Here is a 56,776-nt window from a genome sequence, read left to right on the forward strand (position 1 = left end):
CTACGAGGGCTCCTGGATGGCCTGCCGGCTCATCGCCCGGCGGTGGGGGGACGCGGCACTGGTCTCCCTGTACGAGAAGTCCGGCCGGGAATCCCTCCCGACGGCGGTCGCGGACACCCTGAACACGGACCCCGCAGCGCTGACCCGTGCCTGGCAGCAGGACCTGACCCGGGAGTTCCGCTAGCCCGGCGGGCCCTGGCCCGATCGCGCGGCGCCGTTGCCGGGGGCCGGCCCCCGGACCCCCGCTCCTCAAACGCCGGAGGGGCTGATCTCGCCCCGGCGCCGCCGCCCGCGCACCGCCCCGAAGGGCGGAGCCCCACAGGTTCCGAGCCCGCGGGGCAGAGCTCCGCGCGCTCCCGCACCGCAGGTCACCGCCCCGCAGGGCCCCGCTCCGGTAGGGTCGGCAGGCGATGGACAAGACGCTGATCGTGACCAACGACTTCCCGCCGCGGCCGGGGGGCATCCAGGCCTTCCTGCACAACATGGCGCTGCGACTCGACCCCGACCGGGTCGTGGTCTACGCCTCCACCTGGAAGCACTCGGCAGAGGCCCGCGCCGCCACCGCCGCCTTCGACGCGGAGCAGCCCTTCCAGGTGGTCCGCGACCGCACGACGATGCTGCTGCCGACCCCCAGGGTCACCCGCCGGGCCGTGGGCCTGCTGCGCGAACACGGCTGCTCCTCGGTGTGGTTCGGCGCGGCGGCCCCGCTGGGCCTGATGGGGCCCGCGCTGCGCCGGGCCGGCGCGCGCCGGATCGTGGCGACCACGCACGGGCACGAGGCGGGCTGGGCGCAGCTGCCGGTCGCGCGCGGGCTGCTGCGGCGCATCGGCGAGGGCACGGACACCCTGACCTACCTGGGGGAGTACACCCGTTCGCGGATCGCCCCGGCCCTGACGGACCGGGCGGCGGCGCGGATGACGCAGCTCCCGCCGGGGGTGGACGAGAAGACCTTCCACCCGGGTTCGGGCGGCGCGGAGGTCCGGGCGCGGCTCGGACTGACGGACCGGCCCGTGGTCGTCTGCGTCTCGCGGCTCGTTCCCCGCAAGGGCCAGGACACGCTGATCGAGGCGATGCCGCGGATCCTGGCGGCGCTGCCGGACGCCGTCCTGCTGATCGTGGGCGGCGGCCCCTACGAGGCCGATCTGCGGGCACTGGCCGCCAAGGCCGGCGTCGCCGAGTCCGTCGTCTTCACGGGCGCCGTCCCGTGGTCCGAACTGCCCGCCCACTACGGGGCCGGGGACGTCTTCGCGATGCCCTGCCGGACCCGGCGCGGCGGGCTCGACGTGGAGGGCCTCGGCATCGTCTACCTGGAGGCGTCCGCCACGGGCCTGCCGGTGATCGCGGGCGACTCCGGCGGCGCCCCGGACGCCGTACTGGACGGGGAGACGGGCTGGGTGGTCCCCGGCGGCGCCCCGGCCGAGACCGCGGAGCGCGTCCTGGCCCTGCTCCGGGACCCGGCCCTGCGCGCGCGCATGGGCGAGCGCGGCCGTGCCTGGGTCGAGGAGAAGTGGCGCTGGGACCTGCTGGCGGAGCGCCTGCGCGAGCTGCTGTAGCTGACGCCGGGCCCGCTGCCCGGGATCCCCTTTCCGTACGGAGAGGGGATTATCGCCGCTGGGGGCCCGATCGCGGGCAGAGTCGATCAAACCGCTCGGGCCGCGGCGGGCCCCGCCTACGGTCGAGCCATGTCTGACTGTTACTCAGAAGCGTGTCAGTGCGGGTTATGGCCGGTTGGGCGGAATCCGCTCATGATGCGCGCATGACACCAAACCTGACGCGTCGTCACGTTCTCGGTCTCGGCGCCCTGCAGACCGCGGCCGCCCTCGGATTCACCCGGATCGGCCTGCAGTCCGCGGCCGCCGCCGAGCCCGCGGCCGCCACGTACGCCCCGGCCATCGTCGTCGGCTCCGGCTACGGATCCGCCGTCGCCGCGCTCCGCCTCGGCCAGGCCGGAGTGCGGACCGTCGTCCTGGAGATGGGCCGGCTCTGGGACACCCCGGGCGCCGACGGGAAGGTCTTCCCCGCCACCTCCGCCCCCGACCAGCGCTCGATGTGGTTCCGCAACCGCACCGAGGCCCCGCTCGCCCAGTTCCTCTGGCTGGACGTGGTCAACCGCAACATCAGCCCGTACCCCGGCGTCCTGGACCGGGTGAACTACGGGGACATGTCGGTGTACGTGGGCCGCGGCGTCGGCGGCGGCTCCCTGGTCAACGGCGGCATGGCGCCCACGCCGAAGCGCTCGTACTTCACCGAGGTCATGCCCCGGGTCGACGCCGACGAGATGTACGGCACCTACTACCCCCGGGCCCGCGCCATGCTCGGGGTCAACGACATCGACCCGGCCTGGTTCGAGTCCACGGAGTGGTACCGCTTCGCCCGGATCTCCCGCAAGCACGCCCAGAAGACCGGCCTGAAGACCACCTTCGTCCCCAACGTCTACGACTTCGAGTACATGAAGCGCGAGGCCGCCGGCACTGCCACCCGGTCCGCCCTCGCGGGCGAGGTCATCTACGGCAACAACCACGGCAAGAAGAGCGTGGACAAGACCTACCTCGCCGCCGCCCTGGGCACGGGGAACGTCACCATCGAGACCATGCAGCGCGTGGTCGGCGTACGGCAGGACCCGGCGGGCGGCTACGTCCTGACCGTCCAGACCAGCGACCTCACCGGCCGCGTCACCCAGGTCCGCGAACTGGGCTGCAAACAGCTCTTCCTCGGCGCCGGCAGCCTCGGCACCACCGAGATCCTGCTGCGCGCCCGCGAGACCGGCACCTTGCCCGGCCTGAACGACAAGGTGGGCCTCGGCTGGGGCCACAACGGCAACGTCATGACCGCCCGCGCCAACCACCTGTGGGACACGGTCGGCGCCAACCAGGCCACCATGCCGGCCCTCGGCATCGACGACTGGGACAACGCCTCGAACCCGGTCTTCGCCGAGATAGCCCCGCTCCCGATGGGCTTCGAGCACTGGATCTCGATGTACCTGGCCATCACGAAGAACCCGGAGCGCGGGCACTTCACCTACGACGCCGCCAGCGACTCGGCGAAGCTCCGGTGGACCCGGGACCAGAACACCCCGTCCGTGCAGGCCGCCAAGCGCCTCTTCGACCGGATCAACCGGGCCAATTTCACCATCTACCGCTACGACCTCTTCGGCGACAACAAGAACTTCGCCGACAACTTCACCTACCACCCGCTGGGCGGCTGCGTCCTCGGGGACGCGACCGACGACTTCGGCCGCGTGAAGGGCTACCAGGGCCTCTACGTCACCGACAGCTCGCTGATCCCCGGATCGCTCGGGGTGAACCCCTTCGTGACCGTCACCGCCTTGGCGGAGCGGAACATGGCGCGGGTCCTCGCCGAGGACCCGCGCTAGCCCCGGAAGGCACGCACTAGCCCCGGTAGAGGGCTTCGATCTCGTCCGCGAAGTCCTTCGCCACCACATTCCGCTTCAGCTTCAGCGAAGGCGTGATGTGCCCGGACTCCTCCGTGAACTGGGAGGGCAGAATGCGGAATTTCCGCACCGATTCCGCCTTGGAAACCGCCGCGTTGCCGTCGTCCACGGCCTTCTGGACGGCGGCGATGAGATCCGCGTCCTCGCGCAGGTCGGCCGCCGTCACGCCGGCCGGCTTGCCGTGCTCCGCGGCCCAGCGGCCCAGGAACTCCTCGTCGATGGTGACCAGTGCGGCCACGAACGGCCGCGCGTCGCCGACCACCATGCACTCCGCGACCAGCGCGTGCGCCCGGATCCGGTCCTCGATCACCGCGGGCGCCACGTTCTTGCCGCCCGCCGTGACGATGAGCTCCTTCTTGCGCCCGGTGATCGCCAGGTAGCCGTCCTCGTCGAGCGTGCCGACGTCGCCGGTGTGGAACCAGCCGTCGGTCAGCGCGTCGGCGGTGGCCGTCGGGTTGTTCCAGTACTCCTTGAAGATGTGCTCGCCGTGCAGCAGCACCTCGCCGTCGTCGGCGATGCGCACCACGGAGCCCGGGAGCGGCTGGCCGACCGTACCGATCTTCGTCTTGTCCCACGGGTTGAAGGCCGTGGCCGCGCAGGACTCGGTCAGGCCGTAGCCCTCCAGCACGGTGAAGCCGATGCCGCGGAAGAAGTGGCCGAGCCGCTCGCCCAGCGGGGCCCCGCCGGAGATCGCGTACTCGCCGCGCCCGCCGAGGACCGTGTGCAGCTTGCTGTAGACCAGCTTGGAGAAGACCTTGTGCTTCAGCTTGAGGCCCAGGGACGGTCCGCCCGGCAGGTCCAGCGCTCGGCTGTACGCGATCGCCGTCTCGGCCGCCGCGTCGAAGATCTTGCCCTTGCCGTCGGCCTGGGCCTTGGCGCGGGCCGAGTTGTAGACCTTCTCGAAGACGCGCGGCACGCCGAGGATCAGCGTGGGCCGGAAGGACTGCAGCTCGTCGGTGAGGTTCTTGATGTCCGGTACGCAGCCCAGCCGGATCGGCGCCAGCACGGCCGCCACCTCCACCAGGCGGCCGAAGACGTGCGCGGCCGGCAGGAAGAGCAGCACGGAGCACTCGCCGGTCCGGAACAGCGGACGCAGCCGGGCCACGATGTTGCCGCACTCGGCGAAGAAGCTGCGGTGGGTCAGCACGCAGCCCTTGGGGCGGCCGGTGGTGCCGGAGGTGTAGACGATGGTGGCCGGGTCGTCGGCGCCCGCGAGCGCGCTGCGCTCGTCGACCTCGGCGTCGGAGATGCCGGCGCCGGCCGCCTTCAGCGTCTCCAGGGCGCCCTGCTCGATCTCCCAGACCTCGCGCAGCTCCGGCAGCCGGTCGCGCAGGGCGGCCACGGCCGCGGCGTGCCCGGGGGACTCCACGACGACGGCGACGGCGCCGGAGTCGCCGAGGATCCACTGGATCTGCTCGGGGGAGCTGGTCTCGTACACGGGGACCGTGACGGCGCCCGCGCTCCAGATCGCGAAGTCGATCAGCACCCACTCGTAGCGGGTGCGGGAAATCAGGGCGACCCGGTCGCCGGGCCGGATGCCGGCCGCGATCAGGCCCTTCGCCGCGCTGCGGACCTCCGCGAGGAACTGCGTCGCGGTGACGTCCTGCCACGCGCCGCCGACCTTGCGGGCCATGACGGCGACGTCTGGATGCTGAGCGGCGTTGCGGCGGATGAGATCCGTCAGGTTCCCGTCCGACGGGACCTCGTACAGGGCCGGAAGGCTGAACTCGCGCAAGACTGCTGCTCCTCTGGGCGCCATCGCCACCATGTGGACCGACCGGACGTTACCCACCGGTAGTGGGTTCCGGATAGAGGGAACCGGCCAGATGTTCCCTGCGTCACATGCCGCGGCCGTGTCCTACCGACGATAGTCGACCCGGTTTGCGACTCGGAAGTAACCGCAGGTCCGGCCGCCTGGCCCGATTCCCTACCCGCGGTGGCCAAGCGCCCCTAGGGTGGCCGCATGGGTGGCTCTATGGGTGGTACGCAGAACCGGACACGGATCCACGTCGTCAGCGACGTCCACGGCAACACCGAGGCCCTGGCGCGGGCCGGGGAAGGCGCCGACGCGCTGATCTGCCTCGGCGACCTCGTCCTCTTCCTCGACTACGCCGACCACTCGCGCGGCATCTTCCCCGACCTCTTCGGCGTCGACAACGCCGACCACATCGTCGAACTGCGCACCGCCCGCCGTTTCGAGGAGGCCCGGGACTTCGCCCGCGGACTGTGGGCCGGGCTGGACCGCGAACGGCTCGTCGAGGGCGCGGTCCGGCGCCAGTACGCCGAGATGTTCGCCGCCTTCCCCCGGCCGACGTACGCCACGTACGGAAACGTCGACATCCCCGGCCTCTGGCCCGAGTACGCCGGCCCCGGCCTCACCGTGCTCGACGGCCAGCGGGCCGAGATCGGCGGCCGGGTCTTCGGCTTCGTCGGGGGCGGACTGCCCTCGCCGATGCGCACGCCCTACGAGGTGCCCGAGGAGGAGTACGCCGCCAAGGTGGAGGCGCTGGGCGAGGTCGACGTGCTGTGCTCGCACATCCCGCCGGACGTGCCGGAGCTCTGCTACGACACGGTCGCGCGGCGCTTCGAGCGGGGGAGCGGGGCGCTGCTCGCCGCGATCCGCCGGATGAAGCCCCGGTACGCGCTCTTCGGCCACGTCCACCAGCCGCTCGCCCGGCGGATGCGGATCGGCGCCACCGAGTGCGTGAACGTCGGGCACTTCGCCGCCACGGGAAGGCCGTGGGCCCTGGAGTGGTGAGGTCTTGACGCGCGATAGCCTTCACGCGGCGGCCCAGTGCCGTCCGCACACTTCCTCGAACTCCCCCCGGAGGAGCGACCGCGATGGCGGAACACACCAGCTCGAGCATCATGATCGAGGCGCCCCCTGCCGACGTCATGGCCGTGATCGCCGACTTCGCCCGCTACCCGGAGTGGACCGGTGAGGTGAAGGAGGCCGAGGTGCTGGCCAAGGACGACGCCGGCCGGGCCTCCCTCGTCCGCCTGCTGCTCGACGCGGGCGCGATCAAGGACGACCACACGCTGGCGTACACCTGGCCCGCCGAGAACACGGTCAGCTGGACGCTGGACAAGTCCCAGATGCTGAGGCAGCTCGACGGGTCCTACCAGCTGGCGGCGGTCGCGGGCGGTGCGCGCACCGAGGTGACGTATTCGCTGACCGTGGACGTCAAGATCCCCATGCTCGGCATGATCAAGCGCAAGGCGGAGAAGGTCATCATCGACCGCGCGCTGGCGGGCCTGAAGAAGCGCGTGGAGAGCCACCCCGGCAAGCCTTCTTAACACGGAGCTCGCACCGCTCGGCCCTTGCGGGCCTCCCGGGCTTCGCCCCGCTGCGCCGAACTCCGTCCGGCGGTGGCCGGGCGGGGCTGCCGCCACCGCCGTCCCGGCGCGGGCCGGTGGGCGGGTGCGGGTGGTTCGGCCCTGCGGGGCTGGGTCCCCTACCCGCCCTTCGCCCGTTCCCCGGGGCTGGGCCCCGGACCCCCGCTCCTCAAACGCCGGAGGGGCTGGATTTTGCCGGTCAGGGCTGGATGGCGCGGAGCGCCATTTCAGCCGTCCGGCGTTTGAGGACCGGGGTCTGGGGCGGAGCCCCAGGGTCTTTCCGGGTCCGGGCAGCGCCCGGGGAACGGTGGAAGGGCGGGTAGGGGACTTCTGCCTTGCCCCGCGCAGCGGCACACCCGCAGCCGGGGGCGGCCCCGGGGGCGTGGCAGGCTGGCGGGGGTCGCCGGACGCCCCGCCGGGGAGCAGGGGCCAGGTACACGCGGAGCTAGGAGCAGCATGCACACCCTTCTCGTCACCGGCCCCGGCGGCGCCGGGCGGAGCACCGTCGCAGCGGCCACCGCACTCGCCGCCGCCCGCCAGGGCCACCGGGTGCTCCTGCTCACCGCCGGCCCCACCGACCCGCCCGTCACGACGCACGGCACGCTCAGCGTGGCCCGCGTCGACTCCGGCGAAGAGTTCCGGCGCGAGCTCGTCGAGCTCCAGGAGCGCGGCTCCGCGGTGCTGGGGATGCTCGGCGCCCGCCCCCTGCACGCCGACGAGATCACCGAACTGCCCGGCGCCGAGCAGTTCGCCCTGCTCCGCGCCCTGCGGCGGGCCGCGGCCGAGCCCGGCACCGACCTCCTGGTGGTCGACATGCCCCCGCTGCACCAGGCGATCACCACCCTCGCGCTCCCCGCCCAGCTCCGCCGCTACCTCGCCCGGCTGCTCCCCGCGGAGCGCCAGGCGGCCCGTGCCCTGCGCCCCGTACTGGCCCAGCTCGCCGGTGTCCCGATGCCCGCGCAGTGGCTGTACGAGGCCGCCGCCCGCTGGGACGAGGACCTGGCGGCCGTCCAGGACGTCCTGGAGGCCCCCACCACCTCCGTACGGCTCGTCGCCGAACCGGGACCCGCCGCCGACGCCGCGCTGCGCCTGGGCAGGCTCGGGCTCGCCCTGTACCGGCTGCCCGTCTCGGCGCTCGTCGCCAACCGGATGCTGCCCGCCGGATCCACGGACCCGTGGCTCGCGGGACTCGCCGCCCAGCAGGAGAAGTACGCCACCCAGTGGGCCGGCGACGGGAGCCTCCCGGTGCTCCCCGTACCCCACCTGGGCCGGGACCCGCACGGCCCCGAGGACCTGGCGGAGCTGGCCCCGGCCCCCGCCCCGGCGATCGCGCCCCGCCCCGCCTGGGCCGTCGAGGACCGGATCGCCGAGGACGGGGTGCTGCTGTGGCGGGTCCCGCTGCCCGGCGCCGAGAAGCGGGAGCTCGGCCTGGTCCGGCGCGGGGACGAGCTGCTGCTCACGGTGGGCCCGTACCGCAGGATCGTTCCCCTGCCCGCCGCGCTGCGCCGCTGCACCGTCTCCGGGGCCGCCCTCGCCGACGGCGAGCTCCGCATCCGCTTCACCCCGGACCCGGACCTGTGGCCCCGCGGCGGCGAGAAGGCGTAGCGGGCGGCTCTGGGGGGCGTACCGCCGTTCGGGTAACGTCGGAGGTAGTGGGAGTGCGCACCGCACGCCCAGTCGCCGCCGCAGGAGAGTCCGCCATGAGCGAGGCCACCGACCGCCCCACCGATCCCTCCTCCGGGGACGACGCCTGGGCCGAGGCCTGCGCCGAGGACCTCGCCGCCGAGCGGGAGCGCCGCAGGTCCGAGCAGGGCGCCTCCGCGGGCGCCGGCACCGGAACCGCCGCCGAGGAGCTGTTCAAGCTCTTCGAAGCCGTCGCCGACAAGGTGTCCGACAAGGTCTCCGCGCTGAACAACCCGCTGTTCGGGGTCGCCGCGCAGGGCGCCGTACGACAGTTCGTCAACCAGGCGAAGAGCGCCGCCAGACCCGTCGTCGAACGCAACCCCGAGGTCTTCGACCACCTCGCGGCGGCCGGCTCGGAGCTGCTCGCCGCCTACCGTTCCGCGGTCGAGGGCCACGAGCGCCGCTGGACGCGCGACGAACCGGCCCCCGGGCGGGGCGGCGGGCCCGTCGAAAACGCAGCCGGGAAGGCCGAGGACCCCCGTGACGAGGGCGACGGCGGTCCGACCGAGCGGATCGATCTCGACTGAACCCCCGCCTCCCTCGGGTACGGTTGACAGCGGCGGGGTTTGACCGGAAACCGAGGGACTAATGGGACTCACCATCGGCGTCGACATCGGCGGCACGAAGATCGCGGCCGGCGTGGTCGACGAAGACGGCACCATCCTTGAGACGTACAAGGTGCCCACGCCGCCGACCCCGGACGGAGTCACGGACGCGATCTGCGCCGCCGTATCCGAGGTCAGCGCCAGCCACACCATCGACGCGGTCGGCATCGGCGCCGCCGGATACGTCGACGACAAGCGCGCGACCGTGCTCTTCGCGCCGAACATCAACTGGCGGCACGAGCCGCTGAAGGACAAGGTCGAGCAGCGCATCGGCCTGCCCGTGGTCGTCGAGAACGACGCCAACTGCGCCGCCTGGGGCGAGTACCGCTTCGGCGCCGGCCAGGGCCACGAGGACGTCATCTGCATCACGCTCGGCACGGGCCTGGGCGGCGGCATCATCATCGGCAACAAGCTCCGGCGCGGACGCTTCGGCGTGGCCGCCGAGTTCGGCCACATCCGGGTGGTCCCGGACGGCCTGCTGTGCGGCTGCGGCAGCCAGGGCTGCTGGGAGCAGTACGCCTCCGGGCGCGCGCTCGTCCGCTACGCCAAGCAGCGCGCCAACGCCACCCCCGAGAACGCGAAGGCGCTCCTCGCGCTCGGCGACGGCACCCCCGACGGCATCGAGGGCAAGCACATCAGCGAGGCGGCCCGGGCCGGCGACCTGGTGGCCATCGACTCCTTCCGCGAACTGGCCCGTTGGGCGGGCGCCGGCCTCGCGGACCTGGCCTCGCTCTTCGACCCGTCGGCGTTCATCGTCGGCGGCGGCGTCTCCGACGAGGGCGACCTGGTCCTCGACCCGATCCGCAAGTCCTTCAAGCGCTGGCTGATCGGCGGCGCCTGGCGTCCGCACGCGCAGGTGCTCGCCGCGCAGCTGGGCGGCAAGGCCGGTCTGGTCGGCGCGGCGGACCTGGCCCGCCAGGGCTGAGGCCTCCCGTATCGGCGGACTGCCCGCCGCGCCCCCTGGGGTGCGGCGGGCAGTCTCGTTATGTTGCCGGTATGGAACTCACCGAGCTGCCGAACTCCCGTACCGAAGCCGATGGTTCCGCCGTGATCCGGGTGCTCTCCTACAACGTCCGCTCGCTGCGCGACGACGAGGACGCGCTGGCGCGGGTGATCCGCGCGTGCGCGCCCGACCTGGTGTGCGTCCAGGAGGCGCCGAGGTTCTTCCGGTGGCGCAAGCACGCGGCGCGGCTGGCCGCGAAATGCGACCTGGTGGTCCTGTCGGGCGGCGCGACGGCCGCGGGACCGCTGCTGCTGTGTTCCCTGCGGGCCTTCGTGGAGCGGACCGAGGACGTACTGCTGCCGCTGACACCGGGCCGCCACCGGCGGGGTTTCGCCACGGCGGTCGTACGGCTGGGCGGGGTGCGGGTCGGGGTGCTCAGCGCGCACCTGTCGCTGGACGGGCCGGAACGTCTCGCCCAGGCGGAGCTGCTCCTGGACCGGCTCGCCGGGATGGACGTGCCGTACGCGATCGCCGCGGGGGACATCAACGAGGGCCCCTCGGGGCCCGCCTTCTGCCGGCTGGCGGGGGCCCTTCAGGACTGCCGGGTGGCGGCGCCGTGGGGTGGGGAGCACACCTGGGTGCGGTCTTCGCCGCCGCGGCGGATCGACGCGGTCTTCGCCAGTGCGGGGGTGGAGGTCCTGGCGTGCGGTGTCCCCGCGGGGCTGCCGGGAGTCACCCCCGCGGACCTCGCCCGCGCCACGGACCACCTCCCGGTCCTGGCCACCCTCCGACTCTCCTCTTGACGCGCCGCTCGCGCCGCTCGGCGGCCTCCCCGGCGCAGCGGCGCGAAGCCCGGGAGGCCCGCCAGGGCCGAGTGGTGCGAGCGGCGCGTAAAAGATCAGACCACCGCGCCCCGGCCGGGGTCGTCGTCCTCGTCCTCGCCCGTGGACATCCGCGCGACCAGTGTGGCGAAGCCGCCCAGGAACCCGCCGACGCCCAGCGTCGTCAGCCACCAGGTCATCTCCCACTGGAGCAGCACCGCCAGGAGCAGCAGGACCGGTCCGCCCACCACGGCGAGCCAGGCGAACTTCGACGTCGCGTCCGCCTCCGGCAGCTCCGGCTCCGGGGGTACGAAGTGCCCCTCGTCCTTCGCGGCCTCGGGGGAGTCGTCGGGTTCGGCCAGGGAGTGGTCCCGCGGCCCCGCGCCGCCCACGCCCGGGGCGAACACCACCGAGCTGCCCAGAGCCGCCGCCGACGGCGGTTCCGGGGAGGCCGGATTGGAGGCCGGACCGGCCGGGTCGGCCGCGGGAGCCGGAGCGGCCGGAGCGGCCGGTTTCACGTCCTCCTCCGGCAGGAGGAGATTCTCGATCGGCCGGAACGGTCTCGCGCCCGGCGGGTCCGCGGGCTCCTGGCCGTAGCCGGCCACGATCGCCGCCCACGCCGCTTCCTCGTCCAGCGGGGGAACACCCCCGGAGGACTCCTCGTGCTCAGCCACCGCTGGCCGCCCCCTCCCTGCCCAAGCTCTCCGACAGCCGCCCGACGAACGCGTGGCTGTCCGCGAAGATCCGCTCCGCGTCATGGTCCAACGTCGCGACGTGGTAACTCTGTTCCAGCAGCGTCTCGGTGACGTCCGTGGAGGACACCCGCGCCAGGATCCGCGTCGAGTCCGCCGGCCGCACCACGTGGTCCTGCGGGCTGTGCAGCAGTAGCAGCGGCTGCGTCACCTGCGGCAGTTCGGTGTCCAGCATCAGCAGGAACTTCCGCAGCGAGTGCGCGGCCCGGGTCGGGACCCGGTCGTAGCCGACCTCTTCCGCGCCCGGCTTGGCGATGTCGCTCGCGATGCCCGGAGTCGACCGGACGAAGTGCTTGACCACCGGCAGTGCCACGGCCAGCGGGTCGTGGATCTTGTTGACCGGGTTGACGAGGACGATGCCGCTGATGGCGTCTCCGTGCTTCGCCGCCAGCCGCAGCGTCAGCGCGCCGCCCATCGACAGCCCGAAGACGAACACCCGGTCGCAGCTGTCGAGCAGCTCCCGCAGCGCGCGGTCCACCTCGGCGTACCAGTCCTGCCAGCCGGTGAGCTGCATGTCCTGCCAGCGCGTGCCGTGCCCGGGCAGCAGGGGCAGCGACACCGTCAGTCCCTGCGCGGCCAGATGGTCGGCCCAGGGCCGCATCGACTGGGGGGAACCGGTGAAGCCGTGGCAGAGGAGGACGCCGACCTTTCCGCCCTCGTGGCGGAACGGCTCGGCTCCAGGGAGGACGGGCACCAGGGTCTCCTTAGAGGGGGGCGTGGGGTGCGTAGCGCTGTGTGACTTCACCGTACGCGACGGGGGTGGCACCGACCAGGGTCGTCGGACGGCTCCGGGGACGACCAGGGGATAAGGTCTGTTCGACAGACACAGGAAGGCTTTCGAGTTGATCTACGGCGCAATGAAGTTCTCGATCGGCGGTTCCCTGAAGCTCGCCTTCAGGCCGTGGGTGGAGGGCCTCGAGAACATTCCCGCAGAGGGGCCGGCGATCCTCGCGAGCAACCACCTGTCCTTCTCGGACTCCTTCTTCCTCCCGGCCGTGCTGGACCGCAAGGTGACCTTCATCGCGAAGGCGGAGTACTTCACCTCCCCGGGCGTCAAGGGCAAGCTGACGGCCGCCTTCTTCAAGGGCGTCGGCCAGCTCCCGGTGGACCGTTCGGGTGCGCGCGGGGCCGGCGAGGCCGCCATCAAGAGCGGCATCGACGTCATCGAGCGCGGAGAGCTGTTCGGTATTTACCCCGAGGGGACGCGTTCACCCGACGGCCGGCTCTACCGCGGCAAGCCCGGTGGTCTGGCCCGGGTGGCGCTGGCCACCGGCGCGCCCGTGATCCCCGTCGCGATGATCGACACGGAGAAGATCCAGCCGCCCGGCAAGGTGGTGCCCAAGCTGATGCGCCCGGGCATCCGGATCGGCAAGCCGCTGGACTTCAGCCGCTACCACGGCATGGACGGGGACCGCTTCATCCTCCGCTCGGTGACCGACGAGGTCATGTACGAGATCATGAAGCTCTCCGGCCAGGAGTACGTCGACATCTACGCGACGGCAGCCAAGCGTCAGATCGCCGATGCGGAGAAGGCGGCCGCCAGGAGCGAGAAGGCGGACAAGGCGGAGAGCGCGGAGAAGGCGGAGAGCGCGGACAAGGCCGACCCGGCCGCCGCGGACGGCGACAAGTAGCAGCACACGGGCGGGACCGCCCGTACGGGGTGGGGGAGATGGCGAAGCGCGAGCGCGTCGTACGCATGTCGGTCGAGCAGCCGCTGTGGCGTGCCCTGACGGCCTACCGGCTGCTCACCATGGTCTACGCGGCGCTGCTGTTCGCCTCGGCCTACAAGCAGTTCGACCGCCCCTGGATCGCGGCCTCCTACCTCGCCTTCCTCGCGGGCTGGACCCTGGTCACCCTCCCCAAGGTGGCGAACGCCGCCAGCTGCACCAAGCGGTTCCTGGGCGCCGACCTCACCGTCGCCTGCATCGGGATCCTGCTCACCCCGCTCGCGGACACCCACGCGCGGATCGTGGACGGCGGCCCCACCCTCCCCTCGATATGGACCGCGGGCTCCGTCCTCGCCTTCGCCATCAAGGGCGGCTGGCGCTGGGCCTGTTTCGCCTCCAGCTTCGTCGCCGCCGCCAACCTCGTGCAGCGCGGCGAGCCCACCCGGGACACCCTGCACAACGTGCTCCTGGTCTGGGTGGCCTCCATCGCCATCGGCTACGTCGTCGAGGTGGCCCGGGCCAGTGAAGCCACCCTGGCCCGCGCCCTGGAGATCGAGGCCGCCACCCGCGAACGCGAACGCCTCGCCCGCGACATCCACGACGGGGTCCTCCAGGTCCTCGCGATGGTCCAGCGGCGCGGCACCGAACTGGGCGGTGAGGCGGCCGAGCTGGGCCGGATGGCGGGGGAGCAGGAGGTCGCGCTGCGCACCCTGGTCTCCAGCGGACTGGCCCGCCCCTCCCGGATCTCCCGCGACGAGGCGCTCGGCGCGATCGTGGCCGCCTTCGAGGTGGAGGAACCCGGCGCCGACGAGGGCGAGCTGGATCTGCGGACCCTCCTCGCCCCGCATGCCGGCTCGCGGGTGAGCTTCGCCGAACCGGGCACCCCGGTGCCGTTGCCCGTGCCCGCGGCACGGGAGCTGGCCGCGGCGGTCGGGGCCGCCCTCGACAACGTGCGCAAGCACGCGGGCGAGGGGGCCAGCGCCTGGATCCTGGTCGAGGACTGGGGCGACGAGGTGATCGTGACCGTCCGGGACGACGGCCCGGGCATCCCGGCGGGCCGACTGGACCAGGCCGAGGGCGAGGGCCGGATGGGAGTGGCCCTATCCATCCGGGGCCGGCTCCGTGACCTCGGCGGCAGCGCCGAGCTGGTGTCCGTCCCCGGGCAGGGCACCGAAGTGGAACTGAAAGTACCGAGGGGGAGCACCCAGTGAACGAGTCGAGCGAGTCGAGCGGGCAGAACGCTCTGGCCGGCCAGAGCGGCCTGGCCGGCATCAAGGTCATGGTCGTGGACGACCATCCGATGTGGCGGGACGCGGTGGCCCGCGACCTGTCCGCCGCCGGCTTCGACCTGGTGGCCACCGCCGGCGACGGCCCCGAGGCCGTACGCCGGGCCCGCGCGGCGGCCCCGCACGTCCTGGTCCTCGACCTCAACCTGCCCGGCATGCCCGGGGTCCAGGTCTGCAAGGAGCTGGTCGGCGCCAACCCGGCCCTGCGGGTCCTCGTGCTCTCCGCGAGCGGCGAGCACGCCGACGTCCTGGAAGCGGTGAAGTCCGGCGCGACCGGCTACCTGCTGAAGTCCGCGGGCGCCCAGGAGCTCATCGACGCCGTGCGCCGCACGGCGGCCGGCGACCCCGTCTTCACCCCGGGCCTGGCCGGCCTGGTCCTCGGCGAGTACCGCCGCCTCGCCACCGACCCGGCGCCGGCCGCCTCCGACGAGCCGAAGGCCCCGCAGCTCACCGACCGGGAGACCGAGGTGCTGCGGCTGGTGGCCAAGGGGCTCTCGTACAAGCAGATCGCGGAACGCCTGGTCATCTCCCACCGAACCGTGCAGAACCACGTGCAGAACACCCTGGGCAAGCTCCAGTTGCACAACCGGGTGGAGCTCGTCCGGTACGCGATAGAGCGCGGCCTCGACGACGCGTAAGGCGGGCGGGGGGCGAGGCAGCCGCTCGTACGAGTGAACGGGCGTACGCAACGCCCCGCAATTCCCCCGGAATTGACCCTTCCCGGCATCTTGCTGTGACCTGAGTCACCACTAGCGTGACCGTCATGCGGGCCCCGCGGCCTCAGCGGGCCCTGTGGCGAAGGGAAAATTCCATGAAGGCCATGAAGGTCGGAGTGCTGACGGGCGGCGGCGACTGCCCCGGGCTCAACGCGGTGATCCGCAGTGTCGTGCGCAAGGGCGTGCAGGAGTACGCCTACGAGTTCATCGGGTTCAAGGACGGCTGGCGCGGCGCGGTCGAAGGCCGCACCGTCCCGCTCGACATCCCCGCCGTCCGCGGGATCCTGCCGCGCGGCGGGACCATCCTCGGCTCCTCGCGCACCAACCCGTTCAAGCAGGACGACGGCGTCCGCCAGATCAAGGAGAACCTCGCCAAGTACGAGGTCGACGCCCTCGTCGCGATCGGCGGCGAGGACACCTTGGGCGTGGCCGCGAAGCTCTACGAGGAGTACGGCATCCCGTGCGTCGGGGTCCCGAAGACCATCGACAACGACCTGTCGGCCACCGACTACACCTTCGGCTTCGACACCGCCGTCGGCATCGCCACCGAGGCGATCGACCGGCTGCACACCACCGCCGAATCGCACATGCGGGTACTGGTCGTCGAGGTGATGGGCCGGCACGCCGGCTGGATCGCCCTGCACTCGGGGCTCGCGGGCGGCGCCAACGTCATCCTCATCCCGGAGCAGCGCTTCGACGTGGACCAGGTCTGCGCCTGGGTGAACTCCCGGTTCAAGGCGAGCTACGCGCCGATCGTGTGCGTGGCCGAGGGCGCGATGCCCAAGGACGGCGACATGGTGCTGAAGGACGCGACGAAGGACTCCTTCGGACACGTGCGACTGTCGGGCGTGGGCGAATGGCTGGCCAAGGAGATCGAGGCGCGGACCGGCAAGGAGGCCCGTACGACCGTGCTCGGGCACATCCAGCGGGGCGGCACCCCGAGCGCGTTCGACCGGTGGCTGGCCACCCGCTTCGGGCTGCACGCGATCGACGCGGTGCGCGACGGGGACTTCGGGAAGATGGTCGCGCTGAAGGGGACGGACATCGTGCGGGTGCCGATCGCCGAGGCGACGGCGAAGCTGAAGACGGTGGACCCGGCGCTGTACAAGGAGGCCGGGGTGTTCTTCGGCTGAGCGGCCGGCTTCCCGGCTGGGCCGCAGGGCGGGTCGGGACCATGGGTCGTAAGGTGACAAACGACCCATGGTCCGATTCTTCGCGCAGTACGGGAGCGAACGTGGAAATCCTGGCATTCGGGGTGACGGCGGACGAGAAGCCGCTCTTGGAGAAGGCCTTCGCGGGACAGCACGAGGTGCGCTGCCTGGACGTCTTCCTGAGCGAGGACACCGCCCCCATCGCGGCCGGGTACGAGATCGTGTCGTCGAGCGTCAACGCCGACCTGAGCGGCCGGGTGCTGCGGACCCTGGCGGCGGGCGGGACGAAGATGATCGCCCAGCGCTCCACCGGCTTCAACAACATCGACCTGGACGTCGCGCGGCAGCTCGGCCTGACGGTCAGCCGGGTGTCGTACTACTCCCCGTACTCGGTGGCCGAATTCGCCTGGACCCTGGCCATGGCGGTCAACCGGCGGATCGTCCGCGCCTCGAACCGGACGCGGGACTTCGACTTCCGGCTGAACGGCCTGATGGGCCGCGACATGCGCGGCCGCACGGTCGGCGTGCTGGGCACCGGCAAGATCGGCGAGGCCTTCACCCGGATCGCGCACGGGTTCGGCATGAACCTGCTGGGCTGGGACGTGGCGCAGAACCCGGCGTGCGTGGAGCTGGGCATGAAGTACGTGGACAAGGACGAGCTGTTCGCCTCCTCGGACCTGATCAGCCTGCACGTTCCGCTGCTGGAGTCCACGCACCACATCATCGGGGCCGAGGCGCTGAAGATGATGAAGGACGACGCGATCCTGGTGAACTCCAGCCGCGGCGGCCTGGTGAACACGGACGCGCTGGTCACGGAGCTGCGGTCCGGGCGGTTCGCGGGGGTGGGCCTCGACGTGTACGAGGCGGAGGCCGGGCTCTTCTTCCTGGACAAGTCCCTGGTGGTCGTCGAGGACGACACCCTGGCCCGGCTGATCACCTTCCCGAACGTGGTCGTCACCTCCCACCAGGCGTACTACACCCACGACGCGGTGGGCCAGATCATCGACACCACCGTCGCCAACGTCGCGGACTACTTGGCGGGCCGCCGCTCGGAGAACACCCTCTCGCCATCTTGACGCGCCCCTCGTACCGCTAGATTCGGCCGCGTGTCCATACCTCCCGTCTTCTTCTGGATCCTGCTGGCCCTCGCGGCCTTCCTGTTCCTCTCCGCCGTCCGGGCACTGCCGCGCGCCCTGCGGGCCGAACCCGGCGCCCGGACCGACCCGTGGCTGACCTTCGCCGACCACGTGCTGTCGATCCCGCCCACCGTCGCCTTCGCGCTGGGCGAGGGGGAGGCGGCGTTCTACGCGCTGCTCCTGCTGGGCCCCGTCCTCATCTGGAGCACGGTCCGCTCCTTCCGCTCCGCCGGGGCGGAGCGGAAGGCGGCCGGCTAGGCCTCGGCCGGGGTGCGGACCCCGGCGATCAGATCGCGGACCAGGTCCGCCCCGCGGAGGGTCAGGACCGACTCCGGGTGGAACTGCACGCCCGCGAAGCCTCCCGCCGCGGAGCGCAGCGCGTGGACCTCGCCGGTGGCGGGGTCCCGGGAGACCTCGATGCCGCGCAGGGCCAGGGACCGCTCCCGCTCCGCGGAGCAGTGCGCCGCGTAGGTGTTGTAGAAGCCGACGACCTCCTCGGCCCCGAACAGCGGGATCCGCGTCTGCGCCCCCTGCGCCGGCTCCGCCTTGCGGACCAGCGGGAGCCCCAGCTCGGCGGCGAGCAGCTGGTGGCTGAGGCAGACCCCGAGCAGCCCGCCGCGGTGCGAGGCCATGAGCTCCGCCGTCAGCTCGCGCATCGTCCGGATCTTCGGATCGCCGAAGTCCGCCGGGTCGCCCGGGCCGGGGCCGAGCACGATCGGCCCGTCCCAGGCCAGGGCGGCCGCCCGCAGCCCCGGGTCGTCGTAGCGGCGTACCGTCACCTCCAGCCCGGCCACCCGCAGCACGTGTCCGAGCATCGAGGTGAAGGTGTCCTCCCCGTCCACCACCAGCGCGTGGCCCGTCACCTGCGCCGGCCGCTCCTGCATCCGCAGCCAGAACGGCGCCAGGTCCTCGCGGCGCGCCGCCAGGGCCGCCTGCACCCGGGGGTCGTCGGCCAGCCGCGGCCCGCCGAAGGAGGGCCGGACCGCCGCCGGGCGCACGCCCAGCGCCGCCAGCACCCCGGCCGCCTTCGCGTGCGTCTCCGCCACCTCGCCCGCCGGGTCGGAGTGCCGTACGAGGGTGGCCCCGACGGGCACCCGCAGTGCGCCGTCCGGCGCGATGTCCGCCGTGCGGATGAGGATGGGTGAATCGAGGGTCTGGGCGCCCGAGGCGTCGAGGCCCAGCAGGGCCAGCGCGCCCGCGTAGTAGACGCGGCCGCCCGTCTCGTACCGCTCGATGACCCGGCAGGCGTTCTGCACCGGCGATCCGGTCACCGTCGCCGCGAACATCGTCTCCTTCAGGACCTCGCGGACGTCCAGCGAGGAGCGGCCGCGCAGCTCGTACTCGGTGTGCGCCAGGTGCGCCATCTCCTTGAGCCGGGGACCGACGACGACCCCGCCCATGTCCCCGACCGTGCACATCATCTTGAGCTCCTCGTCCACCACCATGGACAGCTCCTCGGTCTCCTTGCGGTCGCCGAGGAAGGCGAGGAGGGAGTCGGCGGTCGGCCCCCCGGCCGGATGGCGGTACGTACCGCTGATCGGGTTCATCACGACCGTGCCCCCGGACATCCGCACGTGCACCTCGGGGCTGGCCCCGACGAGGGTGCGGTCCCCGGTGTGGACCACGTACGTCCAGTACGCGCCCCGCTCGCCCTCCAGCAGCCGCCGGAACAGGGCCAGGGCGTCGGAGCGGCCGAAGCCCTCGATCCGGCCCTGGTAGGTGCGCCGGATGACGAAGTTCGCGCCCTCGCCCCGGCCGATCTCGTCCTGGATGACCCGCCGGACGGTGTCCGCGTACTCCTCGTCGGGGACGTCGAAGCCGCCGTCCTCGACGCGCACCTCGTGGGCCGGCAGCGCGGCCAGCGCCTCGGCGAGCGGGATCTCGTACGTCTCCTCGGCGACCAGCACGCTCAGCGGCGTGCCGTCGTCGCGCACGTCGAACCCGCGCTCCCGCATCTGCCGGAAGGGGACGAGGGCGAGGGCGGGCCGCTCGCCGACGGGCAGGTCCGCCAGGAGCGCGGCCTCGTGGACCGGGCCGATCAGCACCTCGACGATGTCGTGGTCGCGGCCGGGCGTGCGGCGGCGCAGCAGCGCGAAGGGCGGGCAGGTGTCGTCGAGCAGGCGGCTCAGGAGCGTGTGCGAGTGCGAGTGCGCGTGCATGGAGTGGGCGTCCTATCCGGTTTCGGAGGGTGGGACGGCCCGGTGTTCCCGATGAAACACGGAAGGCCGCCCCTCGGGGCGGCCTTCGGTTCGCTCGTGTTCAGGTACGCGCGAGAAGTGGGCCGCCGGGAGCGGGCCACCACCAGTTCTGGTTCGAGTGCGCGTACATGCCCTGAACCCTAGCCCACCGGTCCGGCGAGGGCTGGTAAACGGGTCAGTAACACAGGGAGAGACATCCGTCTCACGTAGTGGTCGACGATCGGGACGCGCGGTGTGACGACGTAATGTGTGTGGGGTGACCGTGAACGCAGAAACCCAAGCCCCCGCCTCCAAGGCGACCTGGCGAGACCTTCCCGCGGCGCAGCAGCCTTCGTACCCCGATGCCGAGGCCCTGCGCGCTGTCGTCGCGGACCTCGAGTCGTATCCCCCCCTCGTTTTCGCGGGCGAATGCGACCAGCTGCGCGCCCGCCTGGGAGCCGTCGCCAAGGGCGAGGCGTTCCTGCTGCAGGGTGGCGACTGCGCCGAGGCCTTCGATGCCGTCTCCGCCGACCACATCCGCGCCAAGCTGAAGACGCTGCTCCAGATGAGTGCCGTCCTGACGTACGCGGCCTCCGTGCCGGTCGTCAAGGTCGGCCGCATCGCGGGCCAGTACTCCAAGCCCCGCTCCAAGGACACCGAGACCCGCGACGGCATCACCCTGCCGACGTACCGCGGCGACTCCGTGAACGGCTTCGCCTTCACCGAGGAGTCCCGTGTCCCGGACCCCGAGCGCCTCAAGCGCATGTACCACGCGTCGGCCTCCACGCTGAACCTGGTGCGCGCCTTCACCACCGGCGGTTACGCCGACCTGCGCCAGGTGCACGCCTGGAACCAGGACTTCGTGAAGAACTCCCCGTCCGGGCAGCGCTACGAGCAGCTCGCGCGGGAGATCGACAACGCGCTGAACTTCATGAAGGCCTGCGGCACCGACCCGGCCGAGTTCAAGGCCGTCGAGTTCTACGCCTCCCACGAGGCGCTGCTCCTCGACTACGAGGGAGCCCTCACCCGTACGGACTCCCGCACCGGCCGGCTGTACGACACCTCGGGCCACATGGTCTGGATCGGTGAGCGCACCCGCCAGCTCGACCACGCGCACATCGAGTTCTGCTCGCAGATCGCCAACCCGATCGGCATCAAGCTCGGCCCCACCACCACGGTGGACGAGGCGCTCACCTACATCGACCGCCTCGACCCCGACCGCGAGCCGGGCCGGCTGACCTTCGTCGTCCGCATGGGCGCCGACAAGGTCCGCGACAAGCTCCCCGAGCTCGTCGAGAAGGTCACCGCTTCCGGTGCGACCGTCGCCTGGGTCACCGACCCGATGCACGGCAACACCTTCGAGGCGGCCTCCGGCCACAAGACGCGCCGCTTCGACGACGTGCTCGACGAGGTCAAGGGCTTCTTCGAGGTCCACAAGGGCCTCGGTACGCACCCGGGCGGCATCCACGTCGAGCTCACCGGTGACGACGTCACCGAGTGCGTGGGCGGCGGCGACGAGATCTTCGTCGACGACCTGCACCAGCGCTACGAGACGGCCTGCGACCCGCGCCTGAACCGCAGCCAGTCCCTGGACCTGGCGTTCCTGGTCGCCGAGATGTACCGCGACCAGTAACCACCTCGTGACGATGGGGCGCGGATCCAATGTGATCCGCGCCCCATCGTCGTTCCCGGCTCTTTTAGGGAACCCTAAGTTTGGGTATGGTTAGGTAAGCCTCACCGAATAGGGGATGGCCCGCCGAACCATTCCTGCCAGGGAGGTGAACCGCGTGTACGTCTGCTCTTGTTTCGGGATCACCGACAAGCAGGTCAAGGACCACGCGGCCGCCGGGGCCTGCACCCCCCGCCAGATCGCCTCGGCCACCAAGGCCGGCACCGACTGCGGGTCGTGCGTGCGGACCATCCAGGGCCTCCTCGGCCGCGGGGCCTGCCCGCGCCGTGAACTGCTGGAGAAGGGCGACGCCGCCGCCGTGCTCGCCGCGGACCCGCTGGTACCCGCGGGCGCGGAGCTCGCCGAAGCAGCGTAGGACGCCCCGCAGGGACTGGGACTAGCTCGGCTGCTCGATGAGCTGCGCGATGTAGAGCGCCTCGCCGATGGACTCGATGAGCTCCAGCTGGGTGTCGAGGTAGTCGATGTGGTGCTCCTCGTCCTCCAGGATCTCCTCGAAGAGCCGCGCCGAGGTGACGTCGCCCTTGCCGCGCATGACCTCGATACCGCGCTTGAGGCGGTCGATCGCCTCGACCTCGACCTGCCGGTCGGCCTGGAACATCTCCGTCAGCGTCTGGCCCACGCGGACGTGGAAGAGGCGCTGGTAGTTCGGCAGACCGTCGAGCATGAGGATGCGCTCGGTGATCTTGTCCGCGTGCTTCATCTCATCGATGGACTCTTCGCGGGTGTACTTGGCGAGCTTGGTCCAACCCTTGTTGTCCTGGATCCGGTAGTGGAGCCAGTACTGGTTGATCGCCGTGAGCTCGCCGGTCAGCTGCTCGTTAAGGAATTCAAGGACCTCGGGGTCGCCCTGCATCGCAGAGGCTCCTTCCAAAGCAATGTCACAGCAATGTGACGGGGCAGGTGCGCGCATCCTTGCACCGCCGCCGGAGGCCGTCCAGTAAGTGCCTCCTTAGTGGGAGTTGCCGTGACTTGCCCGAATCCGGGCGAAGCTGGTCATGACCACCCCGCCAAGTCTGTCACCATGGAGACATGGGTCAGCCGGAAAGCCGGGAATCTCCGGGATCAGAGCAACTGGAGCTTCCCCCGGGGCAGCGGTTGCAGCGAGGCTGGCCGGTCACCCACTACGGACCGGTACCCAAGTTCAAGCCCGAGCGCTGGGAGTTCCGCGTCTTCGGCGCTACGGCCGACGGTGAGAAGCGCTGCTGGAACCACGAGGAGTTCGCGGCCCTGCCGTTCGACTCCGTCGAGGCGGACCTGCACTGCGTGACGAAGTTCAGCATGACCGGTGCCGAATGGGGCGGCGTGCTCGCCCGCACGGTCCTCGCCCTCGCTCCGCCGTCCCCGCAGGTCACGCACGTGATGGTGTGGGCCGAGTACGGCTTCAGCTCCAACATGCGCCTCGCGGACTTCGCCTCCGAGCGGACCGTCTTCGCCACCCATCAGGGCGGTGAACTGCTCACCGCGGAGCACGGTTTCCCGCTCCGGCTGGTCGTGCCGCACCTCTACGCGTGGAAGGGCCCCAAGTGGGTCCGCGGCATCGAGTACATGACCGCCGACCGCCGCGGCTTCTGGGAGGAGCGCGGCTACCACAACATCGGCGACCCCTGGCGGGAGCAGCGCTACTCGTACCAGGAGGAGCCGGGGGACGGCCCCGAGCTGTAGCGCCGTAGCGCTGTAGCTCATCGGTTCGGTGGGTCAGTGGTGGTACCGGTGGACCACGGCGTGACCCTTGCCGCGGCCGATCATCCACTTGTTGACCGGCGTCGTGACGACGAAGGCCACCGCGAAGGCGATGGCGAGCGCCGTCCAGAACAGCGCGTCCGACAGCATCGCGTCCATGGCTCCGGGCCAGAGCAGGATCACCCCGTTGTCGATCACTTCCATGACGGCGATCGAAAGGGTGTCCGCCGCCAACGCCACCCGGACGGCCGTACGGAAGTCCAGGCCGGCGGAGCGGATCCCGCGCAGGGTGAGCGCGTAGCCGAAGAAGAACGCGAGGGTGATCGCCAGGATCATCGTCGGGGCGTTCCCCCAGCCGAGCGCGGTGCCGATGACCATGCCGAGCACCTCGCCGATGGCGCACCCGGTGAGGCAGTGGAGCGTGGCCCGCGCCGCGGCGGCCCAGGTGACCTTTCCGCCGCCGGCGCTGTGGCCGTGGTTGTGACCGTGCTCGTGGTGTTCGTGCCCCGCGTGCTGCTCGTGCGCGTGTTCCATGACAACCCCCTGGCGAGGAACGCCGGATAGCGGCTCTGTCGGTCGATATGACAGAACCGTATACCCCCCTGGGGTATTCCTCAACGGGTCAGCCGAGCTCGCGCAGCTCCTTCAGCAGCGCCACGTCCGTCGCGTGCCCTTCCTTGCCACCCGGCGTCTCGGTGATCAGGGGCACGCCCTCCATCGCCGGATGCGTGAACAGTTCCGCGAAGGCGTCCCGGCCGATGTGGCCCTGCCCGATGTTCTCGTGCCGGTCCTTGTGGGCGCCGACGCCCTCCTTGGAGTCGTTGGCGTGCACCAGCTTCAGCCGGCCCTCGCCCACCGTGTCCACCAGCAGGTCCAGGGTCTGCTTCGTCCCGCCCGGCTCCGCCAGATCGTGCCCGGCCGCGAAGATGTGGCAGGTGTCGAGGCAGATCCCGAGCATCGGATGGCGGTCCAGGGCGTCGAAGTACGGGCCGAACTCCTCGGCGGTCGAGCACAGCGAGGAACCCTGCCCGGCCGTGGACTCCAGCAGCAGGAAGGGGTCGTCGTCATGGGTCAGCTCGTCCAGCAGCGGCAGCATGTGCTCCCTGATCTGCGCGTACGCCGCCTCGCGAGGCCGCCCGCCGGTCGCCGAGCCGGTGTGCACGACCACCCCGAGCGCGCCGATCGCCCGGGCCCGGCGCAGCGAGTGCCGCAGCGATTCCACGGACTTCTCGACGGTGGCCTCGGTGTGCGAGCCGAAGTTGATCAGGTACGGCGCGTGGACGTACGCCGGGATCCCTTCCGTCGCGCAGGCCTCGCGGAACAGCTCGTCCTGCGCCGGATTGCCGACCGGGGTGGCCCAGCCGCGCGGATTGGCGACGAAGACCTGGACGGCCTCGGCACCCATCTCGCGGGCGTACGACAGCCCGACCGAGGCGAGCCCGCCCGCGACGGGCACGTGCCCGCCGACTGGATTGCGGCCCGTTGAATTGTTGTTCATGGCGTGCTGTTACAGCCCCTTGGTCCTGATGGTGATCGTGCTGCCCTCGGCGGCGTTCTGGCCCGCGGGGACCGACTGGGAGTCGATGGTGTTGCTGAAGGAGAGGAAGGGCTTGTCGACCTTGACCTTGAAGCCCAGCCCCTCCAGGGTCGCGCGGGCCGCGTCGGCCTCCTGGCCGGTGACGTCCGGGACCGGGATCTGGCGGGGGCCCTTGGACACGGTGAGGGTGACGGTGTCGCCCGCGGCGGCCTGGGTGCCGGCGCCGATCGACTGGTTGGCGACCGTACCGGCGGGGGAGGGGGAGTTGACCTCCTCCGGAGCCGTCTCCACCTTCAGGCCGAGGCCCTCCAGGGTGGAACGGGCCTGGTCCAGGGAGATGCCCGTGACGCGGGGGACCGGCACCGGGCGGCCCTTGCTGACGACCATGGCGACCAGGGTGTCGAGGGCCCGCTTCTGGCCGCCCGTCGGGTCCGTGCTGATCACCGAGCCCTGAGCGATGTCCTGGCTGAAGGCCTGGGTGACGGTGCCCGGCGTCAGGCCGGCCGACTTCAGCTCGGCCTTCGCGGCCTCCAGCGGCTTGCCCTTGAGGTCGGGAACCATGACGACCTCGGGACCGCGCGAGATGGTGAGCGCCACCGCGCCGTTGCCGCGGATGCGCTTGCCGCCGGCGGGGTCCGTGGTCATCACGGTCCCCTTGTCGAAGGCCGCACTGAACTTCCGGTCGACCCGCTTCACCCCGAGCCCGGCCGCCGACAGCTGGGACTTGGCCTCCGCCTCGGTCTTCCCGAGCAGGTTGGGGACCTTCGTGAACTGTCCGGAGCTGATGTACCAGACCCCCGTGCCGAGGCCGAGGCAGAGCAGGACGCCGAGCAAGGCGAGCAGCACGCCCGGACGGCGGATCCGGGAAGCGGTCGACGCCGGGGGCAGGGGCGGGGCCGCGAGCCGGGAAGTGTGGGACACGGGCTCGGCGTGCGACGCGTGTACGGCCTGCGACGCGTGTACGGCCTGCGAGGCGTGCACGGCCTGCGAGGTCACCCGGCGGGGGATCACGCTGGTGCGGTCCTCGGCGGCGGTCCGCTCCGCGGCCCGGGCCTGCGGCGGTACGGCATCCAGCTCGGCGTCGCCGAGCTGGGCGCGGGCGTCCATGGCCAGCCCGAGGAGGGCGGCGGCGTCGTAGGGGCGCAGATCGGGGTTGCGCGCCGTGGCCTGGGCGACGAGCTCGTCCAGCGCGGCGGGCAGCCCGGGGACGGCGGCCGACGGGGGCGGGACGTCCTCGTTGAGGTGCTGGTAGAGCACCTGGGCGGGGTTGGCGCCGGTGTGCGGCTTGGAGCCGGCGAGCATCTCGTAGAAGACGACGCCGCAGGCGTAGACGTCCACGCGGGTGTCGGTGACGCCGTTCTCGATCTGCTCGGGGGCGAGGTAGGAGATGGTGCCGAGGACGGATCCGGTCGTATTGGTCACGGAGTCCACGGACCGGACCAGCCCGAAGTCGGCCACCTTGACCCGGCCGTCGTCGCCGATCAGTACGTTCTCGGGCTTCATGTCCCGGTGCACGAAGCCGGCGCGGTGCGCGGCGCCGAGGGCGGCGAGCACCGGTTCGAGGATGTCGAGGGCCGCGCGGGGCTGGAGCGCGCCGCGCTCGCGGAGCACGTCGCGCAGGGTGCAGCCGGAGACGTACTCCATGGCGAGGTACGTGTACGGGCCGTGCGTGCCCTGGTCGAAGACGGCCACGACGTTGGGGTGCGCCAGGCGGGCCACGGACTTCGCCTCACGGATGAACCGGTCGACGAAGCCGGGGTCGGCAGCGAGGGCCGGGTGCATCACCTTCAGGGCGAGGACGCGGTCCAGGCGGGTGTCGACGGCCCGGTAGACCGTGGCCATGCCGCCGGCCGCGATGCGGGCGTCCACGCGGTAGCGGCCGTCGAGCGTCTGCCCGACGAGGGGGTCATCCAGGGTCGTGTCCACCCGGCGATTCTACGAGGGCCGGGTGGGGCCCCGCCCCGGGCCCGGGCGGTTGCAGCTCACCTGTGACGTGCGGCGCCGTTGCCGGGGGCGCTGCCCCCGGACCCCCGCTCCTCAAACGCCGGAGGGGCCGGATTTTCGCCGGCGTTTGAGGCTCGGGGGTCCGGGGCGGAGCCCCCGGGGAACGGTGGAAGGGCGGGTAGGGGACATTGCCCCGCGCAGCGGTCGCGGCTCAGAACGCCGGGCGTTCCGGGTCGAGGGCGGCGCGGCCCTCCACCGGGGAGGAGGCTTCCGCGAAGCGGCGTTGGGGGATGCGGCCCGCGCGGTGGGCCAGGCGGCCCGCCGACACCGCGTCCCGCATGGCCGCGGCCATCAGGACGGGAAGCTGCGCCCGGGTCACCGCCGAGGCGAGCATGACCGCCGCGCAGCCCAGTTCCATGGCCAGGGCCACGTCCGAGGCCGTTCCGGCCCCCGCGTCCAGGATGACCGGGACCCCGGCCCGCTCGGTGATCAGCTCGAAGTTGTGCGGGTTGCGGATGCCCATGCCGGAGCCGATGGGGGAGCCGAGCGGCATGATCGCCGCGCAGCCCACGTCCTCCAGCTTCCGGGCCAGCACCGGGTCGTCGTTCGTATAGGGGAGGACCGTGAAGCCCTCGTCGACCAGGATCTCCGCCGCGTCGAGCAGCTCGACCCCGTCCGGCAGGAGGGTCCGCTCGTCCGCGACGACCTCCAGCTTGATCCAGCCCGTGCCGAGGGCCTCCCGGGCCAGCCGGGCCGTGAGCACGGCCTCGCCCGCCGTGAAGCAGCCCGCGGTGTTGGGGAGGACCGCGATGCCCAGGCGGTTCAGGACGGAGAGGACCGATCCCTGGACCGTCGGGTCGAGGCGCCGCATCGCGACGGTGGTGAGTTCCGTGCCGGACGCGACCAGCGCCCGTTCCAGGATGTCCAGGCTCGGCGCCCCGCCGGTGCCCATGATCAGGCGCGAGGAGAAGGTCCGGCCGCCCAGGGTGAAGAGGTCGTCCGCCATGCTGCTCAGCCTCCCTGGACCGCGGTGAGGACCTCGACGCGGTCGCCGTCGCTCACGCAGGTGTAGGGCCACTGGCCGCGCGGCACCACGGTCTCGTTGAGGGCGGCCGCGACCCCCTTGGTGGCCTCGGTGAGGGTGGCGACCACCGTGGCGAGCATGGTCCCGTCCGCGATCTCGTGCGGCTCGCCGTTGACGGAGATGGTCATGCGAACGACTCCTGTCGCGTGAGGGTGGGCGTGGACGTGGACAAGGGCGTGGACGTGAGGGCGAAGCGGCGCGGGGTGAAGGGGCGGGCGATCTCCGGCAGTTCGCCGGTGGTCAGCAGGTCCGCCATCACGTCCCCGGTCAGCGGGGTCAGCAGGACCCCGTTGCGGTAGTGCCCGGTGGCCAGGTGCAGCCCCGGGAGTTCGGTAGGACCGAGGAGGGGGGCGTTGTCCGGTGATCCGGGCCGCAGCCCGGCCCGGGTCTCCACCAGGGGGAGTTCGGTGATCCCGGGCACCAGCTCGTGGGCGTCGCGCAGGAGTTCGTAGACCCCGCCCGCGGTGACGGTGGTGTCCCAGCCGAGTTCCTCGCTGGTGGCGCCGAGGACGAGCTCGCCGTTCTCGCGCGGCACCAGGTAGACGTGGCTGCCGCGCACGACGGCCCGTACGGTCCGCGACAGGAACGGCGCGTACGACGGGGGCACCGCGAGCCGCAGCACCTGCCCCTTCACGGGCCGTACGGGGGCCACGGCCTCGGGCGGTACGCCGTCCAGCCGGCCGCTGAGCGAGCCCGCCGCCAGCACCACCTGGTCGGCGCGCAGCTCCGTACCGTCGGCGTCGTCGAGGACCGCGCCGCAGGCCCGGTCGGCGGTGGTCAGCAGCCGCGCCGCCCCCGCGCGGTGCAGGGCGACCCCGGCCCGTTCGCAGGCGGCCAGCAGGGCGGCGGCGAGGCGGCGGGGATCGACCTGGTGGTCGCCGTCCACGCGCAGGCCGCCGCGTACGCCGGGGGCCAGCATCGGTTCCAGGCGGCGGCACTCGCGGCCGGTCAGCCACTCGGACTCCAGGCCGCAGCGGCGCTGGAGGGCGTGCAGTTCGCGCAGGTGCAGCCGGTCGTCGGCGTCGAGGGCGACGGCGAGGGTGCCGCAGGCGCGGTAGCCGATGTCCATGCCGCCGCTGGCTTCGGCGAGCTCGGCGGCGAATTCGGGGTAGCGGGCGGCGGAGGCGAGGTTGAGCCCGAGCAGGGTCTCCTCGCCGTAGTGCAGCTCGGTGACGGCGGCCAGCATGCCGGCCGCGACCTGGGCGGCCCCGCCGCCGGGGGCCGGATCGGCCAGCGCGGTGCGCAGCCCGCGCCGGGCCGCCCGCCAGGCGGTGACCAGGCCGATGATGCCGCCCCCGATGACGAGGACGTCGTGGCCGGGACTCCGGCCCTTCCGATATGAATGCATGGGCGTCCAGCCCCTCCCTTCGCCGGCATGACCCGGATCAGGTTCGTACGGTCGGAGGCCGGCCAGCCTCCCTCTCAGCCCGGTGCGCCCGGACTCCCGCGATAGGTTCGGTGCCAGAGTAACGCCGAGGCCGACGGCCGGTAAGGCTGCCTCCCCGGTGCCGGCCGCCGCCCGGCCGCCGCCCGGTCCCCAGCAGGTTCCCGCCCGCTATTCCTGACGGACCGTCAGTTGATTAGGCTGGGACGCGTGAGCGAGCAGACGCAACAGCAGACGCAGCAGGAGCAAGACACTCGGCGCGGCGTGGTGATCGTCGGCGCGGGGATGGCCGGGGTCCAGACCGCGGTCGCCCTCCGGGAACAGGGCTGGACCGGCCCCGTCACCCTGCTGGGAGCCGAACCCCACCAGCCCTACGACCGGCCCCCGCTGTCCAAGGCGGTGCTCCTCGGCAAGGCCGAGGACTCGGCCTTCGACGTGGACTTCGAGGAGCTCGGCATCGAACTCCGGCTGGGGGTCGAGGTCACCGGACTGCGGGCCGCCGACCGGGAGGTGGACACCGAGGCGGGACCGGTCCCGTACGAGTACCTCGTGCTGGCCACCGGCGCCCTCCCGCTGACCCTGCCCGGCGCGGAGGGCGTCCCCGGGGTGCACCTGCTGCGCACCCTGGACGACGCGGCCCGGCTGCGGCCCGTCCTGGCGGCCGGCTCGGCGGTGGTGGTGGTCGGGGCCGGCTGGATCGGCGCGGAGTTCGCCACCGCCGCCCGCGAGGCGGGCTGCGCGGTGACGGTGGTCGAGGCGGCCGGCCGGGTGCTGGCGGGCGCGCTGCCGGCGGAGGTCGCCGAGCCGATGGGCCGCTGGTACGCCCGGGCGGGCGCCGAGCTGCTGACGGACGCGCGGGTGGCTTCCGTGGAGCCGGGCCGGGTCCTGCTGGCCGACGGGCGGGAGCTGCCGGCCGAGGCGGTGGTGGTGGGCATCGGCGCCCGGCCGGCCACCGGATGGCTGGCCGGATCCGGCGTGGAGCTCGGCCCGGACGGAGCGGTCACCGCCGACGAGTGGCTGCGCACCTCGGTGCCCGGGGTGTACGCCGTGGGGGACTGCGCCTCCTTCCCGTCGGCCCGCTACGGATCCCGGCTGCTGGTGCACCACTGGGACAACGCCCTCCAGGGCCCGCGGGTGGTGGCGGCGGACATCCTGGCCGGAGGTTCGGGGGAGCAGGTCTACGACCCGGTCCCGTACTTCTGGTCGGAGCAGTTCGGTCGCTTCGTGCAGTACGCCGGCCACCACGCCGACGCGGACGCACCGCTGTGGCGCGGCGACCCGGAGGCCGACACCTGGTCGGTGTGCTGGCTGCGGGAAGGCCGGCTGGTCGCGCTCCTCGCGGTGGGCCGCCCGCGCGACCTGGCCCAGGGGCGCCGCCTCATCGAGTCGGGCGCCTTGGTCGACCCGGCGAAGGTCGCGGACCCGGCGACCGCACTGAAGTCGGCGCTCCTGGCCTGACCGCCGGCCCGGTCCCGGCCGAGTCGGGCCCGGCCCCCGCCGGTGCCACCAGCCCCGGCGCGCCCCGCCCCGGTCGGGGCCGGTCGGGGCCGGGCCCCGATCCCGGCCCTGCGGGCGAAGTCCCCTCCCCGCCCTTCGCCCGTTCCCCGGGCTCTGCCCGGACCCGTGCCGGGGCTTCGCCCCGGACCCTCGGACTCCGCCCCCGGGTCCGCGCCGCCGGGCTGCGCCCGGGCCCGTCCCGGGACCGGCCTCGGCCCCGGCCCGGGGTCGGCTCGGGGTCGGCTCGGGTTGAGGGCGGGTCCCGGTTCGGGGTCCTGTTTCCGGCCCTGTTTCCGGCCCCGGCCAAGGGGCCCCCGCCCCGGACGGGGTCGCTCGGGTACCGGCAGTCAGTCCGAGATGGCAGGCTTGTGCTCGTGACCGAGATTGACGCAAAGATCGATGCCCTTGTTCCCGCCTGGCTGTACCTCCCCGACATCGCGGAGATGCTCGACATCGAAGTGACCAAGGTTCGCCAGCTGGTCAAGGAAGGGCAGCTGCTCGCGGTGCGCCGCGGCGAGAACCGCTCCCTCCAGGTCCCCGCGGCCTTCATCGACGGAGACAAGATCGTCAAGGGGCTGGTCGGCCTGCTGACCGTGCTCCGCGACGACCGCTTCACCGACGCGGAGATCCTGGAGTGGCTCTTCACCGCCGACGAGACCCTGCCCGGCACCCCCGTGCAGGCGCTGAGGGAGAATCGCGGCACGGAGGTGAAGCGCCGCGCTCAGGCGCTCGCCATCTGACCTGACTCCGCTTCGTACGCGGTGTGCGGGCCCCCGGCCGGGGGCCCGCACACCGCGTACGTACGTACGACACACCACCCGGGGGTACCCATGTCCGCCATCGCCGCCCAGCTGTCCGATGCCCGGCTCTACCTGTGCACGGATGCCCGCAAGCGGCAGGGCGACCTCCCCGCGTTCCTGGACGCCGTCCTCGCCGGAGGGGTGGACATCGTCCAGCTCCGCGACAAGGGCATGGAGGCGGGAGAGGAACTGGAGCACCTCCAGGTCTTCGCCGAAGCGGCCCGCCGGCACGGCAAGCTGCTCGCCGTGAACGACCGGGCCGACGTCGCGCACGCCATCGGCTCGGACGTGCTCCACCTCGGGCAGGGCGACATCCCGGTGCCCGCCGCCCGCGCCATCCTGGGCCGGGAGGTCCTCGTCGGACGCTCCTGCCACTCGGAGGATGAGGTCGACGCGGCCGTCGCCGAGCCCGGCGTGGACTACTTCTGCACCGGCCCCTGCTGGCCGACCCCCACCAAGCCCGGCCGGTTCGCCCCCGGACTCGGCCTCGTCCGGCACGCGGCCTCCCTCGCCCAGGACCGGCCGTGGTTCGCCATCGGCGGGATCGACGCGGGGAACCTGGACGAAGTGCTGGACGCCGGCGCCTCCCGCGTCGTGGTCGTACGGGCCCTCACTGAGGCCTCCGACCCCGGCGCCGCCGCCGCTGACCTCGCCAAGCGGGTCCGCGCCCGGCTCGGCTAGCCGGTCCGGAACGGCCCCGGCCGACCGCACCGCCCCAGACCCGGCGTCTCATTTCCGCGTCCAATCCGTGGACAACGCTTCGATGGACACCGGACCGCGTCTAACCTCCCGGTATGGCCCTTGGTACCTCTTCCACCTGGTCGGACCGTGCACACACGGTCCGCGACCTCATCGCGTCCGGGCGCTCGTACTCCTTCGAGTTCTGGGCTCCCAAGACGGAGAAGGGCGAGCGCAACCTCTGGAACGCGCTGCGCCGGGTCGAGGCGGTAGCCCCGAGCTTCGTCTCCGTCACCTACGGGGCCGGCGGCTCCACCCGTGGCGGCACCGTCCGGGCCACCGAGCAGATCGCCGCGGACACCACCCTGACCCCGGTCGCGCACCTCACCGCCGTCGACCACTCGATCGCCGAGCTGCGCAACGTCATCGGGCAGTTCGCCGACGCGGGCATCCGCAACATGCTCGTCGTGCGCGGAGACCCGCCGGGCAACCCCATGGGCGAGTGGGTGCCGCACCCCGAGGGCGTGCACTACGCGGCCGACCTGGTCCGGCTGGTCAAGGAGTCCGGCGACTTCTGCGTCGGCGTCGCGGCCTTCCCCGAGATGCACCCGCGCTCCACGGACTGGGACACGGACATCCGGCACTTCGTGGACAAGTGCCGCGCGGGCGCCGACTATGCGATCACTCAAATGTTCTTCGATCCGGATCACTATCTCCGGATGCGCGACAGCGTCGAGAAGGCGGGCTGCGACACCCCGATCATCCCCGAGGTCATGCCTGTTGTGAACATCAAGCAGCTCGACCGGCTCCCGCAACTCAGCAACGCAATCTTCCCCGCGGCCGTGAAAGAGCGCATGCTCGCGGTCAAGGACGACGCGGCCGCTGTACGCTCCATTGGCATCGAGTTCGCCACGGAGTTCTGCGCGCGGCTGCTGTCCGAGGGTGTCCCGGGGCTGCACTTCATCACGCTGAACAATTCCACGGCGACGCTGGAGATCTACGAGAACTTGGGCCTGCACCAGCGGGCCTGACCGGCCGGCCCCGTTCCCCGCGCGGGCGGCCGCACCGAGAGGGGCCCCGCATGGGAATGACGGTCCTCTACATCGCGTTCGGTTTCGTCGCGCTGTGGCTGCTTGCCGAGGTCCTGATGCAGTACAAGGCCCGGCTGCGCTGGCGCCTGCTCGCCTTCGCCGGGTTCGTCGGCGTGGTCGCCGGTGTCGTGCTGCCGTCCGTGCTCGTCATCGGGGCCGGCGCCGTCGCGTTCGCGGTGGGCCAGACGCTGGTGACCCTCTCCTTCCGCAAGGGCTTCGTGTCCGGCTGGGCGCTGCGCAGGGGCAAGGCCGCCCCCGAGCCCGAGCTGGCGCAGAGCCGGCGCCGCCGGTCCGGCGGCGCACCGCGCCCGGAGCCGGCCCTGGAGGTGACGGCCCTGGAGTACGGGCCCGACTCAGCCGGGGACGAGGACTCCGACGAGGAGTCCGGCGTGTTCACCGCGGGGCCCGTCCGCGAACAGGTCCAGGGGTACTACCCCGCGCAGCCGGCCGCCGGCGCGGCCGCTCCGTACGGAGCCCCCGGCGAGAGCGCCGCCTTCGCCGCCCCGTTCAGCGCGCCCGAGCAGGACGCCCACCAGTACGCGGCGTACTACGACCCGCAGACCCAGGGCGGCTACGACTACACCACCGGCTATCCGGCCCCCGGCGAGCAGCAGGTCTACGCCGCCTACTCGGACCCGTACATCGGCACCGGCGGAGCCGTCGCCCCCCAGCAGCCCTACGGCTACCCGGCCCCGTACGGCGGCTACGCCCCGGACCCCTACGCCCCGGACCCGTACGCGACCGGGCAGCAGGAGCAGTACTCCATGGACACCCCGCCCGGCGGCGTCTGGGTCCCGCAGCAGCGCGACGCGAACCAGCCCTACCCGGCGGAGGAGCCGCAGCAGCAGCCGTACCCGTATCCGTACCAGGGCACCGGCGAGTACGAGCAGTACCGGTACTAGCCCGCCTGCGCCTCCACCTCCGGCCTACCGTGAGCCGCGGAAGTCCGCGCCCTCCACGATCAGCCCGGCCACCAGGGCCCCCGTCATCCCGGCGTGCGCCAGTCCGCCGCCCGGGTGCGCCCAGCCGCCGGCCAGGTAGAGACCGGGGACGCCGGTGGCGTTCGCGGGGTGCAGCATCCGGCCCCCGGCGCCGGCCAGCGACGGCGCGGGCACCCGGCCGTCCACCGAGCCCGTGGCCGAGTGGACATCGGCCGGGGTGCGCAGCTCGTGCCACAGCAGCCGCTCCCGCAGCCCGGGGACGACGCGGGCGGCCGCCGTCAGCAGGTCCTCGGCGGACGGAGCGGCCGCAGCTCCCGCCGTCACCACGGCGTGCACGGTGACCGCCTCGTGCTCGGCGTCCGGCCGGGTGGCGGGGTCGTCGGGGCGCAGCACGGTGACGGGGCCGACCAGCGTGCGGTGTGCGGCCCCGTCCTCGCGGGCTCCGCGCAGCGCGGCGAACAGCGTGTACCACTGCGCGGGTTCCGTAGGGGCGGGCGCGGCGTCCAGGGCGGCCGGCATCTTCACCGGCCGGGGGTCGGCCGCGCAGACCACGTGGTCGGCCGCCACCTCGGCGCCGTCGGCCAGGCGCAGCCCGGCCGCCCGGCCGTCCCGCACGAGGACCTCCCGCACCGCCGCGCCGAACTCGAAGGCGACCTTCCGCTCCAGGCAACGCTCGTACACGGCGGTGGCCAGCTCCCGGATCCCGCCGCGCACGTACCAGCTGCCGAAGGTCTGCTCCATGTAGGGCAGCACCGCCGCCGAGGCGGGCGCCGTCGCCGGATCGAGCCCGTACGCCCGGACGCGCGCGGTGAGCAACGCGTCGAAGCCGTCGCCGCCGAGCTCGCGGGAGGCGACCTCGGCCAGGGTCGGCGGCCGGCGGCGCAGCAGTCCGCTCCCGCGCAGCGCGGGGTACGGATCGCGGCCCAGCGCGGAGCGGTCCGGGCGCAGCGGCTCCTCCAGGAGCGGCCGGCGGGTGGCGTCCCAGGCGTCCCGGGCGCGGCCCAGGACCGCGCTCCAGCGGTCCCCGGAGCCGGGCCCGAAGGCCGCGTCGACGGCTGCGGCGGCGCCGCCGTGCGAGCCGCCGGGGAAGGTGAGGGTACGGCCGTCCGGGAGCACGTAGCGGACGGCGGGGTCGATCTGGACCAGCTCCGCGCACTCCTCCAGGGGGCGCTTGCCGGTCTTGACGAACAGATCGCGGTAGACGGCGGGCAGGTGCACCAGCCCGGGGCCGGTGTCGAAGACGAAGCCGTCACGGGCGTACCGGCCGACGGCTCCGCCGTAGGTCTCCCCGCGCTCGTACACCGTCACCTGATGTCCGGCCACGGCCAGCCGTGCCGCCGTCGCCATCGCGCCCATCCCGGCGCCGATCACCGCAATTCGTGCCATGCCGCTGAGCCTATCGAGCGACCCGGGCGACCTGAGGGGCGGCCTTTCGGATCAGGCCGGGCCTGATCCGAAAGGCCGCCCCTAGGCGGCGAGTCTCTTCTCCTCGCGGCGCTGGGCCCGGCGGCGCAGGAAGCGGCGGATCTTGGCCCAGAGGTAGATCAGCAGGGCGAGCCCGATGATCAGCAGGACGGCGCAGATGATCGCGGCGGCCTCCGGATTGAACATCGCGAAGGTGACGATGCCGCCCACGCCGAGGTCCTCGGCGGTGCTCATGGCGACGTTGCTGAACGGCTCGGGCGAGGTGTTGATCGCCATGCGCGTGCCGGCCTTGACGAAATGGCTGGCCAGAGCGGTGGAGCCGCCGACCGCGCCGGCGGTGATGTCGGAGAGCGAGCCGCTCTGCCCGGCCAGCAGCGCGCCGACCACCGCTCCGGACACCGGGCGGATCACCGTGTGGACGGTGTCCCAGAGGGAGTCCACGTACGGGATCTTGTCGGCGACGGCCTCGCACAGGAAGAGGGTTCCCGCCACGATCAGCACGTCGGTCCGTTGCAGGGACGCGGGGACCTCGTCGGTCAGGCCGGTCCTGCCGAAGATGCCGAGCAGCAGGACCACGGCGTAGGCGTTGATCCCACTGGCCCAGCCGCTGGTGAAGACCAGGGGGAGCACACTCATCTGATCATCATGTCCCAGAAGCCGTGATCCGGCACAGCAGTGAGGGGACGGCCGCCTTCCGGCGGCCGTCCCCTCACCCGAGTCTGTCGTGGGGCCTACTGCCCCTGTTCGTCACGGCGGCGCTGCCACCGTTCCTCGATCCGGGTCATCATCGACCGACGCTGCCGGTTCTGCCCTTGGGGCGAACCGCCTGCACTACCGGAGGCGGGCTGCTCACCAGGCTTGGGTGCCTTGCGCCAACCGGTGACCACGAGCACCGTACAGCCCAGCATGACGAGGAATCCCACCACGCTGATCCACAGTACGTTCGGCACGATCACACCGGTCATGAGGAGCGCGATACCCACCACAATGCCTGCGACTGCCTGGTAGACCCGTCGCCGGGTGTACGTGCGCAGTCCGCTTCCCTCAAGCGCTGTAGCGAATTTGGGATCTTCGGCGTACAGCGCTCGCTCCATCTGCTCGAGCATTCGCTGCTCGTGCTCCGAGAGCGGCACGGGAGTCCTCCTCATCCGTCGGTCGCGGGGGGTAGCGACCAGGGGTCCCCTTCAGGATAGGCGGGGAATCGCCCCCGTGATACCCGCCCTCTACGCCACGTTCTAAAAAAACACTGCCCGTAAAAAGTACCGCTTGGGGAATGCTCAGCGCCGTCTTGAACGGCCCACTGAGGGCGTTATTCCCCAGAGGTCCGCTCGGCATGCCGGTCGCTGACCCCGATCATACGGGTCACGACGCCGGTTCGGAGGGTGAGTGGCGCACCGCGTTCCCCTCTGCTCCGCAGATCAGGCGGGCTTCTCGCCGAGCACGTGCAGCTGCGTGGCGACCGCGTGGAAGGCGGGGAGCTCGGCGGCGGCCTCTTCCAGGCGCATCAGGGCTTCGACGGCGCCCGGCTCGGTGTCGACCAGAACGCCCGGGACGAGGTCGGCGAAGATCCGGACCCCGTGCACCGCGCCCACGGCCAGACCGGCCTCGGAAACCAGGGCCGAAAGCTGCTCGGCGGTGAAGCGGCGCGGTACGGGATCGCCCGAGCCCCAGCGGCCGGCCGGGTCGGTCAGGGCCGTACGGGCCTCCGTGAAGTGCCCGGCCAGGGCGCGGGCCAGAACGGCCCCGCCGAGTCCGGCGCCGAGCAGGCTGAGGATGCCGCCGGGGCGCAGGGCGGCCACGGCGTTGGCCACGCCCTCGGCCGGGTCGTCCACGTACTCCAGCACGCCGTGGCAGACGACCACGTCGTAGGAATCGCGCTCGACGACATCGAGCAGACCCTGGGCATCGCCCTGCACCCCGCGGACCAGATCGGCCACGCCGGCTTCGGCGACCCGGCGCTCCAGCCCGAACAGCGCGTTGGGGCTCGGGTCGACCACGGTGACCCGGTGGCCGAGGTGGGCCACCGGCACGGCGAACTTGCCGGTACCACCACCCGTGTCGAGCACGTCCAGCACGTCCCGCCCGGTCGCCTTCACCCGGCGGTCGAGCGCCTCCTTGAGGACCTCCCACACCACGGCGGTGCGGAGGGAGGCGCGGGGGCGGGAAGTGTCCGACACGGCTGATGGCTCCTCGGGCGCATTGGGTGAGCGGTCTCTGCCCACCCTATGGCCTCGGGCTGCCGGGCAGGTCATCCCGCGTCCGGACGCTCCGCCCGAGGCGGCGGCAGGCTCTGGGTCGGGCCGGCCTGCGCCGGCGGGCGGAGCGCGAGCATCCGCTCCACCAGGCGCAGGAACATCGCGACGGCACGCACCAGATCGTCCGCGTCCCGGCCGGTGGCCGCGCCCACTATGCCGGCCTCCGCCCGCGCCCGGCGGGCCGCGCCGGAGGCGAAGAGCGCGCTCCACTCGGTCAGTTCGGGCGCTATCTCCGGGAGCACCTCCCACGCGCTGCGGATCCGAGGCCTGCGCCGCGGGTGCACCGGCTCGGGCCGCCCGCGCGCGGCGAGCACGGCCGCCGCGGTGCGCAGCGCGGCGAGATGGGCGGTGGCGTACCGCTCGTGAGGCCGGGTCAGCCGGGCGGCTTCGGCCAGGCCCTCGTGGGCCTTGGCGAGCAGGTCGAGGGCGGCGGGGGGTGCCGCCGACTTCCGGGGGACGGGGTGGACAGGGGACGGGGACGGTGTGGCCATGACGAACCTCCTGTCGTCGCGTGCGCTTCGCACTGCCTGGTGGAGCTCCTACGGGTCGAGCTGTTCTTGTGTGTCCCCATCGTGACGGCACCCACTGACAATCGCGCTGACCTGCGGTTTCGCCCCCGGTCCCGAGATAGCGGGCGGGCAACTGCCGCCCTCTGCGCAGCGGATGCGGCCAGGGATGCTAGTTTTTGAACTGACTGGTCAGTTCAAAAGAGGGGGGAAGGCGTGGACAGCCCGCACGGCGCGGCCGTCAAAGCCGAGGACTTCGGAGTCAAGGGCCCGCGCGGCTGGGTGTTCCGGGGCGTCGGGATCGACGCGGCGCCCGGCTCGCTCATCGCGGTCGAAGGCCCCTCCGGCAGCGGGCGGACCTGCCTGCTCCTCGCCCTCACCGGCCGCATGAAGCCCACCGAAGGCCACGCCGAGATCGGCCGCCACCGGCTGCCGAAGAAGATGGCCGCGGTCCGCCGCATCACCGCCCTCGGCCCGGTACCCGGGGTCAACGACCTCGACCAGGCCCTCACCGTCGCCGAGCAACTGCGCGAGGGAGCCCTCCTCCAGCGCCGCTACGACGGCCCCGTCCGGGCCCTGCTCCGCCCGCGCGAGGAGCGCCGCGCCTCCACCGCGGCCCGGATCGACGCCGCGCTGGCCGCCGCCGGACTGGACGTGGAGGCCCTGCCGAAGGGTCCGCGCACCTCCGTACGGGACCTGGAACGACTGGAATCCGTACGGCTGTCGGTGGCCATCGCGCTGCTCGGCTCGCCGCGCCTGCTGGCCCTGGACGACCTGGACCTCAAGCTCTCGGACGCCGAGCGCGCCGAGGCCTGGGACCTGCTGCGCTCCCTCACCGCCCGCGGGACCACCGTCCTCGCGGTGTGCAGCGAGGCCCCGGCCGACGCGACGGTCCTGCGCACCGGCCCGGCGGCGGAACCCGCCGAGGCCACGGCTGCCGAGCCGGCCGCGGAGCCCTGTGCCGACCCGGCCGCGGTATCCGCCGCCGTGCCCCGGCCCACGGACTCCAAGGTCACCTGGGGCGTCCGGGCCACCGGCCCGCAGGACTCCGATTCCGATTCCGACCCGGCCGATTCCGACCCGGCCGATTCCGAGTCGGCCGACCCCGACTCGGCCGACGCAGCCGAGGGTACCGCCGACACCGGCGCCGCCGCCGACACCGCGGACGCCGCCCACGACCCGCACGACACGAAGGGGGACGACGATGCGCTCGCCGAAGCTGGCCGCGCTTGAGCTGAAGCGGTTCGGGCGGGGGAAGCTGCCCCGGGCCGCCCTCGTCGCACTGCTCCTGCTGCCGCTGCTCTACGGAGCCCTCTACCTCTGGTCCTTCTGGGACCCGTACAGCCGCCTCGACAAGGTGCCGGTCGCCCTCGTCAACTCCGACCGGGGCGCCACCGTCGACGGCAAGCAGATCGACGCCGGCGGCGAGATCACCCGCAAGCTGCACGACAGCAAGACCTTCGACTGGCGCGAGGTGAGCGCCGAGGAGGCGGCCGAGGGGCTGGAGAACGGCACGTACTACCTCTCCCTCACCATGCCCGCCGACTTCAGCGCGAAGATCGCCTCCAGCTCCGGTGAGGACCCCGCCACCGGAGCCCTCCAGGTCCGCACCAACGACGCGAACAACTACATCGTCGGCTCGATCTCGCGCACCGTCTTCTCCGAGGTCCGCTCGGCGGCGTCCACCAACGCCTCCCGCGGCTTCCTCGACAAGATCTTCGTGAACTTCTCCGACCTCCACGGCAAGACCGCCGAGGCCGCCGACGGAGCCGACAAGCTCACGGACGGGGCGGGCAAGGCGCAGAAGGGCGCCAAGGACCTCGCCGACGGCCTGGACACGGCGAAGGAGAAGAACGGCGAGCTGACCGGCGGACTGAAGAAGCTGAACGAGGCCGCAGGACAGCTGGAAACGGGCGCGAAGGGCGTCGCGGCCGGCACCCAGACGCTCGCCGAAAAGGTCGGCGGCGCCGCCGACAAGGCCCGCCCCTTCCTCAAGGACCCCAAGAGCCTCGCGGACAGCGCCGAACTCGTCGCCGACACCGCCCAGGTCGTCAGCAAGCACCTCGAAGCCTTCGCCAAGGCGGCCCCGGCGGCCGCCACCGTCACCCAGCGCGTCTCCACCGGCGCCGCCGACGTCTACGCGAAGACCTGCACCACCGGCGCCCAGCCGCTCCCCGACACCTGCCCGCAGCTGAAGAAGCTCAAGGACGACGCCGCCGAGGCCGCCGAACTCGCCGGTGACGTCGACACCCTCATCAAGAACGCGAACGGCGACCTCGCCACCCTCCACAAGCAGCTCGCCGACCTGGAGCGCGAAGCCCGCCTCCTCGTCACGAGGGCCCCCGGGCTCTCCGCGGACCTGGAAGCGGCGGTCACCCAGGTGAACGCCCTCAACGACGGCGCCCACAAGGTCTCCGACGGCATGGTCCGGCTGCACACCGGCATCGGCTCCGCCACCGAGGGCTCCGGCGCACTCGGCGCGGGCGTCGGCAAGCTCGGCGCCGGCGCGCACGACCTCGACGGAGGCCTGGTCAAGCTCGTCGACGGCAACGGCGAACTCGCCGGCGGCCTGCACGACGGCGCGGGCAAGATCCCGGCCTACGACCAGCAGCAGCGCGACGCCCGCACCGAGGTCATGGCCGACCCGGTACGGCTCGCCAACCAGTCCCTGCACAAGGCGCCCAACTACGGCACCGGCTTCGCCCCGTACTTCATCCCGCTCTCCCTCTGGGTCGGCGCGATGGTCGCCTACATGCTGATCGCCCCCCTGAACCGGCGGGCCCTCGCCGCCGGAGCCTCGCCCTGGCGGATCGCCCTCGCGGGCTGGCTGCCCGTGGTCGGGATCGGCGCCGCGCAGGTGGGCGCACTGATGTCCGTACTGCACTGGGGACTCGGCCTGCAGATGGCCCGGCCGGCGCTCACCGTGGCCTTCCTGATGCTGGTCACCGCCTGCTTCGCCGCGATCGTCCAGTGGCTCAACGCCAAGTTCGGCGCGGCCGGCCGGATCCTGGTCCTGGCCGTCCTGATGCTCCAGCTGACCTCGGCGGGCGGCACCTACCCCGTCCAGACCAGCCCCGGCTTCTTCAACGCCATCCACCCCTACCTGCCGATGTCGTACGTGGTCGAGAGCCTGCGCCGGCTCATCACCGGCGGCGACCTCGCCCCGGTCTGGCAGGGCTGCGCGGTCCTCACCGCCTTCACGGTCGGTGCCCTCGCCCTCACCGCCCTCGCCGCCCGCGGCAAGCAGGTGTGGACGATGGACCGGCTGCACCCGGAACTGAGCCTGTAGCCCGATGGGACAGGTTGACCTGTGAGAATCAGCGCCATGGAAAGCAGCAGCACCGGTACGGCCGGGGGCGGCGGCCGCCGCCAGGCCACACGGCAGAAGCTCTACGAAGCGGCCGTCACCCTCATAGCGGAGCAGGGTTTCTCCGCGACCACGGTCGACGAGATCGCCGAGCGGGCGGGGGTGGCGAAGGGCACCGTCTACTACAACTTCGCCAGCAAGAACGACCTCTTCGAGGAGCTGCTGCGGCACGGCGTCGGACTCCTGACCGAGTCCCTGCGGACGGCGGCGGAAACGACCGAGGCCAGGGGCGGGACCCGGGTCGAGGCACTCGACGAGATGATCCGGGCCGGACTGGTCTTCATCGACCGGTACCCCGCCTTCACCCAGCTCTACGTCGCCGAGCTGTGGCGCACCAACCGGACCTGGCAGTCCACCCTGATGGTCGTCCGGCGCGAGGCCGTCGCCGTCGTCGAGACGGTGCTCCGCGAGGGCGTGGAGCGCGGTGAGCTCAGCGCGGAGATCGACGTGCCGCTGACGGCCGCGGCGATGGTGGGGATGGTCCTGGTGGCGGCTCTGGACTGGCAGTCCTTTCAGAGCGAGCGGTCGCTGGACGACGTGCACTCGGCGCTGTCGCTGCTGCTGCGGGGCCGGGTGAGCGGGAACCGCTAGTCCGGTTCCACCGGTGGGTGACCCCCGATCGGCGGTGCCGCGGGGGTGGTGGGGCCGCGTAGAACTGGTGGGGCGGGTGAGTATCCGTACCTAGGCGCGGAAATGAGTATCTGCGCGGATGGGCGCGGCTTGCCGGCAGGCCAGACTGGGGGTCACGGACAGGGACCCGGCTCGCACCGCCGACACGGGGCGGCAGGTGCGGACCGGGTCTCTCTGGCCGACGGGGTGGGAACACGGCCGAGGCCGGGGCTCGGGGGGATCGAGCCCCGGCCTCGGCCTTTTCCCGTCCCGGGTACGAAGCCCGACCCCGGCTGCGGGTGTACCGCTGCGCGGGGCGGGTAGGGGACAGCCCCGCAGGGCCGCCGCCACCCGCCGTCAGCCGCGCCCGCGCAGCGGGATCCGGGTGCGCAGCCGGGCCGCGGCCGAGGCCGCGCGGTCGGTCAGCGCCGCCCACCGGGCCGAGGCGGCCCAGCGCACGCGAGCCGCCGACCGGGGGAGGAACAGCGCCCGCAGCCGGGCCGTACGGGAGAGCACCGCGAGGAGCCCCGACCGGGCCAGCCCCACGTCCTTGGCCAGCTCCCCGTAAGGGGGCTCCGCGCCCGGCGGTGCGTACAGTTCCCGCTCCACCGCACCCGCGACCCGGCGTACGGCATCGGCCGCCTCCGCGTCCAGCCGGCCCAGGGACACCACCCGGTCCGCAGCCCCCCGGGGCGACAGCGCCCCGTCCGGGACGATCCCGACATCCCACGCCGCGTCGCCCAGCTCCCGCCAGGCGGCCAGGACCTGTCCCGAGCCGAGCCGCCGCGCCCGCAGCCGTCCGCGCCACAGGACCGGCAGGAGCGGCAGGGCGAGCAGCAGGATGCAGGCGGCCGTCCAGGCCAGGACCGTGCCCGCCGAGGAGCCGTCGGCCCCCGCGCCCGTGTTCCGCTGCGCCGCGGCCGGACCGCACTCGCCCAGCTTCTTCTGGTCCGCGGGGCAGTCGTCCGCCGTCGAGGGCCCGGCCGAAGGCTGCGCCGCACTCGTGGACGGGGCCACCGTCGGAGCGCTCGGCCCGGTGTCCGGGGTGGCGGGCCGGCTGTAGTCCGGCACCGTGATGCCCGACCGGGGCGTCGGCTCGAAGCGGGTCCAGCCCACGCCCTCGAAGTACAGCTCCGGCCAGGCGTGCGCGTCCCGCATCGAGACGTTGACGACGCCGTCGGACTGCTTCACCCCGGGCGTGAACCCGACCGCGACCCGCGCCGGGATGCCGAGGGTGCGCGCCATCGAGGCCATCGAGAAGGCGAAGTGGACGCAGAAGCCCTCCTTGTCGGCGAGGAACTTGGCGATGGCCTGAGAACCCGTACCCGAGGACACCTTCGTGTCGTAGCGGAACCCGCCGCTCACCGCGAAGTAGTCCTGGAGCTTGACCGCCGCCGAGTAGTCGTCCTTCGTGCCGCGCGTCACCTCGCGGGCCGTCTTGACGACGATCTCCGGCAGGTTGTCCGGCACTTTCGTGTACTCGGTCGCGATCTCGGGGTTCGCCGCCGGCGCCCTGCGCAGCTGCTCGGCCGTCGGATTCAGCAGCAGGCTGCGCACCGAGTACTGCACGCCCTGGGCGTTCTGGAACTTGTCCTTGCCCAGCTGGTCCCCGACGAGCGTCCGCCCGGCGGGCTCGAAGCGCCACTTCCCGGCGATGTCCACGCCCGTCGCCGGATACGGCATCGGCAGGTAGCGCTGCGCGTACGTCTGCGCCGAGGAGATGAAGGTCTGCACCTCGGTCGCGCCGTCCAGCACGCGCTCGCTCACCCCGGGCGGGTTCGGCATCCGCTTCGGGACGTCCGTCAGGGCCCGCCCCGAGGCCTCCCACTTGATGCCGTTGAACTCGTCCAGCGCCAGGATCCGCAGGTACTGCTCGCTGAGCTGCGGGCTGTCCGTGCGGTACCGCAGCACCACCCGGTTGTCCTGGGTGTTCAGACTGCTCTGCAGGGAGACCAGCGGGTTGACCGCCTGGATCGAGGGGCCGAGGCCGTTGCCCTCGCCCTCGCCCGCGCCGCCGCCCGGGCCCAGCACTCCGCTGCCCAGCGAGGGCAGCACCGCCGGCACCGCCAGCGCCAGACCCAGCGCGACCGCGCCGATCCGGCGCCCGGTGCGGACCGGGGCGAGCGCCTGTCCGCCGCCCGAGTAACCGGCCGCCACCTTGCTGCGCGGGGCCGAGCCGAAGACCCGCCCCCACTGCGCGAGCCGGTCGCGGCCCTCGGAGAGCAGCAGCAGGAGGTAGCCGGTACCGGCCAGCAGGAAGGAGACCCAGGAGGCGCCGGAGCCGGTGGCCGCGCCCGACAGGCCCGCCGCCACCGAGTACAGCGCGAGCAGCGGCAGCCCGGCCGCGGCGGCCGTGCGTACGGTCACCGCCAGCAGGTCCACCAGTAGCCCGATCAGCAGCACCCCGGACACCAGCAGCAGCCGGATCCCGTCCGTCAGCGGCGCCGGCATCGAGAACTCGTTCACGTCCTGCACGCCCTGGCGCAGCAGCGCGCCGAAGTCCGTCACGAGATAGCCCAGCAGCCCGTCGCCGGCGGCGGACTGGCCCTTCCCGCCGAACAGCAGCATCAGCGCCAGCAGCGATACGAACACCTGCGCCGCCACGGTCAGCGTCCGGGCCAGCGGCACCCGCCGCGCACCCGCGCCCACCGCGCTCTGCAGCGCCAGCAGCAGCGCCGCCTGCGGCAGCCAGCCGCCCGATTCCACCAGCGGGTTCAGCGACCAGGCGGTGAACAGCGTCGCCAGAGCCGCGAAGACCGTCAGTCTCGCCCGCCCGCTCATCCCCAGCCCCCCGCCGAACCCGAACCGCCCGCCGTGCCGATCGGCGCGTTGCCCGCCTGTCGCCACAGCTCCCCGAAGGCCACACCGGGCGGGGCGGCCAGAGCCGTCCAGCCCGCGTCGCGCAGCCCGCCCAGGCGCTCCTCCAGCGGAGGCACTCCCCCCGACATCACTGACAGCACCGAAGCCAGCCCCTGCGGACGCCCGGACCAGTCCGCGGAGTCCAGTACGAAGGCCACGGCGCCGCCTCCGCGGCGGCACATCTTGGCCGCCAGTCCCGTCTGTACGTCGTCCAGGTCTCCGAAGAAGGCGATGAGGAGCCCGTCCCCGCCCGCTCCGCCGAGGCCGCTGCCGGCGCCGTTGCTCCGTACCGCGTCGCAGGCCCGCGAAAGGCCCGCGCCGTCGGAGTGGCCGATCACCGCGAGGGTGTCCATCAGCAGCCCCGCCGCCTCCGCGGACTCCTGCCCGCCGGAGGTGAAGCCGCCGCCCTCGCGGGGCACGCAGTCCCCGGTGTCGGTCAGCAGTCGCACCGAGAAGCCCTGCTCCAGCAGGTGCACGAGGGTCGACGCGGCGGCGGAGACGGCCCATTCGAAGGCCGAGTCGGGGCCGGCGCCCTCGTAGGCGAGGCGCCGGGTGTCCAGTACGACGGTGGCCCGGCTGCGCTGCGGCTGCTCCTCGCGGCGCACCATCAGCTCGCCGTAGCGGGCCGTGGAGCGCCAGTGCACGCGGCGCAGGTCGTCGCCGCGCCGGTAGCCGCGCGGGATCACGTCGTCCTCGCCCGCCAGGGCCAGCGAGCGGCGGCTGCCGTCGCCGTAGCCGGAGGACTCGCCGGTGAAGCGGACCAGGGGCAGTGCCTCGGTGCGCGGGATGACGGTGAGGGTGTCGTAGGCGGAGAAGGAGCGGGTCAGCTCGACCAGCCCGAAGGGGTCGGTGAGGCGCAGCTGGAGCGGGCCCAGCGGGTAGCGGCCGCGCAGATCGGAGCGGACCCGGTACGAGACCTCGCGGCGGCCGCCCGGCTCCACCCGGTCCAGGACGAAGCGCGGCCGGGGCCCCAGTACGTACGGCACCCGGTCCTGGAGCATCAGCAGCCCGGTCGGCATCCGGGAGGTGTTGTCGAGCCGCAGCTGCACCCGGGCCTCGGAGCCGGCGGGCACCCGCATCGGGGTCAGCCGGCGGGTGCCGGAGACCCGGTGGCGGGTGCGGTGCAGGGCCAGGACGCAGAGCAGCGGCAGCACGGCGAGCAGTAGCCCGACCCGGAGCAGCTCGGACTGCCCGAGGACGTACGCGCACAGCCCGGCGGCGATCCCGGCGGCAAGGAAGGACCGGCCGCGGGTGGTCAGCCCGGACAGCGACGCGCGCAGCCCGCCACCATCCTGCGGACCCCGGCCGCCGCCCGCGCCGTGCGGGGCGCCGGCGCTCATCAGAAGCCCCGGATGCCCGCGCCGGGCGGGATCTCGCCGCGCGAGGGCGCGGCCGGTACGGGGGTGCGCTGGAGGATGTCGGTGACGACCTGCTCGGCGGTGCGCCGGCTCAGCTGGGCCTGCGCGGTGGGCAGCAGCCGGTGCGCGAGCACCGGTCCGGCCAGGGCCTGGACGTCGTCGGGCAGGACGTAGTCCCGGCCGGCCAGCGCGGCGGAGGCCTTCACGGCCCGCAGCAGGTGCAGGGTGGCGCGGGGCGAGGCGCCCAGGCGCAGGTCCGGGTGGCTGCGGGTGGCGGAGACCAGGTCGACGACGTAGCGCCGGACGGGCGCGGCCACGTACACCTCGCGGACGGCTTCGATGAGCTTGCCGATGTCGTGGGCGTGCGCGACCGCCGTCAGATCGTCGAGCGGGGAGAGCCCGCCGTGCACGTCGAGCATCCGGAGCTCGGCCTCGGGGCTGGGGTAGCCCACCGAAACCCGGGCCATGAAGCGGTCGCGCTGGGCCTCGGGGAGGGGGTAGGTGCCCTCCATCTCCACCGGGTTCTGGGTGGCGACCACCATGAAGGGGCTCGGCAGCGTGTAGGTGGTGCCGTCGATGGTGACCTGGCGCTCCTCCATCGACTCCAGCAGCGCGGACTGGGTCTTGGGGGAGGCGCGGTTGATCTCGTCGCCGATGACGATCTGGGCGAAGATCGCACCCGGCTTGAACTCGAACTCCCGGCGCTGCTGGTCGTAGATGCTGACGCCGGTGATGTCCGAGGGCAGCAGGTCCGGAGTGAACTGGATCCGCTGGACCGAGCAGTCGATGGACTTGGCGAGCGCCTTGGCCAGCATCGTCTTGCCGACGCCGGGAACGTCCTCGATCAGCAGGTGGCCCTCGGCGAGCAGGACGGTCAGCGCGAGGCGAACCACTTCCGGCTTGCCCTCGATCACGCTTTCGATCGACTCCCGCACCTGCTGCGCCGTGCTGGTCAGATCCGCGAGGCTCGCTCGGTCGTCATACGTGGTCACCTGGTTCTCCTCGACCCTTTCCCAGGGCCGGCGCCCCATGGCGCATGACCGGCCCACCCCGAAACACCTCAGAAACCGCGAGCAATCAAACAACGTCGAAACGCGATCACCGGCCCGGAAGTGTTTCCGGGCGACGTCTCCCCGCATTCTTGACGGCCCTTGGCCCTGGTGTCACTCAAGAGGTGGGATCGATCTCCCGCAGGAGCCCGGTGTGCACGTCGAAGACGAAGCCTCGCACATCGTCCTTGTGGGGCAGGAAGGGGTTCGTGCGAACCCGCTGCATGGACTGGCGGACGTCCTGGTCCACGTCACGGAAGGCCTCCACCGCCCAGGCGGGGCGCTGGCCGACCTCGTCCTCCAGCTCGTGCCGGAAGTCCTCGGTCAGGCTTTCGAGACCGCATCCGGTGTGGTGGATGAGTATCACCGTGCGGGTGCCGAGCGCCCGCTGGCTGATGGTGAGGGAGCGGATGGTGTCGTCGGTGACCACCCCGCCGGCGTTGCGGATCGTGTGGCAGTCGCCCAGCTCCAGGCCGAGGGCGGCGTGCAGGTCGAGGCGGGCGTCCATACAGGCCACGACGGCCACCTGGAGGACCGGACGGGCGTCCATGCCGGGGTCGGCGAACTTCGCGGCGTAGGCGCGGTTCGAGTCGACCAGGCGGTCGGTGACGGTGAGCTCCTCGGCAGCCTTGGGTGCGGAGGCGGCAGGCAGGGGTACGGAAGTCGTCATGGATACGACGTTAATGGTCACAGGGCGTGTGAGCATCGAGTGAGGGTGGACAAAGAAGGTCACCAAGTCCTGTTGTGAGCTAACCCACAGGGGTGAGGCGCACGCGGCCGTCCGGGTGATTCGCGGCATTTGCCGCTTCGGTCGCAGCGGGGCGCACGGCGCGCGGGGCGGTTCGTTGACCGCGGCGACCGTTGCACTAAAGTGACGCGAACCGGCCGGAGCCCGGCCCTGACCGGCCGCCCGGCCCTTTGGTAAGACTCCGCGTGCGCGGCGCGGCGTATGCCTGCCGCGCCGTTATCTGAGAGGGCGCTTTGACTAGCGAGTCCCGACACGTCCCGGTGATGCTCCAGCGGTGCCTGGACCTGTTGGCCCCGGCACTGGAGAGGCCCGGGGCCGTCGTCGTCGACTGCACCCTCGGCCTCGGCGGCCACAGCGAGGCCCTGCTCACCCGGTTCCCCGAGGCCCACCTGATCGGCCTCGACCGCGACAAGGAAGCCCTGCGCCTCTCCGGGGAGCGCCTGGCGCCCTTCGGCGACCGGGTCACCCTCGTCCACGCCATCTACGCCGACCTCGCCGAGGTACTGGACGGCCTGCGCATCCCCACCGTGCAGGGCATCCTCTTCGACCTCGGAGTCTCCTCCATGCAGCTGGACGAGGCCGACCGCGGCTTCGCCTACGCCCAGGACGCCCCGCTCGACATGCGGATGGACCAGACGACGGGCATCAGCGCGGCCGAGGTCCTCAACACCTACGCCCCCGGCGAGCTGGTCCGGATCCTGCGCCAGTACGGCGAGGAGAAGCAGGCCAAGCGGATCGTGTCCGCGGTGGTGCGCGAGCGGGACAAGAACCCCTTCACCAACAGCGCCCGCCTCGTCGAACTGATCCGCGACTCCCTGCCGCAGGCCGCGAAGCGGACCGGAGGCAACCCGGCCAAGCGCACCTTCCAGGCGCTGCGCATCGAGGTCAACGGCGAGCTGTCCGGGCTGGAGCAGGCCATCCCCGCGGCCGTGGACCGGATCGCGGTCGGCGGCCGGATCGTGGTGCTCTCCTACCAGTCGCTGGAGGACCGCCTCGTCAAGCAGGTCTTCGCCGCCGGCGCGACCTCGACGGCCCCGCCCGGGCTGCCGGTCGTACCGGAGAAGTACCAGCCGAAGCTGAAGCTGCTGACGCGCGGTGCGGAGCTGCCCACGGAGGAGGAGATCGCGGAGAACCGGCGTGCGGCGCCGGCCCGCTGCCGCGGGGTGGAGCGCATCCGGGAGGCGCGGCTGTGAAACGCCTGGGGCGGGTGCTGGGGGGACCGGTCGCCGGACAGGCGGCGCGGACCCCGTTCGTCCTGCTGGTCGTGGCGCTGCTCGGCGGCGGGCTGATCAGCCTGCTGCTGCTGAACTCGGCGCTGAACCAGGGCTCCTTCCAGCTGAGCAAGCTGAAGAAGGAGACCACCGTGCTCACGGACGAGGAGCAGGCGCTGCAGCGGGACGTGGACGGCTATTCGGCGCCCGACGCGTTGCAGCGGCGGGCGCACGAGCTGGGGCTGGTGCCCGGCGGCAGCCCGGTCTTCATCGGTCCCGACGGCAAGGTCGCCGGGACCGCGTCGCCGGCCGCCGAGCCGCCGCCCCCCTCGCCGCCGGCGTCCGCGCCGCCCCTCTCGGCGTCCCCGGCCGCAGCCGTGCCGAGCCCGGCCGGCTCCCCGGCTCCGGCCTCCCCGGCTCCCTCGGGAGCGGCCGCTCCCGCCCCCTCCACCGCGCCGTCGGGCGGCGCCCCCCAGCCCTCCCAGACCCCTGGACGGTGACGTCGTGACGCGTACCCCTGCGGGGCCGGTCCCCTACCCGCCCTTCCACCGTTCCCCGGGCCTGCCCGGACCGGGTCCTCAAGCGCCGGACGGGCTGGGGGTGTCCCGGGAGCTCCGCCCCGGACCCGTTGCCGCGTGCGGCGCCGTTCCCGGGGGCCAGCTCCCGGACCCCCGTTCCTCAAGCGCCGGAGGGGCTGGATGTACCGGCCCCGCCGCGTTCGCGTGTGGGCCGAGGCCGGCCGAGATCCAGCCCCTCCGGCGTTTGAGGAGCGGGGTCCGGGGCGGAGCCCCAGGGGCTCCGGCGCAGGCCGGCTTCGCGCACGCCCACGTCCACGCCCACGGGAGCGCCGCATGAGCCCGCAGGAGCCGCCGCGCCGGCGGGTGCCGGGGCCCGGGCGCCCCCGGCCCGCCGGGGACCGGGCGCGGGCCACGGCCCGGCCGGGCGGGGCAAGGCCCGCCCCCCGCCGCCCCGCCCCCGCGAGGAAACCGCACACGATCCGGCTCGGCGCCCCCAAGCCCCGCCTGCGGCTGGTCAGCGTCGGGCTGACGCTGGTGATGCTGGCGTTCGCCGTACGCCTGCTCCAGGTGCAGGCCGTCGACGCGTCCGCGTACTCCGCCAAGGCCTCGGAGAACCGCTTCGCCAGCTACACCCTGGCCGCCGAGCGCGGGGAGATCACCGACCGCAAGGGCGTCGCGCTGGCCACCAGCGTGGACGCGTACGACATCACCGCGGACCCGCACATGTTCACCGTGCAGGAGAGCAAGGCCCCCGACGCCCCCGAGCAGGCGGCCGCCCTCCTCGCGCCGATCCTCGGCAAGGACGCCAAGGAGCTCACCCAGCGGCTGAAGACGAAGAACACCCGTTACGTCGTCCTCGCCCGCCGCCAGACCCCCCAGGTCTGGAACCAGATCAAGGACCTCAAGAAGGTCTTCGCCGAGAAGGCGACCGCGGACAAGAAGAACAACGGCCCCGGCGCCAACGTCCTGGCCGGGGTGTTCAACGAGAACAGCAGCAAGCGCGTGTACCCGAACGGCGACCTCGCCGCCGGGATACTGGGTTACGTCAACGCCGAGGGCAAGGGCGGCGGCGGCCTGGAGTCCTCCCTCGACAAGAAGCTGGCCGGCAAGGACGGCGAGCTCACGTACGCCCAGTCGGGCGGCCGCCGCGTGCCGACCGCCGGGTCCAGCGAGAAGCCCGCCGTGCCCGGCGAGGACATCGAACTGACCATCGACCGCGACATCCAGTGGGCCGCGCAGAGCGCCATCACCGAGCAGGTCGCCAAGTCGGAGGCCGACCGCGGGTACGTCATCGTCCAGGACACCCGCACCGGCGAGGTCCTCGCCATGGCCAACGCCCCCGGCTTCGACCCCAACGACCTGTCCAAGGCCAGCTCCGCCGCCATGGGCAACGCAGCGCTCCAGGACGTGTACGAGCCCGGCTCCACCGCCAAGGTGATGTCGATGGCCGCCGTACTGGAGGAGAAGAAGGCCAGGCCCGACACCCACGTCGAGGTCCCCAACCGGCTGCACCGCGGCGACCGGCTCTTCAAGGACGACATCGACCACCCGACCTGGTACCTGACCCTCAACGGGGTCCTGGCCAAGTCCTCCAACATCGGCACGATCCTGGCCACCGGCCAGCTCGGTCCGACGCAGTCCGAGTCCAACAAGGTCCTGTTCTCGTACCTGGACAAGTTCGGCATCGGCCGGCCCACCGGCCTGAACTACCCCGGCGAGTCCCGCGGCATCCTCGCCCCGCCTGGGAAGTGGTCCACTTCCCAGCAGTACACGATCCCCTTCGGCCAGGGCCTGTCCCTCAACGCCATGCAGGCGGCCTCCGTGTACTCCACGATCGCCAACGACGGGGTCCGCATCGCCCCGACCCTGGTGCGCGGCACCAGGGGCCCCGACGGCCGCTTCACCCCGGCCCCGGCGCCCGCGAAGAACCAGGTGGTCAGCAAGGAGACCGCCAAGACCCTCGCGGAAATGCTGGAGTCGGTGGTCGACGACCAGGAGGGCACCGGCACCAAGGCCCGCATTCCCGGCTACCGGGTCGGCGGCAAGACCGGCACCTCCAACCGGGTGGATCCGGCCACCGGCCGCTACAAGGGCTACACCGCCTCGTTCGCGGGCTTCGCACCTGCGGACAACCCCCGCATCACCGTGTACTGCGCCATCCAGAACCCCACCAAGGGCAGTTACTTCGGTGGCCAGATCTGCGGGCCCATCTACAAGAAGGTCATGGAGTTCGCCCTCAAAACCCTCCAGGTCGCTCCCACCGGAACCGCCCCCGCCGGACTCCCGGTCACCTACGAACCCGGCGCGCAGCCCGGCCCCCAGCCGAGCCCGCAGCCGGGTCAGTGACCGCCGTCCCGGCCGGCCCGCCCCAGAAAAGCGTGAGGCACCATCAGTGACAACGATCACCCCCGAATCCGGGAACCACGCGTCCGTCGCCCCCGAGGCCGGGCCCTCGCTTCGCGAGCGGCCCGCCGGGCCCGGTACGCTCACCGCCGTGCCCCACGCTGATCAGCCCAGAACCACCCAGAACGACGCACCGGCAGCGCCGCCGGGAGCGCCACGGCCCCTGTCCGTCCGCCCGACCCCCCTCGGCGAGCTGGCGGAACTGCTGGGAGTGGAAGTCCCCGGCGCGCAGACGCGGATCACCGGCATCACGCACGATTCCCGTGCCGTGCGCCCCGGAGACCTGTACGCGGCCCTGCCGGGCGCCAAGCTGCACGGCGCGGACTTCGCCGCGCAGGCGGCCGCCCTCGGCGCCGCCGCCGTGCTGACCGATCCGGCCGGCGCGGAGCGCGCCGCGGCCACCGGACTCCCGGTCCTCGCCGTCGCCGAACCGCGCGGCCGGATGGGAGAACTGGCCGCCGCGGTCTACGGAAGGCCGGGCGAGGCCCTGCTCCAGATCGGCATCACCGGCACCTCCGGCAAGACCACCACGGCGTACCTCGTCGAGGGCGGACTGCGCGGCGGCGGACGCAAGACGGGGCTCATCGGCACCGTCGAGATGCGCGTCGGCGACGAGCGCATCAAGTCCGAGCGCACCACCCCCGAGGCCACCGACCTGCAGGCGCTCTTCGCGGTCATGCGCGAACGCGGCGTCGAGGCGGTCGCCATGGAGGTCTCCAGCCACGCCCTGGTGCTCGGCCGGGTCGACGGCTGCGTCTTCGACGTGGCCGTCTTCAACAACCTGAGCCCGGAGCACATGGAGTTCCACTCCGACATGGAGGACTACTTCCAGGCCAAAGCGCAGCTCTTCACCGAGCGCCGCGCCCGCCTCGGCGTGGTCAACATCGACGACGAGTACGGCCGCCGCCTGGCCAAGGAGTCGCCGATCCCGGTCGTGACCTTCTCCGCCGCGGGCGACCCGGCCGCCGACTGGCGCGCCGAGGACGTGGTCTCGCGCCACATGGACTCGACCCTGACCCTGGTGGGTCCCGCGGGCGAGCGGGTCACGGCCACCGCCCCGCTGCCCGGCCCGTTCAACGTGGCCAACACCGTCGCCGCGGTCGTCACGCTCGCCGCCGCCGGCCTCGACCCGCAGACCGCCGCCGACGGCGTCGCCGCGGTCCCCGGGGTGCCCGGACGGCTGGAGCGCGTCGACGCGGGACAGCCGTACCTGGCCGTCGTGGACTACGCGCACAAGACGGACGCCGTCGAATCGGTCCTGCGGGCCCTGCGCGAGGTCACCACCGGCAAGCTGCACGTGGTCATCGGCTGCGGCGGCGACCGCGACACCACCAAGCGGGCCCCGATGGGCGCGGCGGCCGCCCGGTTCGCCGACACCGCCGTACTGACCTCCGACAACCCGCGCTCCGAGGACCCCCTCGTGATCCTCGCCGCGATGTTCCGCGGCGCCGTGTCCGTGCCGCCCGCCGAGCGGGGCACCGTCCTCGTCGACGCCGACCGGGCGGCGGCCATCGCCGCCGTCGTCGCGCGCGCCGAGGCGGGAGACACCGTGCTGGTGGCCGGCAAGGGCCACGAGCAGGGCCAGGACACCGCGGGCGTCGTACGCCCCTTCGACGACCGCGCGGTCCTGCGCGCGGCCATCGAGACCCAAGCACGCCAGCGTCCCCGACAGGCCGAGGTCAACCAGTGATCGCCCTTTCCCTCGCCGAGATCGCCGACATCACCGGCGGGCAGCCCCACGACATACCGGATCCGTCCGTCATGGTCACCGGCCCCGTGGTCTACGACTCCCGCGAGGTCGAGGCCGGCAGCCTGTTCGCCGCCTTCGTCGGCGAGCGGGTGGACGGCCACGACTATGCCGAACGCGCCCTGGCCGCCGGAGCGGTGGCCGTTCTCGCCACCCGGCCCGTCGGAGTCCCGGCCATCGTCGTCCCCGACGTGGTGGCCGCCCTCGGCGCGCTCGCCCGAGCCGTCGTCGAACGCCTGGGCACCGACGTCGTGGCCCTCACCGGCTCCGCCGGCAAGACCTCCACCAAGGACCTGATCGCCCAGGTCCTGCAGCACCACGCGCCGACCGTGTGGACCCCGGGGAACCTCAACAACGAGATCGGCCTGCCGATCACGACGCTGAGGGTCACCGAGGACACGCAGCACCTGGTCCTGGAGATGGGCGCCCGCGGCATCGGCCACATCGCCTACCTCACCGGCCTGACGCCCCCGCGCATCGGCCTGGTCCTCAACGTAGGCACCGCGCACATCGGAGAGTTCGGCGGCCGGGAGCAGATCGCGCAGGCCAAGGGCGAGCTCGTCGAGGCCCTGCCGTCCGAGGCGGAGGGCGGCATCGCCGTCCTCAACGCCGATGACCTGCTGGTTCGTGCCATGGCCGGGCGCACGAAGGCCCGTACGGTGCTGTTCGGCGAGGCCGAGGACGCGGACATCAGGGCCACCGAAGTCCGGATGACGGACCGGGGGCAGCCTTCCTTCACATTGCGAACACCGACCGGGTGCAGCGACGTGACCTTGCGGCTGTACGGTGAGCACCACGTGTCGAACGCGCTCGCCGCGGCCGCCGTCGCCCACGTACTGGGCATGTCGGCCGAGGAGATCGCCATCGCGCTCTCCGGGGCGGGCAGCCTGTCCCGGTGGCGGATGGAGGTCACCGAGCGGGCGGACGGCGTGACGATCGTCAACGACGCCTACAACGCAAACCCCGAGTCCATGCGGGCCGCACTGCGCGCACTCGCCGCGATGGGCGGTGCCGGCAAGGCGAACGGGGGCCGCACGTGGGCGGTGCTCGGCCCGATGGCCGAGCTCGGAGACGACGCGCTCGCCGAGCACGACGCGGTCGGACGGCTTGTCGTCCGGCTCAACGTGAGCAAGCTGGTCGCGGTCGGGGGCAGGGAAGCCTCCTGGCTGCAACTGGGTGCATATAACGAGGGTTCGTGGGGTGAGGAGTCGGTGCTCGTGTCCGACGCGCAGGCGGCGGTCGACCTGTTGCGCAGTGAACTGCGCCCGGGAGACGTCGTGCTGGTGAAGGCTTCCAGGTCAGCCGGTCTGGAGCGGGTGGCCCAGGCCCTGCTCGACGGCGAGGTCGCCGGCCGATGAGGCAGATCCTGTTCTCCGGAGTCATCGGACTCTTCCTCACCCTCATCGGCACTCCGTTGCTGATCAAGGGTCTGGCCCGCAAGGGCTACGGCCAGTTCATCCGGGACGACGGGCCGCGCGGTCACGCCGGGAAGAAGGGCACGCCCACCATGGGCGGCATCTCCTTCATCCTGGCCACACTGATCGCGTACGCCCTCACCAAGGTGATCACCGGAAGCCAGCCGACCTTCTCGGGCCTCCTCGTCCTCATGCTGATGGCGGGCATGGGCGTGGTGGGCTTCCTCGACGACTACATCAAGATCGTCAAGCAGCGTTCGCTCGGTCTGCGCGCCAAGGCCAAGATGGCCGGCCAGCTGATCGTCGGCATCGCCTTCGCGGTGCTCGCGCTGCAGTTCAAGGACGCGCGCGGGCTCGCTCCGGCCTCCACCAAGCTGTCGTTCGTCACGGACTTCGGCTGGGCGATCGGACCGGTGCTGTTCGTGGTCTGGGCGCTGTTCATGATCCTGGCGATGTCCAACGGCGTGAACCTGACCGACGGTCTCGACGGCCTGGCCACCGGCGCCGCCGTGATGGTCTTCGGCGCGTACACCTTCATCGGCGTCTGGCAGTACCAGGAGTCCTGCGCCAACGCGCAGACCCTGACCAACCCGGCCGCCTGTTTCGAGGTACGGGACCCACTGGACCTCGCGGTCGTCGCGGCGGCCCTGATGGGCGCCTGCTTCGGCTTCCTGTGGTGGAACACCTCGCCCGCCAAGATCTTCATGGGCGACACCGGTTCGCTGGCCCTCGGCGGCGCGCTCGCCGGCCTCGCGATCTGCTCCCGCACGGAGTTCCTGATGGCGCTCCTCGGCGGCCTCTTCGTCCTGATCACCATGTCGGTCGTCATCCAGGTCGGCTCCTTCAAGCTGACCGGCAAGCGCGTCTTCCGGATGGCACCGCTGCAGCACCACTTCGAACTCAAGGGGTGGTCCGAAGTCCTGGTCGTCGTCCGGTTCTGGATCATCCAGGGCATGTGCGTGATCGTGGGCCTCGGAGTCTTCTACGCGGGATGGGCAGCCGACAAGTGACCGCCTGGCACGGCAAGAACATCACCGTCGCCGGCCTCGGCGTGAGCGGCATCAGTGCCGCCCGCGCCCTGGCCGGCCTCGGCGCGGTCGTCACCGTCGTGGACGGCGGCGACAGCGAGGGCCACCGTGCGCGGGCCGCGGAACTGGACGCGGCGGGCATCTCCGTACGCCTCGCGGACGCGCAGACCCTGCCCGCGGGCACCGACCTCGTGGTCACCTCGCCCGGCTGGAAGCCCGACAGCCCGC

The 56,776-nt window shown here is 72.5% G+C and carries 53 protein-coding genes and 1 riboswitch (2 of these 54 only partly in view); of the genes, 33 read left to right on the plus strand and 20 right to left on the minus strand.

What is annotated here, in order from left to right; translation table 11 throughout:
- From OG276_RS27615 to OG276_RS27625, 3 genes are all read left to right on the plus strand, one after another.
- Positions 1–184 carry the 3' portion of a hypothetical protein gene (locus tag OG276_RS27615; protein ID WP_323182366.1) on the plus strand. It extends 944 nt beyond the left edge of the window, so the window shows 184 of its 1,128 coding nt (coding positions 945–1,128); its start codon lies off the left edge, out of view; its stop codon occupies positions 182–184.
- 226 nt (positions 185–410) lie between these two features.
- Positions 411–1,553, plus strand: coding sequence for a glycosyltransferase family 4 protein (locus OG276_RS27620; protein WP_266909393.1), 1,143 nt, complete (start codon positions 411–413; stop codon positions 1,551–1,553).
- Between the two features lie 203 nt (positions 1,554–1,756).
- Positions 1,757–3,373: a GMC oxidoreductase gene (locus OG276_RS27625; RefSeq protein ID WP_266909394.1), complete on the plus strand. Its 1,617-nt coding sequence runs from the start codon at positions 1,757–1,759 to the stop codon at positions 3,371–3,373.
- Positions 3,374–3,389: 16 nt separating this feature from the next.
- On the opposite strand, the gene OG276_RS27630 is transcribed toward OG276_RS27625, so the two are convergent.
- Complete coding sequence (locus tag OG276_RS27630) at positions 3,390–5,186, minus strand: long-chain fatty acid--CoA ligase (protein ID WP_266909395.1); 1,797 nt, start codon at positions 5,184–5,186, stop codon at positions 3,390–3,392.
- Between the two features lie 228 nt (positions 5,187–5,414).
- Between OG276_RS27630 and OG276_RS27635 the strand changes: the two genes are divergently transcribed.
- The 6 genes from OG276_RS27635 to OG276_RS27660 all read left to right on the plus strand — a co-directional run bounded on the left by OG276_RS27635 (position 5,415) and on the right by OG276_RS27660 (position 10,821).
- Positions 5,415–6,209: a metallophosphoesterase gene (locus OG276_RS27635; protein WP_266909396.1), complete on the plus strand. Its 795-nt coding sequence runs from the start codon at positions 5,415–5,417 to the stop codon at positions 6,207–6,209.
- 83 nt (positions 6,210–6,292) lie between these two features.
- Positions 6,293–6,748: an SRPBCC family protein gene (locus tag OG276_RS27640; protein ID WP_266909397.1), complete on the plus strand. Its 456-nt coding sequence runs from the start codon at positions 6,293–6,295 to the stop codon at positions 6,746–6,748.
- A gap of 495 nt (positions 6,749–7,243) precedes the next feature.
- The gene (locus OG276_RS27645) at positions 7,244–8,392 is read left to right on the plus strand and encodes an ArsA family ATPase (protein ID WP_266909398.1); all 1,149 of its coding nucleotides are present in this window, start codon (positions 7,244–7,246) and stop codon (positions 8,390–8,392) included.
- Between the two features lie 95 nt (positions 8,393–8,487).
- Entirely contained in the window at positions 8,488–8,997 is a 510-nt protein-coding gene (locus OG276_RS27650) for a DUF5304 domain-containing protein (RefSeq protein WP_266909399.1), read from the plus strand.
- 61 nt (positions 8,998–9,058) lie between these two features.
- Positions 9,059–10,000, plus strand: coding sequence for an ROK family glucokinase (locus OG276_RS27655; RefSeq protein WP_250743712.1), 942 nt, complete (start codon positions 9,059–9,061; stop codon positions 9,998–10,000).
- Between the two features lie 71 nt (positions 10,001–10,071).
- Complete coding sequence (locus tag OG276_RS27660) at positions 10,072–10,821, plus strand: endonuclease/exonuclease/phosphatase family protein (protein WP_266909400.1); 750 nt, start codon at positions 10,072–10,074, stop codon at positions 10,819–10,821.
- 95 nt (positions 10,822–10,916) lie between these two features.
- On the opposite strand, the gene OG276_RS27665 is transcribed toward OG276_RS27660, so the two are convergent.
- Together OG276_RS27665 and OG276_RS27670 are read right to left on the minus strand one after the other, a co-directional pair.
- Complete coding sequence (locus OG276_RS27665) at positions 10,917–11,513, minus strand: hypothetical protein (protein ID WP_266909401.1); 597 nt, start codon at positions 11,511–11,513, stop codon at positions 10,917–10,919.
- Positions 11,506–12,285, minus strand: a complete 780-nt coding sequence (locus OG276_RS27670; RefSeq protein WP_266909402.1) for a carboxylesterase — start codon at positions 12,283–12,285, stop codon at positions 11,506–11,508. Before OG276_RS27670 ends, OG276_RS27665 begins: the two co-directional genes overlap by 8 nt.
- Before the next feature lie 163 nt (positions 12,286–12,448).
- Between OG276_RS27670 and OG276_RS27675 the strand changes: the two genes are divergently transcribed.
- The 6 genes from OG276_RS27675 to OG276_RS27700 all read left to right on the plus strand — a co-directional run bounded on the left by OG276_RS27675 (position 12,449) and on the right by OG276_RS27700 (position 17,805).
- The gene (locus OG276_RS27675; protein ID WP_266913158.1) at positions 12,449–13,222 is read left to right on the plus strand and encodes a 1-acyl-sn-glycerol-3-phosphate acyltransferase; all 774 of its coding nucleotides are present in this window, start codon (positions 12,449–12,451) and stop codon (positions 13,220–13,222) included.
- 38 nt (positions 13,223–13,260) lie between these two features.
- Positions 13,261–14,469 (plus strand): MacS family sensor histidine kinase, encoded by a 1,209-nt coding sequence (locus OG276_RS27680; RefSeq protein WP_266909403.1) that lies wholly within the window; start codon positions 13,261–13,263, stop codon positions 14,467–14,469.
- A 68-nt stretch (positions 14,470–14,537) separates the two neighbouring features.
- Complete coding sequence (locus OG276_RS27685) at positions 14,538–15,182, plus strand: response regulator transcription factor (RefSeq protein WP_266913160.1); 645 nt, start codon at positions 14,538–14,540, stop codon at positions 15,180–15,182.
- Between the two features lie 182 nt (positions 15,183–15,364).
- The gene (locus tag OG276_RS27690; RefSeq protein ID WP_266913162.1) at positions 15,365–16,393 is read left to right on the plus strand and encodes a 6-phosphofructokinase; all 1,029 of its coding nucleotides are present in this window, start codon (positions 15,365–15,367) and stop codon (positions 16,391–16,393) included.
- Between the two features lie 101 nt (positions 16,394–16,494).
- Positions 16,495–17,487 (plus strand): 2-hydroxyacid dehydrogenase, encoded by a 993-nt coding sequence (locus OG276_RS27695; RefSeq protein WP_266909404.1) that lies wholly within the window; start codon positions 16,495–16,497, stop codon positions 17,485–17,487.
- A 30-nt stretch (positions 17,488–17,517) separates the two neighbouring features.
- Positions 17,518–17,805, plus strand: a complete 288-nt coding sequence (locus tag OG276_RS27700) for a hypothetical protein (protein ID WP_266909405.1) — start codon at positions 17,518–17,520, stop codon at positions 17,803–17,805.
- Here the strand turns inward: OG276_RS27700 and OG276_RS27705 are convergent.
- Positions 17,802–19,706 (minus strand): anthranilate synthase family protein, encoded by a 1,905-nt coding sequence (locus OG276_RS27705; protein ID WP_266909406.1) that lies wholly within the window; start codon positions 19,704–19,706, stop codon positions 17,802–17,804. The two genes, OG276_RS27700 and OG276_RS27705, sit on opposite strands and share 4 nt — an antisense overlap.
- 295 nt (positions 19,707–20,001) lie before the next feature.
- Here OG276_RS27705 and OG276_RS27710 point away from each other — a divergent pair, with 295 nt between their 5' ends.
- On the plus strand, positions 20,002–21,357 hold the full coding sequence (locus OG276_RS27710) for a class II 3-deoxy-7-phosphoheptulonate synthase (RefSeq protein ID WP_266909407.1): 1,356 nt from the start codon (positions 20,002–20,004) through the stop codon (positions 21,355–21,357).
- Between the two features lie 145 nt (positions 21,358–21,502).
- Positions 21,503–21,769, plus strand: coding sequence for a bacterioferritin-associated ferredoxin (locus tag OG276_RS27715; RefSeq protein WP_266877117.1), 267 nt, complete (start codon positions 21,503–21,505; stop codon positions 21,767–21,769).
- A 21-nt stretch (positions 21,770–21,790) separates the two neighbouring features.
- Here OG276_RS27715 and bfr read toward each other — a convergent pair whose 3' ends face one another.
- Positions 21,791–22,267 carry a bacterioferritin gene (gene bfr, locus OG276_RS27720; RefSeq protein WP_112446344.1) on the minus strand — a complete coding sequence of 159 codons (477 nt, stop codon included), beginning with the start codon at positions 22,265–22,267 and terminating at the stop codon, positions 21,791–21,793.
- Positions 22,268–22,443: 176 nt separating this feature from the next.
- Between bfr and OG276_RS27725 the strand changes: the two genes are divergently transcribed.
- Entirely contained in the window at positions 22,444–23,076 is a 633-nt protein-coding gene (locus OG276_RS27725) for a sulfite oxidase-like oxidoreductase (RefSeq protein WP_266909408.1), read from the plus strand.
- A 33-nt stretch (positions 23,077–23,109) separates the two neighbouring features.
- Here the strand turns inward: OG276_RS27725 and OG276_RS27730 are convergent, their stop codons facing one another.
- The 6 genes from OG276_RS27730 to thiO form a co-directional block, all read right to left on the minus strand.
- On the minus strand, positions 23,110–23,628 hold the full coding sequence (locus tag OG276_RS27730) for a DUF4396 domain-containing protein (protein WP_266909409.1): 519 nt from the start codon (positions 23,626–23,628) through the stop codon (positions 23,110–23,112).
- A gap of 88 nt (positions 23,629–23,716) precedes the next feature.
- Positions 23,717–24,592, minus strand: coding sequence for a deoxyribonuclease IV (locus OG276_RS27735; protein WP_266909410.1), 876 nt, complete (start codon positions 24,590–24,592; stop codon positions 23,717–23,719).
- 9 nt (positions 24,593–24,601) lie between these two features.
- Complete coding sequence (gene pknB / locus OG276_RS27740; RefSeq protein ID WP_266909411.1) at positions 24,602–26,557, minus strand: Stk1 family PASTA domain-containing Ser/Thr kinase; 1,956 nt, start codon at positions 26,555–26,557, stop codon at positions 24,602–24,604.
- A 229-nt stretch (positions 26,558–26,786) separates the two neighbouring features.
- A complete protein-coding gene (locus OG276_RS27745; RefSeq protein ID WP_266909412.1) occupies positions 26,787–27,581 on the minus strand; it encodes a thiazole synthase in 795 nt (264 codons plus the stop codon).
- Between the two features lie 5 nt (positions 27,582–27,586).
- A complete protein-coding gene (gene thiS / locus OG276_RS27750; protein ID WP_266909413.1) occupies positions 27,587–27,787 on the minus strand; it encodes a sulfur carrier protein ThiS in 201 nt (66 codons plus the stop codon).
- The gene (gene thiO, locus OG276_RS27755) at positions 27,784–29,007 is read right to left on the minus strand and encodes a glycine oxidase ThiO (RefSeq protein ID WP_266909414.1); all 1,224 of its coding nucleotides are present in this window, start codon (positions 29,005–29,007) and stop codon (positions 27,784–27,786) included. Before thiO ends, thiS begins: the two co-directional genes overlap by 4 nt.
- Positions 29,005–29,117: riboswitch (TPP riboswitch) on the minus strand. It overlaps the preceding gene by 3 nt.
- A 136-nt stretch (positions 29,118–29,253) precedes the next feature.
- Between thiO and OG276_RS27760 the strand changes: the two genes are divergently transcribed.
- The 5 genes from OG276_RS27760 (at position 29,254) to OG276_RS27780 (ending at position 34,011) form a co-directional block, all read left to right on the plus strand.
- Positions 29,254–30,501, plus strand: coding sequence for an NAD(P)/FAD-dependent oxidoreductase (locus tag OG276_RS27760; RefSeq protein WP_266909415.1), 1,248 nt, complete (start codon positions 29,254–29,256; stop codon positions 30,499–30,501).
- A 413-nt stretch (positions 30,502–30,914) separates the two neighbouring features.
- The gene (locus tag OG276_RS27765) at positions 30,915–31,280 is read left to right on the plus strand and encodes an Rv2175c family DNA-binding protein (RefSeq protein ID WP_266909416.1); all 366 of its coding nucleotides are present in this window, start codon (positions 30,915–30,917) and stop codon (positions 31,278–31,280) included.
- A gap of 90 nt (positions 31,281–31,370) precedes the next feature.
- On the plus strand, positions 31,371–32,021 hold the full coding sequence (thiE, locus tag OG276_RS27770) for a thiamine phosphate synthase (protein ID WP_266909417.1): 651 nt from the start codon (positions 31,371–31,373) through the stop codon (positions 32,019–32,021).
- Between the two features lie 113 nt (positions 32,022–32,134).
- A complete protein-coding gene (gene metF, locus OG276_RS27775) occupies positions 32,135–33,049 on the plus strand; it encodes a methylenetetrahydrofolate reductase [NAD(P)H] (RefSeq protein WP_266909418.1) in 915 nt (304 codons plus the stop codon).
- Positions 33,050–33,099: 50 nt separating this feature from the next.
- Positions 33,100–34,011: a hypothetical protein gene (locus OG276_RS27780; RefSeq protein WP_266909419.1), complete on the plus strand. Its 912-nt coding sequence runs from the start codon at positions 33,100–33,102 to the stop codon at positions 34,009–34,011.
- Between the two features lie 24 nt (positions 34,012–34,035).
- Here OG276_RS27780 and OG276_RS27785 read toward each other — a convergent pair whose 3' ends face one another.
- The 5 genes from OG276_RS27785 to OG276_RS27805 all read right to left on the minus strand — a co-directional run bounded on the left by OG276_RS27785 (position 34,036) and on the right by OG276_RS27805 (position 38,221).
- A complete protein-coding gene (locus tag OG276_RS27785; RefSeq protein WP_266909420.1) occupies positions 34,036–35,436 on the minus strand; it encodes an NAD(P)/FAD-dependent oxidoreductase in 1,401 nt (466 codons plus the stop codon).
- 81 nt (positions 35,437–35,517) lie between these two features.
- The gene (locus OG276_RS27790; protein WP_266909421.1) at positions 35,518–36,111 is read right to left on the minus strand and encodes a DUF4126 domain-containing protein; all 594 of its coding nucleotides are present in this window, start codon (positions 36,109–36,111) and stop codon (positions 35,518–35,520) included.
- Between the two features lie 95 nt (positions 36,112–36,206).
- Positions 36,207–36,608, minus strand: coding sequence for a DUF3040 domain-containing protein (locus OG276_RS27795; protein ID WP_266909422.1), 402 nt, complete (start codon positions 36,606–36,608; stop codon positions 36,207–36,209).
- Between the two features lie 285 nt (positions 36,609–36,893).
- Entirely contained in the window at positions 36,894–37,652 is a 759-nt protein-coding gene (locus OG276_RS27800; protein WP_266909423.1) for a methyltransferase, read from the minus strand.
- 71 nt (positions 37,653–37,723) lie between these two features.
- Entirely contained in the window at positions 37,724–38,221 is a 498-nt protein-coding gene (locus tag OG276_RS27805) for an SAV_6107 family HEPN domain-containing protein (RefSeq protein WP_266909424.1), read from the minus strand.
- A 231-nt stretch (positions 38,222–38,452) separates the two neighbouring features.
- Here OG276_RS27805 and OG276_RS27810 point away from each other — a divergent pair, with 231 nt between their 5' ends.
- The 3 genes from OG276_RS27810 to OG276_RS27820 are packed head-to-tail and all read left to right on the plus strand — an operon-like array spanning position 38,453 to position 42,194.
- Positions 38,453–39,469 carry an ATP-binding cassette domain-containing protein gene (locus OG276_RS27810; RefSeq protein ID WP_266909425.1) on the plus strand — a complete coding sequence of 339 codons (1,017 nt, stop codon included), beginning with the start codon at positions 38,453–38,455 and terminating at the stop codon, positions 39,467–39,469.
- Entirely contained in the window at positions 39,441–41,525 is a 2,085-nt protein-coding gene (locus OG276_RS27815) for a YhgE/Pip family protein (protein WP_266909426.1), read from the plus strand. Before OG276_RS27810 ends, OG276_RS27815 begins: the two co-directional genes overlap by 29 nt.
- A gap of 36 nt (positions 41,526–41,561) precedes the next feature.
- Positions 41,562–42,194 (plus strand): TetR/AcrR family transcriptional regulator, encoded by a 633-nt coding sequence (locus tag OG276_RS27820; protein ID WP_266909427.1) that lies wholly within the window; start codon positions 41,562–41,564, stop codon positions 42,192–42,194.
- Positions 42,195–42,569: 375 nt separating this feature from the next.
- On the opposite strand, the gene OG276_RS27825 is transcribed toward OG276_RS27820, so the two are convergent.
- The 4 genes from OG276_RS27825 to OG276_RS27840 form a co-directional block, all read right to left on the minus strand.
- Entirely contained in the window at positions 42,570–44,993 is a 2,424-nt protein-coding gene (locus OG276_RS27825; RefSeq protein WP_266909428.1) for a DUF3488 and transglutaminase-like domain-containing protein, read from the minus strand.
- The gene (locus tag OG276_RS27830; protein ID WP_266909429.1) at positions 44,990–46,411 is read right to left on the minus strand and encodes a DUF58 domain-containing protein; all 1,422 of its coding nucleotides are present in this window, start codon (positions 46,409–46,411) and stop codon (positions 44,990–44,992) included. Before OG276_RS27830 ends, OG276_RS27825 begins: the two co-directional genes overlap by 4 nt.
- On the minus strand, positions 46,411–47,421 hold the full coding sequence (locus OG276_RS27835) for a MoxR family ATPase (protein ID WP_266909430.1): 1,011 nt from the start codon (positions 47,419–47,421) through the stop codon (positions 46,411–46,413). Before OG276_RS27835 ends, OG276_RS27830 begins: the two co-directional genes overlap by 1 nt.
- Positions 47,422–47,596: 175 nt before the next feature.
- The gene (locus OG276_RS27840; protein WP_266909431.1) at positions 47,597–48,148 is read right to left on the minus strand and encodes a carbonic anhydrase; all 552 of its coding nucleotides are present in this window, start codon (positions 48,146–48,148) and stop codon (positions 47,597–47,599) included.
- A gap of 311 nt (positions 48,149–48,459) precedes the next feature.
- Here OG276_RS27840 and rsmH point away from each other — a divergent pair, with 311 nt between their 5' ends.
- From rsmH to murD, 7 genes are all read left to right on the plus strand, one after another.
- On the plus strand, positions 48,460–49,419 hold the full coding sequence (gene rsmH / locus OG276_RS27845; protein ID WP_266909432.1) for a 16S rRNA (cytosine(1402)-N(4))-methyltransferase RsmH: 960 nt from the start codon (positions 48,460–48,462) through the stop codon (positions 49,417–49,419).
- Positions 49,416–49,937 carry a hypothetical protein gene (locus tag OG276_RS27850; protein ID WP_266909433.1) on the plus strand — a complete coding sequence of 174 codons (522 nt, stop codon included), beginning with the start codon at positions 49,416–49,418 and terminating at the stop codon, positions 49,935–49,937. The genes rsmH and OG276_RS27850 overlap by 4 nt, the downstream gene beginning before the upstream one ends.
- 351 nt (positions 49,938–50,288) lie before the next feature.
- Positions 50,289–52,301, plus strand: coding sequence for a penicillin-binding protein 2 (locus OG276_RS27855; protein WP_266909434.1), 2,013 nt, complete (start codon positions 50,289–50,291; stop codon positions 52,299–52,301).
- 46 nt (positions 52,302–52,347) lie between these two features.
- Positions 52,348–54,048, plus strand: coding sequence for a UDP-N-acetylmuramoyl-L-alanyl-D-glutamate--2,6-diaminopimelate ligase (locus tag OG276_RS27860; protein ID WP_266909435.1), 1,701 nt, complete (start codon positions 52,348–52,350; stop codon positions 54,046–54,048).
- Positions 54,045–55,463, plus strand: coding sequence for a UDP-N-acetylmuramoyl-tripeptide--D-alanyl-D-alanine ligase (gene murF, locus OG276_RS27865; RefSeq protein WP_266909436.1), 1,419 nt, complete (start codon positions 54,045–54,047; stop codon positions 55,461–55,463). Before OG276_RS27860 ends, murF begins: the two co-directional genes overlap by 4 nt.
- Complete coding sequence (mraY, locus tag OG276_RS27870) at positions 55,460–56,530, plus strand: phospho-N-acetylmuramoyl-pentapeptide-transferase (RefSeq protein WP_266909437.1); 1,071 nt, start codon at positions 55,460–55,462, stop codon at positions 56,528–56,530. The genes murF and mraY overlap by 4 nt, the downstream gene beginning before the upstream one ends.
- A protein-coding gene (gene murD, locus OG276_RS27875; protein WP_266909439.1) for a UDP-N-acetylmuramoyl-L-alanine--D-glutamate ligase crosses the window boundary here: on the plus strand, positions 56,512–56,776 show its 5' portion. The gene runs 1,205 nt beyond the window's last position; 265 of the gene's 1,470 nt are visible here — the first part of the coding sequence; its start codon is at positions 56,512–56,514; its stop codon lies beyond the right edge, outside the window. Before mraY ends, murD begins: the two co-directional genes overlap by 19 nt.

This window comes from Streptomyces sp. NBC_00086 (assembly GCF_026343255.1).
GTDB lineage: Bacteria > Actinomycetota > Actinomycetes > Streptomycetales > Streptomycetaceae > Streptomyces.

Bases quoted from the DNA above. Each gene is read 5' to 3' on its own strand.
- OG276_RS27815 (WP_266909426.1), top strand. From the start codon at position 39,441: ATGCGCTCGCCGAAGCTGGCCGCGCTTGAGCTGAAGCGGTTCGGGCGG.
- OG276_RS27625 (WP_266909394.1), top strand. From the start codon at position 1,757: ATGACACCAAACCTGACGCGTCGTCACGTTCTCGGTCTCGGCGCCCTG.
- OG276_RS27690 (WP_266913162.1), top strand. From the start codon at position 15,365: ATGAAGGTCGGAGTGCTGACGGGCGGCGGCGACTGCCCCGGGCTCAAC.
- OG276_RS27650 (WP_266909399.1), top strand. From the start codon at position 8,488: ATGAGCGAGGCCACCGACCGCCCCACCGATCCCTCCTCCGGGGACGAC.
- OG276_RS27825 (WP_266909428.1), bottom strand. From the start codon at position 44,993: ATGAGCGGGCGGGCGAGACTGACGGTCTTCGCGGCTCTGGCGACGCTG.
- OG276_RS27725 (WP_266909408.1), top strand. From the start codon at position 22,444: ATGGGTCAGCCGGAAAGCCGGGAATCTCCGGGATCAGAGCAACTGGAG.
- OG276_RS27840 (WP_266909431.1), bottom strand. From the start codon at position 48,148: ATGACGACTTCCGTACCCCTGCCTGCCGCCTCCGCACCCAAGGCTGCC.
- OG276_RS27730 (WP_266909409.1), bottom strand. From the start codon at position 23,628: ATGGAACACGCGCACGAGCAGCACGCGGGGCACGAACACCACGAGCAC.
- OG276_RS27640 (WP_266909397.1), top strand. From the start codon at position 6,293: ATGGCGGAACACACCAGCTCGAGCATCATGATCGAGGCGCCCCCTGCC.
- OG276_RS27830 (WP_266909429.1), bottom strand. From the start codon at position 46,411: ATGAGCGCCGGCGCCCCGCACGGCGCGGGCGGCGGCCGGGGTCCGCAG.
- thiS (WP_266909413.1), bottom strand. From the start codon at position 27,787: ATGACCATCTCCGTCAACGGCGAGCCGCACGAGATCGCGGACGGGACC.
- bfr (WP_112446344.1), bottom strand. From the start codon at position 22,267: ATGCAGGGCGACCCCGAGGTCCTTGAATTCCTTAACGAGCAGCTGACC.
- OG276_RS27735 (WP_266909410.1), bottom strand. From the start codon at position 24,592: ATGAACAACAATTCAACGGGCCGCAATCCAGTCGGCGGGCACGTGCCC.
- OG276_RS27655 (WP_250743712.1), top strand. From the start codon at position 9,059: ATGGGACTCACCATCGGCGTCGACATCGGCGGCACGAAGATCGCGGCC.
- OG276_RS27820 (WP_266909427.1), top strand. From the start codon at position 41,562: ATGGAAAGCAGCAGCACCGGTACGGCCGGGGGCGGCGGCCGCCGCCAG.
- thiE (WP_266909417.1), top strand. From the start codon at position 31,371: ATGTCCGCCATCGCCGCCCAGCTGTCCGATGCCCGGCTCTACCTGTGC.
- OG276_RS27620 (WP_266909393.1), top strand. From the start codon at position 411: ATGGACAAGACGCTGATCGTGACCAACGACTTCCCGCCGCGGCCGGGG.
- metF (WP_266909418.1), top strand. From the start codon at position 32,135: ATGGCCCTTGGTACCTCTTCCACCTGGTCGGACCGTGCACACACGGTC.
- OG276_RS27745 (WP_266909412.1), bottom strand. From the start codon at position 27,581: ATGGCGGACGACCTCTTCACCCTGGGCGGCCGGACCTTCTCCTCGCGC.
- thiO (WP_266909414.1), bottom strand. From the start codon at position 29,007: ATGCATTCATATCGGAAGGGCCGGAGTCCCGGCCACGACGTCCTCGTC.
- OG276_RS27785 (WP_266909420.1), bottom strand. From the start codon at position 35,436: ATGGCACGAATTGCGGTGATCGGCGCCGGGATGGGCGCGATGGCGACG.
- OG276_RS27685 (WP_266913160.1), top strand. From the start codon at position 14,538: ATGGTCGTGGACGACCATCCGATGTGGCGGGACGCGGTGGCCCGCGAC.
- OG276_RS27855 (WP_266909434.1), top strand. From the start codon at position 50,289: ATGAGCCCGCAGGAGCCGCCGCGCCGGCGGGTGCCGGGGCCCGGGCGC.
- OG276_RS27680 (WP_266909403.1), top strand. From the start codon at position 13,261: ATGGCGAAGCGCGAGCGCGTCGTACGCATGTCGGTCGAGCAGCCGCTG.
- OG276_RS27705 (WP_266909406.1), bottom strand. From the start codon at position 19,706: ATGCACGCGCACTCGCACTCGCACACGCTCCTGAGCCGCCTGCTCGAC.
- OG276_RS27780 (WP_266909419.1), top strand. From the start codon at position 33,100: ATGGGAATGACGGTCCTCTACATCGCGTTCGGTTTCGTCGCGCTGTGG.
- OG276_RS27660 (WP_266909400.1), top strand. From the start codon at position 10,072: ATGGAACTCACCGAGCTGCCGAACTCCCGTACCGAAGCCGATGGTTCC.
- OG276_RS27805 (WP_266909424.1), bottom strand. From the start codon at position 38,221: ATGGCCACACCGTCCCCGTCCCCTGTCCACCCCGTCCCCCGGAAGTCG.
- OG276_RS27645 (WP_266909398.1), top strand. From the start codon at position 7,244: ATGCACACCCTTCTCGTCACCGGCCCCGGCGGCGCCGGGCGGAGCACC.
- OG276_RS27635 (WP_266909396.1), top strand. From the start codon at position 5,415: ATGGGTGGCTCTATGGGTGGTACGCAGAACCGGACACGGATCCACGTC.
- OG276_RS27675 (WP_266913158.1), top strand. From the start codon at position 12,449: ATGAAGTTCTCGATCGGCGGTTCCCTGAAGCTCGCCTTCAGGCCGTGG.
- OG276_RS27790 (WP_266909421.1), bottom strand. From the start codon at position 36,111: ATGAGTGTGCTCCCCCTGGTCTTCACCAGCGGCTGGGCCAGTGGGATC.
- mraY (WP_266909437.1), top strand. From the start codon at position 55,460: ATGAGGCAGATCCTGTTCTCCGGAGTCATCGGACTCTTCCTCACCCTC.